The 54,270-nt window shown below is 66.3% G+C and carries 63 protein-coding genes and 1 tRNA gene (2 of these 64 running past the window's edge); 31 read left to right on the top strand and 33 right to left on the bottom strand.

The genetic code is table 11. The features are described from left to right. Both ABS767_RS13270 and ABS767_RS13265 read right to left on the bottom strand, forming a co-directional pair. Positions 1-798: the beginning of a hypothetical protein gene (locus ABS767_RS13270; protein ID WP_408079120.1), read on the bottom strand. It extends 6,876 nt beyond the left edge of the window; 798 of the gene's 7,674 nt are visible here — the first part of the coding sequence; it begins with the start codon at positions 796-798; its stop codon lies off the left edge, out of view. A 139-nt stretch (positions 799-937) separates the two neighbouring features. Next, complete coding sequence (locus ABS767_RS13265; protein ID WP_408079118.1) at positions 938-2,110, bottom strand: glycosyltransferase; 1,173 nt, start codon at positions 2,108-2,110, stop codon at positions 938-940. Between the two features lie 173 nt (positions 2,111-2,283). On the opposite strand from ABS767_RS13265, the gene ABS767_RS13260 reads away from it, so the two are divergent. The 3 genes from ABS767_RS13260 to ABS767_RS13250 all read left to right on the top strand — a co-directional run bounded on the left by ABS767_RS13260 (position 2,284) and on the right by ABS767_RS13250 (position 4,298). Further along, positions 2,284-2,919: a TetR/AcrR family transcriptional regulator gene (locus tag ABS767_RS13260; RefSeq protein WP_408079116.1), complete on the top strand. Its 636-nt coding sequence runs from the start codon at positions 2,284-2,286 to the stop codon at positions 2,917-2,919. A 38-nt stretch (positions 2,920-2,957) separates the two neighbouring features. After that, on the top strand, positions 2,958-3,338 hold the full coding sequence (locus ABS767_RS13255) for a DoxX family protein (protein WP_408079112.1): 381 nt from the start codon (positions 2,958-2,960) through the stop codon (positions 3,336-3,338). A gap of 75 nt (positions 3,339-3,413) precedes the next feature. Continuing rightward, positions 3,414-4,298, top strand: a complete 885-nt coding sequence (locus ABS767_RS13250) for an aspartyl protease family protein (protein ID WP_408079110.1) — start codon at positions 3,414-3,416, stop codon at positions 4,296-4,298. A 171-nt stretch (positions 4,299-4,469) separates the two neighbouring features. Here the strand turns inward: ABS767_RS13250 and ABS767_RS13245 are convergent, their stop codons facing one another. Further along, the gene (locus ABS767_RS13245; protein ID WP_408079108.1) at positions 4,470-5,849 is read right to left on the bottom strand and encodes a glycosyl hydrolase family 18 protein; all 1,380 of its coding nucleotides are present in this window, start codon (positions 5,847-5,849) and stop codon (positions 4,470-4,472) included. A gap of 373 nt (positions 5,850-6,222) precedes the next feature. Here ABS767_RS13245 and ABS767_RS13240 point away from each other — a divergent pair, with 373 nt between their 5' ends. After that, complete coding sequence (locus tag ABS767_RS13240; RefSeq protein WP_408079106.1) at positions 6,223-6,621, top strand: XRE family transcriptional regulator; 399 nt, start codon at positions 6,223-6,225, stop codon at positions 6,619-6,621. A gap of 123 nt (positions 6,622-6,744) precedes the next feature. Here ABS767_RS13240 and rimM read toward each other — a convergent pair whose 3' ends face one another. The 3 genes from rimM to ffh are packed head-to-tail and all read right to left on the bottom strand — an operon-like array spanning position 6,745 to position 9,254. Further along, positions 6,745-7,221, bottom strand: coding sequence for a ribosome maturation factor RimM (gene rimM, locus ABS767_RS13235; protein ID WP_408079104.1), 477 nt, complete (start codon positions 7,219-7,221; stop codon positions 6,745-6,747). A 3-nt stretch (positions 7,222-7,224) separates the two neighbouring features. Then, positions 7,225-7,734 (bottom strand): 30S ribosomal protein S16, encoded by a 510-nt coding sequence (gene rpsP, locus ABS767_RS13230; RefSeq protein ID WP_408079102.1) that lies wholly within the window; start codon positions 7,732-7,734, stop codon positions 7,225-7,227. Between the two features lie 38 nt (positions 7,735-7,772). Beyond that, positions 7,773-9,254 (bottom strand): signal recognition particle protein, encoded by a 1,482-nt coding sequence (gene ffh / locus ABS767_RS13225; protein ID WP_408079100.1) that lies wholly within the window; start codon positions 9,252-9,254, stop codon positions 7,773-7,775. Between the two features lie 221 nt (positions 9,255-9,475). Here ffh and ABS767_RS13220 point away from each other — a divergent pair, with 221 nt between their 5' ends. Further along, a complete protein-coding gene (locus ABS767_RS13220) occupies positions 9,476-11,116 on the top strand; it encodes a putative bifunctional diguanylate cyclase/phosphodiesterase (protein ID WP_408079098.1) in 1,641 nt (546 codons plus the stop codon). 3 nt (positions 11,117-11,119) lie between these two features. Here the strand turns inward: ABS767_RS13220 and ABS767_RS13215 are convergent, their stop codons facing one another. Next, positions 11,120-11,698, bottom strand: a complete 579-nt coding sequence (locus ABS767_RS13215) for a DUF924 family protein (protein WP_408079096.1) — start codon at positions 11,696-11,698, stop codon at positions 11,120-11,122. On the opposite strand from ABS767_RS13215, the gene mtaB reads away from it, so the two are divergent. The 3 genes from mtaB (at position 11,697) to ABS767_RS13200 (ending at position 14,572) form a co-directional block, all read left to right on the top strand. Next, positions 11,697-12,935, top strand: a complete 1,239-nt coding sequence (gene mtaB / locus ABS767_RS13210) for a tRNA (N(6)-L-threonylcarbamoyladenosine(37)-C(2))-methylthiotransferase MtaB (protein WP_408079094.1) — start codon at positions 11,697-11,699, stop codon at positions 12,933-12,935. The genes ABS767_RS13215 and mtaB overlap by 2 nt on opposite strands. Further along, positions 12,932-13,864 carry a signal recognition particle-docking protein FtsY gene (gene ftsY / locus ABS767_RS13205; RefSeq protein WP_408079092.1) on the top strand — a complete coding sequence of 311 codons (933 nt, stop codon included), beginning with the start codon at positions 12,932-12,934 and terminating at the stop codon, positions 13,862-13,864. Before mtaB ends, ftsY begins: the two co-directional genes overlap by 4 nt. Before the next feature lie 78 nt (positions 13,865-13,942). Next, the gene (locus tag ABS767_RS13200; RefSeq protein WP_408079090.1) at positions 13,943-14,572 is read left to right on the top strand and encodes a septation protein A; all 630 of its coding nucleotides are present in this window, start codon (positions 13,943-13,945) and stop codon (positions 14,570-14,572) included. A gap of 56 nt (positions 14,573-14,628) precedes the next feature. On the opposite strand, the gene ABS767_RS13195 is transcribed toward ABS767_RS13200, so the two are convergent. Next, positions 14,629-15,246 (bottom strand): superoxide dismutase, encoded by a 618-nt coding sequence (locus ABS767_RS13195; protein ID WP_408079088.1) that lies wholly within the window; start codon positions 15,244-15,246, stop codon positions 14,629-14,631. Positions 15,247-15,354: 108 nt separating this feature from the next. Beyond that, the gene (gene pspF, locus ABS767_RS13190; RefSeq protein WP_408079086.1) at positions 15,355-16,389 is read right to left on the bottom strand and encodes a phage shock protein operon transcriptional activator; all 1,035 of its coding nucleotides are present in this window, start codon (positions 16,387-16,389) and stop codon (positions 15,355-15,357) included. A gap of 176 nt (positions 16,390-16,565) precedes the next feature. Between pspF and ABS767_RS13185 the strand changes: the two genes are divergently transcribed. From ABS767_RS13185 to ABS767_RS13125, 13 genes are all read left to right on the top strand, one after another. Continuing rightward, the gene (locus ABS767_RS13185) at positions 16,566-16,712 is read left to right on the top strand and encodes a hypothetical protein (protein WP_408079084.1); all 147 of its coding nucleotides are present in this window, start codon (positions 16,566-16,568) and stop codon (positions 16,710-16,712) included. A gap of 66 nt (positions 16,713-16,778) precedes the next feature. Further along, positions 16,779-17,447: a phage shock protein PspA gene (gene pspA / locus ABS767_RS13180; protein ID WP_408079082.1), complete on the top strand. Its 669-nt coding sequence runs from the start codon at positions 16,779-16,781 to the stop codon at positions 17,445-17,447. 4 nt (positions 17,448-17,451) lie between these two features. After that, positions 17,452-17,733, top strand: coding sequence for an envelope stress response membrane protein PspB (gene pspB, locus ABS767_RS13175; RefSeq protein ID WP_408079080.1), 282 nt, complete (start codon positions 17,452-17,454; stop codon positions 17,731-17,733). A 1-nt stretch (position 17,734) separates the two neighbouring features. Continuing rightward, positions 17,735-18,112, top strand: a complete 378-nt coding sequence (gene pspC / locus ABS767_RS13170; protein ID WP_408079078.1) for an envelope stress response membrane protein PspC — start codon at positions 17,735-17,737, stop codon at positions 18,110-18,112. A gap of 34 nt (positions 18,113-18,146) precedes the next feature. Next, on the top strand, positions 18,147-18,437 hold the full coding sequence (locus tag ABS767_RS13165) for a hypothetical protein (protein WP_408079076.1): 291 nt from the start codon (positions 18,147-18,149) through the stop codon (positions 18,435-18,437). Positions 18,438-18,454: 17 nt separating this feature from the next. Beyond that, positions 18,455-18,775 (top strand): hypothetical protein, encoded by a 321-nt coding sequence (locus tag ABS767_RS13160; protein ID WP_408079074.1) that lies wholly within the window; start codon positions 18,455-18,457, stop codon positions 18,773-18,775. Positions 18,776-18,785: 10 nt separating this feature from the next. Next, positions 18,786-19,064, top strand: coding sequence for a hypothetical protein (locus ABS767_RS13155; protein ID WP_408079072.1), 279 nt, complete (start codon positions 18,786-18,788; stop codon positions 19,062-19,064). 26 nt (positions 19,065-19,090) lie between these two features. Next, the gene (locus tag ABS767_RS13150; RefSeq protein WP_408079071.1) at positions 19,091-19,219 is read left to right on the top strand and encodes a hypothetical protein; all 129 of its coding nucleotides are present in this window, start codon (positions 19,091-19,093) and stop codon (positions 19,217-19,219) included. A gap of 45 nt (positions 19,220-19,264) precedes the next feature. Further along, positions 19,265-19,531: a hypothetical protein gene (locus ABS767_RS13145; protein WP_408079069.1), complete on the top strand. Its 267-nt coding sequence runs from the start codon at positions 19,265-19,267 to the stop codon at positions 19,529-19,531. 28 nt (positions 19,532-19,559) lie between these two features. Further along, complete coding sequence (locus ABS767_RS13140; RefSeq protein ID WP_408079067.1) at positions 19,560-19,805, top strand: hypothetical protein; 246 nt, start codon at positions 19,560-19,562, stop codon at positions 19,803-19,805. A gap of 171 nt (positions 19,806-19,976) precedes the next feature. After that, on the top strand, positions 19,977-20,384 hold the full coding sequence (locus ABS767_RS13135) for a SufE family protein (RefSeq protein WP_408079065.1): 408 nt from the start codon (positions 19,977-19,979) through the stop codon (positions 20,382-20,384). Beyond that, positions 20,381-21,010 (top strand): PepSY-associated TM helix domain-containing protein, encoded by a 630-nt coding sequence (locus ABS767_RS13130; RefSeq protein ID WP_408079063.1) that lies wholly within the window; start codon positions 20,381-20,383, stop codon positions 21,008-21,010. Before ABS767_RS13135 ends, ABS767_RS13130 begins: the two co-directional genes overlap by 4 nt. Positions 21,011-21,127: 117 nt before the next feature. Then, the gene (locus tag ABS767_RS13125) at positions 21,128-21,715 is read left to right on the top strand and encodes a PepSY domain-containing protein (RefSeq protein ID WP_408079061.1); all 588 of its coding nucleotides are present in this window, start codon (positions 21,128-21,130) and stop codon (positions 21,713-21,715) included. Positions 21,716-21,823: 108 nt separating this feature from the next. On the opposite strand, the gene ABS767_RS13120 is transcribed toward ABS767_RS13125, so the two are convergent. From ABS767_RS13120 to ABS767_RS13100, 5 genes are all read right to left on the bottom strand, one after another. Next, a complete protein-coding gene (locus tag ABS767_RS13120) occupies positions 21,824-22,384 on the bottom strand; it encodes a fasciclin domain-containing protein (RefSeq protein WP_408079059.1) in 561 nt (186 codons plus the stop codon). 75 nt (positions 22,385-22,459) lie between these two features. Next, entirely contained in the window at positions 22,460-23,194 is a 735-nt protein-coding gene (locus ABS767_RS13115) for an anti-sigma factor (RefSeq protein ID WP_408079058.1), read from the bottom strand. Further along, positions 23,187-23,759: a sigma-70 family RNA polymerase sigma factor gene (locus ABS767_RS13110; protein WP_408079056.1), complete on the bottom strand. Its 573-nt coding sequence runs from the start codon at positions 23,757-23,759 to the stop codon at positions 23,187-23,189. The genes ABS767_RS13115 and ABS767_RS13110 overlap by 8 nt, the downstream gene beginning before the upstream one ends. Before the next feature lie 52 nt (positions 23,760-23,811). Continuing rightward, positions 23,812-24,117 carry a (2Fe-2S) ferredoxin domain-containing protein gene (locus ABS767_RS13105; protein WP_408079054.1) on the bottom strand — a complete coding sequence of 102 codons (306 nt, stop codon included), beginning with the start codon at positions 24,115-24,117 and terminating at the stop codon, positions 23,812-23,814. Continuing rightward, entirely contained in the window at positions 24,114-24,650 is a 537-nt protein-coding gene (locus ABS767_RS13100) for a J domain-containing protein (RefSeq protein ID WP_408079052.1), read from the bottom strand. The genes ABS767_RS13105 and ABS767_RS13100 overlap by 4 nt, the downstream gene beginning before the upstream one ends. A gap of 110 nt (positions 24,651-24,760) precedes the next feature. Between ABS767_RS13100 and ABS767_RS13095 the strand changes: the two genes are divergently transcribed. Beyond that, positions 24,761-24,835, top strand: a tRNA-Glu gene (locus ABS767_RS13095). Positions 24,836-25,087: 252 nt separating this feature from the next. Here ABS767_RS13095 and ABS767_RS13090 read toward each other — a convergent pair. The 4 genes from ABS767_RS13090 to ABS767_RS13075 form a co-directional block, all read right to left on the bottom strand. Continuing rightward, entirely contained in the window at positions 25,088-25,366 is a 279-nt protein-coding gene (locus tag ABS767_RS13090) for a glutathione S-transferase family protein (protein WP_408079050.1), read from the bottom strand. Between the two features lie 285 nt (positions 25,367-25,651). Further along, entirely contained in the window at positions 25,652-26,401 is a 750-nt protein-coding gene (locus ABS767_RS13085) for an SDR family NAD(P)-dependent oxidoreductase (RefSeq protein ID WP_408079048.1), read from the bottom strand. 128 nt (positions 26,402-26,529) lie between these two features. Further along, the gene (locus ABS767_RS13080) at positions 26,530-27,339 is read right to left on the bottom strand and encodes an SDR family NAD(P)-dependent oxidoreductase (RefSeq protein WP_408079046.1); all 810 of its coding nucleotides are present in this window, start codon (positions 27,337-27,339) and stop codon (positions 26,530-26,532) included. 55 nt (positions 27,340-27,394) lie between these two features. Then, positions 27,395-28,063, bottom strand: coding sequence for a glutathione S-transferase family protein (locus ABS767_RS13075; protein ID WP_408079044.1), 669 nt, complete (start codon positions 28,061-28,063; stop codon positions 27,395-27,397). A gap of 164 nt (positions 28,064-28,227) precedes the next feature. On the opposite strand from ABS767_RS13075, the gene ABS767_RS13070 reads away from it, so the two are divergent. Next, on the top strand, positions 28,228-29,121 hold the full coding sequence (locus ABS767_RS13070) for a LysR family transcriptional regulator (protein ID WP_408079042.1): 894 nt from the start codon (positions 28,228-28,230) through the stop codon (positions 29,119-29,121). 164 nt (positions 29,122-29,285) lie between these two features. Here ABS767_RS13070 and ABS767_RS13065 read toward each other — a convergent pair whose 3' ends face one another. Together ABS767_RS13065 and ABS767_RS13060 are read right to left on the bottom strand one after the other, a co-directional pair. Beyond that, a complete protein-coding gene (locus ABS767_RS13065; RefSeq protein WP_408079040.1) occupies positions 29,286-32,405 on the bottom strand; it encodes a helicase-related protein in 3,120 nt (1,039 codons plus the stop codon). Next, complete coding sequence (locus ABS767_RS13060) at positions 32,402-32,956, bottom strand: PRC-barrel domain-containing protein (RefSeq protein WP_456293443.1); 555 nt, start codon at positions 32,954-32,956, stop codon at positions 32,402-32,404. Before ABS767_RS13060 ends, ABS767_RS13065 begins: the two co-directional genes overlap by 4 nt. A 341-nt stretch (positions 32,957-33,297) precedes the next feature. On the opposite strand from ABS767_RS13060, the gene katE reads away from it, so the two are divergent. The 3 genes from katE to ABS767_RS13045 all read left to right on the top strand — a co-directional run bounded on the left by katE (position 33,298) and on the right by ABS767_RS13045 (position 36,462). Continuing rightward, the gene (katE, locus tag ABS767_RS13055; RefSeq protein WP_408079036.1) at positions 33,298-35,475 is read left to right on the top strand and encodes a catalase; all 2,178 of its coding nucleotides are present in this window, start codon (positions 33,298-33,300) and stop codon (positions 35,473-35,475) included. A 71-nt stretch (positions 35,476-35,546) separates the two neighbouring features. Continuing rightward, on the top strand, positions 35,547-36,263 hold the full coding sequence (locus ABS767_RS13050) for a Crp/Fnr family transcriptional regulator (protein WP_408079034.1): 717 nt from the start codon (positions 35,547-35,549) through the stop codon (positions 36,261-36,263). A 13-nt stretch (positions 36,264-36,276) separates the two neighbouring features. Continuing rightward, positions 36,277-36,462, top strand: a complete 186-nt coding sequence (locus ABS767_RS13045; RefSeq protein WP_408079032.1) for a hypothetical protein — start codon at positions 36,277-36,279, stop codon at positions 36,460-36,462. A gap of 44 nt (positions 36,463-36,506) precedes the next feature. Here ABS767_RS13045 and ABS767_RS13040 read toward each other — a convergent pair whose 3' ends face one another. The 7 genes from ABS767_RS13040 to ABS767_RS13010 are packed head-to-tail and all read right to left on the bottom strand — an operon-like array spanning position 36,507 to position 42,812. Beyond that, entirely contained in the window at positions 36,507-37,382 is an 876-nt protein-coding gene (locus ABS767_RS13040) for a glycosyltransferase family 2 protein (RefSeq protein WP_408079030.1), read from the bottom strand. 2 nt (positions 37,383-37,384) lie between these two features. Then, a complete protein-coding gene (locus tag ABS767_RS13035; protein ID WP_408079028.1) occupies positions 37,385-37,966 on the bottom strand; it encodes a class I SAM-dependent DNA methyltransferase in 582 nt (193 codons plus the stop codon). Further along, on the bottom strand, positions 37,963-38,625 hold the full coding sequence (locus tag ABS767_RS13030) for a PIG-L deacetylase family protein (RefSeq protein ID WP_408079026.1): 663 nt from the start codon (positions 38,623-38,625) through the stop codon (positions 37,963-37,965). Before ABS767_RS13030 ends, ABS767_RS13035 begins: the two co-directional genes overlap by 4 nt. Further along, the gene (locus ABS767_RS13025) at positions 38,625-39,782 is read right to left on the bottom strand and encodes an acyl-CoA dehydrogenase (RefSeq protein ID WP_408079024.1); all 1,158 of its coding nucleotides are present in this window, start codon (positions 39,780-39,782) and stop codon (positions 38,625-38,627) included. The genes ABS767_RS13030 and ABS767_RS13025 overlap by 1 nt, the downstream gene beginning before the upstream one ends. After that, the gene (locus ABS767_RS13020) at positions 39,728-40,795 is read right to left on the bottom strand and encodes a glycosyltransferase (RefSeq protein ID WP_408079022.1); all 1,068 of its coding nucleotides are present in this window, start codon (positions 40,793-40,795) and stop codon (positions 39,728-39,730) included. Before ABS767_RS13020 ends, ABS767_RS13025 begins: the two co-directional genes overlap by 55 nt. Beyond that, positions 40,792-41,712, bottom strand: a complete 921-nt coding sequence (locus ABS767_RS13015; RefSeq protein WP_408079020.1) for a glycosyltransferase — start codon at positions 41,710-41,712, stop codon at positions 40,792-40,794. The genes ABS767_RS13020 and ABS767_RS13015 overlap by 4 nt, the downstream gene beginning before the upstream one ends. Further along, a complete protein-coding gene (locus ABS767_RS13010; RefSeq protein WP_408079018.1) occupies positions 41,709-42,812 on the bottom strand; it encodes a glycosyltransferase in 1,104 nt (367 codons plus the stop codon). The genes ABS767_RS13015 and ABS767_RS13010 overlap by 4 nt, the downstream gene beginning before the upstream one ends. Before the next feature lie 174 nt (positions 42,813-42,986). Here ABS767_RS13010 and ABS767_RS13005 point away from each other — a divergent pair, with 174 nt between their 5' ends. Continuing rightward, positions 42,987-43,166, top strand: coding sequence for a hypothetical protein (locus ABS767_RS13005; protein WP_408079016.1), 180 nt, complete (start codon positions 42,987-42,989; stop codon positions 43,164-43,166). A 99-nt stretch (positions 43,167-43,265) separates the two neighbouring features. Here the strand turns inward: ABS767_RS13005 and ABS767_RS13000 are convergent, their stop codons facing one another. Genes ABS767_RS13000 through ABS767_RS12980 form a run of 5 tightly spaced genes read right to left on the bottom strand, consistent with a single transcriptional unit; the run spans position 43,266 to position 48,999 of the window. Then, entirely contained in the window at positions 43,266-44,048 is a 783-nt protein-coding gene (locus ABS767_RS13000; protein ID WP_408079014.1) for a glutathione S-transferase family protein, read from the bottom strand. Beyond that, positions 44,045-45,406 carry a cytochrome P450 gene (locus ABS767_RS12995; RefSeq protein WP_408079012.1) on the bottom strand — a complete coding sequence of 454 codons (1,362 nt, stop codon included), beginning with the start codon at positions 45,404-45,406 and terminating at the stop codon, positions 44,045-44,047. Before ABS767_RS12995 ends, ABS767_RS13000 begins: the two co-directional genes overlap by 4 nt. Before the next feature lie 29 nt (positions 45,407-45,435). Beyond that, a complete protein-coding gene (locus tag ABS767_RS12990; protein ID WP_408079010.1) occupies positions 45,436-47,139 on the bottom strand; it encodes a Dyp-type peroxidase in 1,704 nt (567 codons plus the stop codon). Continuing rightward, a complete protein-coding gene (locus ABS767_RS12985) occupies positions 47,136-48,140 on the bottom strand; it encodes a hypothetical protein (protein WP_408079008.1) in 1,005 nt (334 codons plus the stop codon). The genes ABS767_RS12990 and ABS767_RS12985 overlap by 4 nt, the downstream gene beginning before the upstream one ends. Continuing rightward, a complete protein-coding gene (locus ABS767_RS12980; protein WP_408079006.1) occupies positions 48,133-48,999 on the bottom strand; it encodes a hypothetical protein in 867 nt (288 codons plus the stop codon). Before ABS767_RS12980 ends, ABS767_RS12985 begins: the two co-directional genes overlap by 8 nt. A gap of 275 nt (positions 49,000-49,274) precedes the next feature. Between ABS767_RS12980 and ABS767_RS12975 the strand changes: the two genes are divergently transcribed. The 4 genes from ABS767_RS12975 to ABS767_RS12960 are packed head-to-tail and all read left to right on the top strand — an operon-like array spanning position 49,275 to position 53,286. Continuing rightward, a complete protein-coding gene (locus ABS767_RS12975) occupies positions 49,275-50,912 on the top strand; it encodes a ferritin-like domain-containing protein (RefSeq protein WP_408079004.1) in 1,638 nt (545 codons plus the stop codon). 22 nt (positions 50,913-50,934) lie between these two features. Beyond that, positions 50,935-51,594 (top strand): hypothetical protein, encoded by a 660-nt coding sequence (locus ABS767_RS12970; protein WP_408079002.1) that lies wholly within the window; start codon positions 50,935-50,937, stop codon positions 51,592-51,594. After that, positions 51,581-52,528 carry an MNIO family bufferin maturase gene (gene bufB / locus ABS767_RS12965; protein WP_408079000.1) on the top strand — a complete coding sequence of 316 codons (948 nt, stop codon included), beginning with the start codon at positions 51,581-51,583 and terminating at the stop codon, positions 52,526-52,528. The genes ABS767_RS12970 and bufB overlap by 14 nt, the downstream gene beginning before the upstream one ends. Then, positions 52,525-53,286, top strand: coding sequence for an HvfC/BufC family peptide modification chaperone (locus ABS767_RS12960; protein ID WP_408078998.1), 762 nt, complete (start codon positions 52,525-52,527; stop codon positions 53,284-53,286). The genes bufB and ABS767_RS12960 overlap by 4 nt, the downstream gene beginning before the upstream one ends. On the opposite strand, the gene ABS767_RS12955 is transcribed toward ABS767_RS12960, so the two are convergent. Then, positions 53,287-54,270, bottom strand: the 3' portion of a protein-coding gene (locus tag ABS767_RS12955) for a malonate--CoA ligase (RefSeq protein ID WP_408078996.1). The gene runs 531 nt beyond the window's last position; 984 of the gene's 1,515 nt are visible here — the last part of the coding sequence; its start codon lies beyond the right edge, outside the window; its stop codon occupies positions 53,287-53,289.

Raw genomic sequence — 54,270 nt, 5'->3', positions numbered from 1 at the left:
GCCGGCACTGCGGATCGCCCCGCTCGCGCCGTTGGTCAGATCGAGATAATCGGCCGAGATCGCCGGTGCCGTACCGTGCGCCTCGATCACACCGGTGTTCGAACCTTCGATCGACCCGACGGCGATCGTCGCTTCGGTCGCCGATGCGTTGGCGATTGTGCCAGTGTTGGTGAACGCGCCATACTCCGCGCGGACCGCCGACACGTCGCCCGCCGCGATCATGCCATCGTTGATCGTTGCGAACTGGCTTGCCGCGATCCCGCCCTCGACGCGCCCGCCGGCGCGATTGCGCAGCTCGACGCTCGACGCGCGCGCGTCAACCGCCGTGCCGCCGGTGCCGCGCAGCAGGCCCGAATTGTCGAGCTTGATGGCGTTGCCGTTGAAGGTGCCGTCATCACCGGGCTGCTGCACCGCATAGGCGCCGGCCAGCGTGCCCGTCCTGCCGATCTTGACGTCGAGGTCGACCAGGCCGCTGGCCAGCGAGACCGCCGACCCCTGGGAAAAGACGCCACCATTCACGATCAGCCGGCCCGGTGCGTTGAAGCGGAGCGCGGCATCGGTATTGGCTTGGCTCCCGACGGTCGCGCCGCCCTGTACGGTCACGGTCCCGTTCGGCACCGTCATCACGAACGGCTCGGACTGGCCCTCGCACACGACCTGCGCCTCGCCCAGGCACTCCGCGCGCGCCGCAGTCGACGACATGGCGATGGCGAGCGTCGCGGCGCTCATGAACAGGGCGCGGCGCCCCTTGCTGCCAGAGCGAGTGGGAAGACGGGTCGGAAACGAGATATGCGCCATGATGCTGCTCCAGTGCATGGGAGGCCGGCACGGAGTCGCGCGCCGGTATGAACAGCCGGGGCAGATGCCGATGTTCGCGGGCGATCTCCAACGTGCAATCTGCACGCCACTGTGAAACTTCACGCGCCCGTGCAGTTTCTCACCGGCGCATGCCGATCAGCAGATCGTCGACCAGAAACTCCGTCATCTGCGCGCGCGACCAACCGGAATAGCGCGCCGCAATCGCCGAAGCGCGCGTCCGGATCTCGTCGCTTCGACCGATACGAGACAGCGCCTCCGCAACCGCATGGGCGCCCGCCGAGGCTGCCTGCGACCGAGCCACACCAGCGCGACACAGACGATAGGTGAGCAACAGGGATTCCAGCGTGTCGGGCAGCAACAACTGCGGCACGCCTGCACAAAGCATCACCGCCGACGCGCCATAGCCACCCCGCCCGACATAGAGCTCGGCCTGAAGCCCGACGACGGCCAGGTCGATCGGCTCCGCGCAATAGCTGATGTTGGCAGGCAGTTCCGCCGGCGGCGGTGTCGGCGAGTGCCAGAGCACGGGCCAGCGCAGCGCCCCCAGCGCATGCGCCACCGCCAAGTTCGCCGGACGGTCGAAGGGCAAGTACACCAGCGTCCGTGGCCCCTCGCCCGCCGGCCATTCGGGCCGCGCATGCGCCTCGATCCCGACCAGCGGCCCGTAATAAAAGCCGCAAGCGCCAGGTCCGTGATGATCGAGTTCCGGCCAGGCAAGCGAATGGAGCGACGCACCCCCCACCAGCTCGACGAGCCCGGCCAGCCGCGCCGCCCCGAAATACCGACAGACCTCACGAACCACCTGGTCCGCCGGAGCGGCCGCCGCCAGCGCATGCGCGTCATGCGACGCCCAGGGCAAGAGGCTCGCAGTCACGCTCCGCGCGCTCGGCGCCACGAAGCTGGAGCCAAGCCGCACCGCCGGCAGCCCGGCGACATGAGCCGCGAGCAGCGAAACCGGCGCGTGCTCCGCCATCAGCGCGTCCGGCCCGAACCGCTCGAACAGCGTCAGCCATTCACGGACCAGGGGGATCGCCGCTGCCGGATCGACAGCGCCCGCCGGCGCGATCACCTGGCCATAGGTCAGCGTCTCGCCGCGCGGCACCGGGCCGCAGTAGCGCGGACACGCCGTCACGACATCGAAGGCGTCCCGCTCCAGCCGCACCGCCGTGCCGGGCGTGCGCGCCGCGAGCGTCACATGATGGTTGCGCGTCCTCAGCGCGCGACAGATCGGTGCCAGCGTCGCCACATGCCCGTAGCCAAGCCCGAGTTCCCAGCTCGCCAAGATTCTCACCGCGTCCTCCGTCCGCGCTTAGAGACGAAGCGGCCCCGCGGTGCATGCCCCGTTCCTTCCCACCGATGTGAAATTCGACGCCGGTCGCGTGCCGGTCGGCTTTGATCGCAGACCTGCGGCACGCCAGCCAAAATCTCGCGAAGGCGGGGCTTTAGCGCGCAGGAGGGGCAGCGATGTATGTTGTCACGAATATCGCACCGCAGCGCGGTGTGCAGAGGAGCCGACGCGACAATCGCGCCGCAATCCTCGCCGCCGGACGCGTCCTGTCGGCGCGCCACGGCATAGCCGGGGTGACCTTCGACGATATCGCGCGCGAAACCGGTCTGACGCGCCGGACGATCTACAATCACTTCGCCAATATCGAGGATCTCTTCACCGCCGCGATGCGCGTCGCGATCGAGCAGCTGTGCCGGGACCTTCCGCCACCCCCTGCCCCGGATCAGCCGCTCGCGGCCCTCGAGCGCTACCTCGGCGAACTGCTCGCCTTTTTCGGTTCGGGCCAGTTCGCCGAAGTCCACCGCGCGCTGATCCGGCACGACGGAGCCCATCCCTCGCTCCAGCACAGCCTGAAAACCCAGGTGATCGAGCCGCTCCAGCACGGGCTGGCCGTCTGGCTCGGCGGTCACACGGTCGACGCCGCGGAGCGGATCGCTGCTGACATGGTCGTGCTCGCGCACGCCGTTGCTGAGAGCGCCCCCCTGCTCAACCGCCGGAAAGAGGGCAATCGCCATCATGCCCGATCGCTCGCCGGCGCGATCGCGCACATGCTCGTCGAATCTCCGGCGATAGGCCTCGACCGGGTCGCCTGACGCTCCGGTCTCACCCCGCCCTTGAAAAGGTCCGTTTCGTGTCCAATCCGTCCCGATTCCCCCCTTCGCCGACCACAGGCTGGGTCGCATCCGCGATCGCAAGCGCAGCCCTCGCCGTCGACGCATTGGTCATGATTGCCTGGCCGCAGACCTTCGCAGGCGCGCTGGCGCATATCGAATATCCCCCGCACCATCTGAGAGTGCTCGCGCTTATCCTTGCGGTCGGCATCTGTGCCTATCTCACCCGCAGATTCGCCACACTTGGCTGCGCGTTGCTGACCGCCTTTCTGGGCGGAGCGGTCGCGATGCACGCGCGTCTCGAGGAGGTGGTGTCGATACCGGTGCTGATCTGCTGCACGCTCGGCGCCCTGCTCTGGGCCGGCCTAGAGCTGCGGACGCGTGGCCCGGCCGGCAAGTAGCTGGACCAAGCGCCGTCCGCCACGGCGTCCGCCGCATCCAGGCATGCAAATCAACCGGATTAGAGGAAGCTTCCCATGAACTATCTGCACGGCGCCGTCGCGCTGCTCCTGGCCATGGCACCCGAAGCCGCAGCCCAACAAGCTCCTTCGCCCGACGCGGTGGTTCAGATGCGGCAATGGCGAACGCGTTGGGCGGTAGAGGCCGAAGTCGGCGGCAAAACCGGCCTGTACCTGTTCGATACCGGCGCCGGGATCACCCTCGTCTCCCCTGAAAGCGCCAAGCGGGCGGGCTGCGAGCCATGGGGTCGACTGACCGGCTACAACATGATGGGCACGCGTAGTCAGGGGCCGCATTGCGGCGAGACCATCCCGATCACCCTTGGCGGCATCGCAATGAAGCCGCCGATCCTTGGTCTCATCAACATGGGCGCGAACAATCCACGCGATGCCGATCTCGATGGGATTGTCGGGCTCAACCTGTTCGAAGGCCGCACGGTGACGCTCGATTTCGCCGCCGGCACGCTCACGCTTGAATCGGAAGCCAGCCGTGCGGCGCGGATCGCGAAGATGCGCCCGCTCCGCGTCCGGCTCAAGCGCGAGATCGACGGCGGCGCGCTGGCGGTGATGGTGGCCGTGCCATCGAAGAAAGGTACGCTGTGGTTCGAGCTGGACTCGGGCAATGGCGGCACCGTGCTCGCTTCCAAGCCGATTGCCGAACTGGTCGGCATGAATCCCACGCTTGAAGGCAAGCAGCCGGCCGATTTCGAAGTCATGGGTGACGTCCGCGCCGTGACGGGCGATGCCTTCACGCCCGACATGATCATGGACGGCAATCTGGGCATGCCGTTCCTGCGGAACTGGGTGGTGACATTCGATCTGGGCCGCGGGCTTGCCTGGATCGGCACCCCGCCGGTGCCGCCCAAGCCGGCGATCCCGCTCGACCAGGCGATCAAGAACTGATCTCCCCCTCCCGGCCGAGCTCGGGCGTTAGCCCGCACATCTCTGACGGTCCGAAGCTGGTTCGGGAGAGCGAGCGACGCTGGGGTCGACAAGACCGCTGCACCAGCCGGACCCGCCCATGCCCGGCGACCCGAAAAATTCGGGTACGATCAGTTCAGTCGACGCGCCATCTTACGGCGCGCTGGGCTTGAACTCCTGCTTGACCGCGCTGAGCAACGGGCTCCGGCCGTCGGGAAGGTAATCGTAATTGATCGCCCAGACGATCGTGCCCCCGACCCCGGTATCGCGCACCCAGGTCGCCTTTGCGGCGATGGAGGCTTCGTCTTCATAGGACAGGAAGCCGGCACGGTTGCGTTTCGATCCGGGCGGCGTGTAGCCGCCGTTCGCATAGCTGCGATAGCCGACCTTGGCGACATCGTCCCAATGATAGGTGCCGTTGGACAGGTAGCCCATGCGCACCAGCTCGGAATAGCGCAGGGCGACATCGTCGACCTCGAAGATGCGGTTGGCCTCTGTATTCTGGCGCGGTCCGGTAACGCCCGGGCCGAAATAGATGCCGAAAAAGCCGATGCCGATGCCGATACGGCTTCGCGGGACGCCCGTTCTTTCATAAGCCGCGACGGAGGTCGCCAGGTCGCGCGGCGTCTTGCCCGTCGCGCCGAAGATCGGGCTGCTGAACCAGGACAGCCAGCCATTGCCGCTCCAGGTCGTCCCGATGCCATAGCTCATCAGATTGTACTGATCGACCAGGTTGGCGATGTCCGCCTGCCACTGCTCGACTTTCCCATTGGGCTCCAGCTCGTTGATCGACACGGTATAGCCCGGGAACGTGATCAGCGCCGCGCGTCCTGCGCCCTGATAGCGCGGCCGCTTGGCAAGCTCGACACGCAGGTCTTTGATCAGCTGGATCGCGCGGCGCTTGGCCTCGACGCCGTCGACCGCGGGGGTCAGATGCTCACTCCCCTCGAAGCGGTCCTCCCAGTCCAGATCGAGCCCGTCATAATCGTGCGCGATCAGATAATCGGCCAGCTTGCGCACGAACCCCGGTCGTAGCGCGTCGGAGGTGGAGGCGATGAACCCATCGCCGTCGCCTGCCCCGCCGACCATCAGCAGCGCCTTGCGCCCGGCGTCGTGCGCGCGCTTGACCAGATAGTCCTCGACGCTGCGCACCCCGTCGGGCGATAGACCCGCCTGATGCGCGGTGCCCCCGCCCGGGACGACGTCGCCCGCCGCGCCGCCCAGCGTGCCACGACCCGGTGCCACGCGACCGAAGACGAGATGCGTGAATGCCGATGCGTCGACCTTCTCGGGCGGGTACATCGTGTCCCAGAACCAGCCGAGATAATAGGCCGTCACCCATGGCTTTGCAGCGGCCGGCAGCGTGACCGTCACGGTGGCGATGGCGGTTTTGGCCGGGTTCGCGTTGCTCGTGGCGACGACATGGAAAATGCCGGCAACGCCCGGTGCGACATAGGTGCCGTCCGCCGCGACCGTCCCGCCTCCCGATTCCTGGATCGACCAGGAACAGCCGGTGTCGCTGCTCCCCGTCACAGTACAGGCGAAGCGTTGGACGGCGTTGCTCGAAAGCGAAACGCTTGCGGGGGTGACTGCAATCGCGACCGTGGGCGTCGCGGACGGCGACGGCGTGGGCGTCGGGGTGGGCGTGGATACACTGCCACCGCCGCCGCTGTCGCATGCGGCGAGGACCAGAAGCGAAGCGAGACATGCGTGAGGTCGGATCATTCTGCACGCATGGATGCCCGCATGACCAGCCGACGAGGCCCCTGCGACGAAGGGCGACCGCGGGGCGACCAGGAAGTCAGGTGCTGCCGGTCAGCCGCGGGAGGACGCGCTTCGTGCGCCCCGGATCGGCCTTGGTCGCATTTAGATCGTCCACGCCGCGGCGTGCCATATCCGACCCGGCATGGAAAAGGCCAAGCAGGGACGCAAACCCTCCGACAGGGGGAGCCACACGCCAAGCACGCGGGCGCGCCAGGCCATTGCCGACGCGCTTTGCTCTGAAGTCTATCGTTGGCGCCAGCCGCAGGCCAAGGCTGCCGCCCGCCTCGGCATCCACCGTTCGAATCTGAACCGCCTCCTGCAAGGCAAGCTGTCCCGCTTTGCCTTGGGCAATCTGATCGACATGGCAGCCGTGGCGGGGATCGAGGTCGAGCTTGTCATTCGGGACCCGGCGCCCGAACCGGCTGCCGTTGGGATGCCGGCGTTGCCGCATTGTCGTTCGGTCGATCAGTCCCCGCGCAATCGGCTGAACCTGGCACGCGTCGACAGTCTCCCTGTCGGCACCGTCCCGCAGCATGGATAGCGCCCCTGCTTGACGCGATCGGCGCGCGATCTGTGCTTAAGGCCGGAGGTAGCGGGCTGAATCGCCAAGCTAAGCCGTTTTCGATATCGTCGCGTCGCGCTGTGCGGCACGATCGCCGATGCGTCAGTCCGCCCACCCGTCTGCAAGCGTCAACGCGGTATCGTCCCAGGTCGGAACCGCTTCGGCACGCATCGGGACCATGAAGCGCTTGCCGTCCGGCTTTTCGATCTCGATCACGTCGCCCGCGCCGAAATTCTCGACCGCGACGACGGTGCCGATCGGCTGCCCGCCTTGCGAAACGACGGGAAGGCCGAGCAGGTCGGCATGATAATATTCGCCCTCGCCCAAGGGCGGGAGCGCCGTGCGCGGGACGACAAGTTCCGTCCCACGCAGCGCCTCGGCGGCATTGCGGTCGGTCACCTCGGCAAAGCGCGCGATCGCGCCGTTATTTCCGGGCCGTACCGATTTGAGCGTCAACGCCCCGCCGTTCAGGTTGCGGTGCGCCGACAGATCGTCGGCAAACACCTTCAGGCGAACCTCCCCCGTCACGCCATGTGCGCCGATAACCACGGCGAGCGTGACGGGGCGGTCGAGATCCAAGGATCAGCCCTCGGCCTTTTCTTCGCCAGCCTCTTCGGACGGCGTGTCGCTGGTCGCCTCTTCGATCGCCTCGGCCGCGACTTCGACGGTCTCGGCCTGAGCCTCCTCGGCGGCGGGCTCTTCCGCCGGAGCGGCTTCGGCAGCGGCCTTCGCTTCGGCGGCGGCTTCCTCGGCGGCCTTCAGCTTCTCGGCCTTCTCCTCGGCGCGCTCGGTCGCCTTCTCGCCCGGCTTGCCCTTGTTCGGGTTGTTCTTCGCCGCACGCTCACGGACGCCGGCGGCGTCGAGGAAGCGGGCAACGCGGTCGGTCGGCTGCGCGCCGACGCTCAGCCAGTGCTTCGCGCGATCGCTGTCGAGCTTGATGCGCTCGTCCGAATCCTTGGCGAGCAGCGGGTTGTAGGTGCCGATCTTCTCGATGAACTTGCCGTCGCGGGGCGAGCGCGCATCGGCGATGACGATGCGGTAATAAGGGCGCTTCTTCGAACCGCCACGCGACAGACGCATGCTGAGTGCCATTGTTGATCTTCCTTCTAAAATTCAAAGTGTTGAAACGGTTACTTCTTCTTGTTCAAAAGCTTTGCGAGGTCGGGCGGGATGTCGCCGCCGCCGGGCATGCCGGGAAGCCCGCCGGGACCGCCGAGCTTGCCCATCATGTCCCCCATCTGCGGGCCGCCCAGCGCATTGCCGAGCCCGCCCATGCCACCCTTGCCGAGCATGCCCAGCATCCCCTTGAGCCCACCCATCTTTTTGATGCGCTTCATCGCGGTGGACATTTCCTGGTGCATCTTGAGCAGCTTGTTCACGTCCTGAACGGTCGTGCCCGAACCCTTGGCGATGCGGATCTTGCGCTTGGCATTGATCAGCTCGGGCTTGACGCGCTCCTTGGGCGTCATCGACGTGATCATCGCGTCCATGCGCAGCAGGATGCGTTCGTCGACCGCCCCCGAAGCCATCGCTTGCTGCGCTTTCTTCATCCCCGGGATCATCCCCGCCAGCGCACCGAGACCTCCCATCCTACGCATCTGCCCCAACTGGCTGCGCAGGTCGTTCATGTCGAACTGGCCCTTGGCCAGCCGCGCCGCCATCTTCTCGGCGTCTTCCTGCTCGATCGCCTGCGCAGCCTTTTCGACCAGCGAGACGACATCGCCCATGCCGAGGATGCGGCTGGCGACGCGGGTGGGGTGGAAGGGTTCGATTGCGTCGAGCTTTTCGCCGATACCGGCGTATTTAATCGGCTTTCCGGTGACTGCGCGCATCGAAAGCGCGGCGCCGCCGCGTGCGTCGCCGTCCATGCGGGTCAGTACGACGCCGGTGAGCGGAACCTGGTCGGAGAAGTTCTGCGCGACGTTGACCGCGTCCTGGCCGGTCAGCGAGTCGACGACGAGCAGGATTTCCTGCGGCTTCGAGATGTCGGCGACCGCCTTCATCTCGTCCATCAGCTGCTGGTCGACGTGCAGGCGACCCGCAGTATCGAGCATCAGCACGTCGAAGCCCTGCAGCTTCGCGGCCTGAAGCGCGCGCCGGGCGATGTCGACCGGCTGCTGCCCCGCGACGATCGGCAGCGTCGCGACCTCGGTCTGCGTGCCGAGCACCGCCAGCTGTTCCTGCGCGGCCGGGCGATTGACGTCGAGCGACGCCATCATCACCTTTTTGCCCTGCTTTTTCAGCAGCCTGGACAGCTTTGCCGTGGTCGTCGTCTTGCCCGACCCCTGCAGGCCGACCATCATCACGACCGCCGGCGGCGTAACATCGAGCTCCAGCTCGGCCGTATCGGGGCCGAGCATCGCCACGAGGGCGTCGTTGACGATCTTGACGACCTGCTGGCCCGGCGTGACCGACCGCAGCACCTGCTGGCCGACCGCCTGTTCGGTCACCTTGTCGACGAAGCTACGCGCGACCGGGAGCGCGACATCGGCTTCGAGCAGCGCGATGCGCACCTCGCGCATCGCGGTCCGCACATCGGCTTCGGTCAGCGCGCCACGGCCCTTCAGACGGTCGAATACGCCGCCAAGCCGCTCGCTCAGACTGTCAAACACTCGCTTCTCCCATTGTTCTCAAGTCCGAAACGCATAAAACGCCGGCGGACGAAACCTCGTCGGCCAGCGTTGCCCGGGGGCATATGTCGTCACGTTCCTGGGAACGATCGGGCGTCGCATAGCCGCAAGTGCAGATAAGTGCAACCGCCCCGTGCTTTAACCCCTTCTACACGGTCCCCATGAGATAGGAGCCGATCGATCGAGTGGGGAGCAATTTCGGCATGTCGCTGGGCGTTGAAGATGAAGACCGCAGCGGGAATGCATCGAACGGCTCGAACCTGATCACTGGCGCAATCAGCGTCGCCGCGATCCTGATGTTCGTCGGCACCGGCAGCTCGGTTCTTTCCAAGACGCTGCGCCACTATCTGGAAGGCGCGGCGCCTGCCGATCGCACTTTGGTGATCGCCCTGTTGCTCAACGTCGCGCTCATCCTGTTCGGCTGGCGGCGCCACCAGGGACTGACCAACGAGGTGCGGGTTCGCACCGCCGCGGAAGAGCGCGCGCAAATTCTGGCTAGTCGCGATCCGCTGACCGGATTCCTCAACCGGCGCAGTCTCGCCGAGGAGGGGGCGGCGATGTTCGTGCGTGCCCAGAAGCGGCGCAAGGCGATGGCGATGCTCATCATCGACCTCGACCATTTCAAGACGATCAACGACATGCACGGCCATGCCGTCGGCGACGCCCTTCTGCGCGCCGCGGCGGGCGAAATCGCGGGCGCGATGCCCCCCTATTCGCTCTCCGCGCGACTGGGCGGCGACGAATTCGCCTGCGCCTTCCTGTTCGATCCTGCGCAGCCCGACATGATCGAGCGGATTGCGGAAAAGCTGATCGCCCAGATGTCGCAACCGTTCGAGGCCGAAGGCCTGCGCCTGCACGTCAGCTGCTCGGTCGGGATCGCCCGATCGGATTTCGACTGCAGTTCGATCGACTCGCTGATGCGATCCGCCGATATCGCAATGTATGCGGCCAAGAAGGCAGGCCGGAACTGCTATGCCTGGTTCGACCTGTCGATGGAGCGCGAGTTGCAAACGCGCAACGAGCTCGAGAGCGGATTGCGTACCGCGATCCCGCGCGGCGAGATCGTCCCCTATTTCGAACAGCAGATCGACCTGCAGACCGGCCGCCTGATCGGATTCGAGGTGCTGGCGCGCTGGGAGCATCCGACACGCGGATTGATCAGCCCGGATCTGTTCATCCCGATCGCCGAAGAAACCGGCATGATTGCGGAGATGTCGCTGTCCCTGATGCAGCAGGCGTTCACCGCAGCCCGTGACTGGGACAGCGCGATCACGCTGTCGGTCAATATCTCGCCCTTCCAGCTGCGCGATGCGTGGCTGGCGCAGAAGATCATCAAGGTGATGACCGAGACCGGGTTCCCCGCGAGCCGACTGGAGATCGAGATCACCGAAAGTTCGTTGTTCGACAACCTCTCGCTCGCCCAGTCGATCGTCGGTAGCCTGAAGAACCAGGGCGCCCGGCTGGCCCTGGACGATTTCGGCACCGGCTATTCGTCGCTGGCCCATTTGCGCGCATTGCCGTTCGACCGGATCAAGATCGACAAGAGCTTCGTCATCTCGCTCAACGAGAGCGCCGATTCAGCCGCGATCGTCAACGCGATCGTCAGCCTGGGCGAAAGCCTCAACCTCCCCATCACCGCCGAGGGCGTCGAGGACGCAGCGATCGAGGCACGACTGAAGGCTCTGGGCTGCTCCAAGGCGCAGGGCTGGCACTATGGCAAGCCGCTGTCGGTCGCCGGCGCGCGCAGGTTGCTCGCGGAGCGCCGCATGCTGGTCCAACCGCCCCCTCCGCCGACCATGGAGGGCGAATTTCCTGCCGCGCGTCACGGGCGTCGGACGGGTTGACCGTCACCAGCCGGCGTCGGGACGCCTGAGATAGTCGCCTTCGGCGGGTGTCGACTCACGGCCCAGAACGGCGTTGCGGGTGGGAAAACGCCCGAACTGCTCGATCACGACTGCATGTTCCATCGCGAAGCGCAGATTTTCGGGACGGCCGAGCGCGGTGAATTTCTCAAGGCTCATCCGCTGCGCCTCGACAGTCTCGGCATGCATCAGCGGCATGTAGAGAAACGCTGCGCGCTCAGGCGCTAGGTCGTGGTCCCAACCCTTGCCGATCGCCTCCAGCGTCAGCGCGAGCGCGAGTGGATCGGCGGCATAGGCCTGCGGCGATCCGCGATGCATGTTGCGGCTGAACTGATCGAGCAGAATGACCGCCGCCAGCAACGTATCCGGAGCATCGCGCCAGCCTGCGGCACCGCTGGCCATCACGATGTCGTGGGCACGGCTGAACCGGCGAACGATTTCCGCGTCGAGTTCTGGATCTTTGGCGAATTGCTGTTCGGGCTCCACTTCATCGAACCAGAAGTCGAGCACCGATTTCGCGCATCCATGGACTTCGACCCCGCGCGTCTCTAGATCGCCACCCATGTCTTCCTCCGTCGCCGCACCCGAGGTTATCAGCCTGGGCTGCAGGCTCAACCTTGCCGAAAGCGAAACGATCCGCGCGCTGCTCGGCTCCCGCGATGTGGTCGTCGTGAACAGCTGCGCGGTCACCAACGAGGCGGTACGCCAAACGCGCCAGGCGATCCGCCGCGCCCGGCGCGCACGCCCCGAGGCGCAGCTCGTCGTAACAGGGTGCGCGGCACAGATCGATCCCGCGTCGTTCGGGAAGATGCCAGAAGTCGACCGGGTGATCGGCAATGCCGAGAAGCTCCTGCCGCGATCATGGGCGTCGGACGACGCGGCGCTGGTGCAGGACATCATGGCCGTGCGCCAGACGGCGCCGCATCTGGCCGCGAGCTTTTCCGCGCATGTGCGCGCGTTCGTCGAGGTGCAGAATGGCTGCGACCATCGCTGCACGTTCTGCGCCATCCCGTTCGGGCGCGGCAACAGCCGGTCGGTGCCGGCGGGCGCGGTGATCGAGCGGGTGCAGGCGCTGGTCGATGCGGGGCATCGCGAGATCGTACTGACTGGCGTCGACCTGACGAGTTATGGCCCCGATCTGCCCGGCGCCCCTACGCTCGGGCAATTGGTCGAACGCGTGCTCGCGCATACAGGCGTCGAACGGCTGCGGCTGTCCTCGCTCGACGGGATCGAGATCGACGACCGGTTGTTCGCGCTGCTGACGCAGGAGCGTCGCGTGCTTCCGCATGTCCATCTCTCGCTTCAGGCGGGGGACGACATGATCCTCAAGCGGATGAAGCGGCGGCATTCGCGGGCGCAATCGGTGGCGCTGGTCGAGCGGCTCAAGGCGGCGCGGCCGGGAATCGCGATCGGCGCCGACCTGATCGCCGGTTTTCCGACCGAGGATGAGGGCATGGCCGCGAACACGCTGGCACTGATCGACGATTGCGACATCGTCCATGCGCATATCTTTCCCTATAGCCCGCGTGAGGGAACGCCGGCGGCACGGATGCCGCAGGTTGCGCCGGGCGTGGCGAAGGCGCGCGCGGCGGCATTGCGCGAGCGGGCGGCGGCGCGGCGCGCGGACTGGTTGCGCGGCACGGTCGGGTCGACACAGCGCGTGCTGGTCGAGCGGCCGGGGGATCGCGGGCATGCGGAGAATTTCGCGGAGGTGCTGCTTCCGCAAAGTGAAATTGGATCGGTTCAACAGGTGAAGATCACGGACGTGCAGAACGGCAAATTGATCGGAGCGCAGGCATGAGCGGCCCCAGCTGGCGCGACCGTCTGCTCGGCGGGTTCAAAAAGACGTCGGACCGACTGGTCGGCAATCTGGCCGGGCTCGGTACCGGGCGGCTCGATGACGCGCAACTCGACGAGATCGAGGAGGCGCTGATCGCGTCCGACCTTGGCCCCGCCACCGCCGCGCGTATCCGCGCCCGGCTGGCCGACGAGCAGGTAGAGCGTGGCATGGAGGAGCTGGGCATCCGCCTGATCGTCGCCGAGGAGATCGAAAAGGTGCTGGCAAAGGTTGCCCAGCCGCTGATCACCGACAAGGCGCGACCGCAGGTGATGCTGGTGATCGGCGTCAACGGATCCGGCAAGACGACCACGATCGCCAAGCTGGCCGCGATCCTGAAGGATCAGGGGCTGAAGGTGATGGTCGCGGCGGGCGACACGTTTCGCGCGGCCGCGATCGGGCAGTTGCGGACCTGGGCCGAGCGGATCGGCGTGCCGATCGTGGCGGGCGCGGAGGGCGGCGACGCCGCGGGGCTGGCGCACGAAGCGCTGCGGCGGGCGACCGCGGAGGGGATCGACCTGCTGATCGTCGACACCGCCGGGCGCCTGCAGAACAAGCGCGAACTGATGGACGAACTCGCCAAGATCCGGCGCGTTCTGGGCAAACTCGACGCCGAGGCCCCGCACGATGTGTTGCTCGTGCTCGACGCGACCACCGGGCAGAACGCGCTCAACCAGATCGAGGTGTTCAAGGAAGTCGCAGGGGTCACCGGCATGGTAATGACCAAGCTCGACGGGACCGCGCGCGGCGGTGTCCTAGTCGCCGCCGCTGAGGCCTATGGGCTTCCCATCCATGCGATCGGCGTGGGCGAGAAGGTGGACGACCTGCGCGGCTTCGATCCCCGAGAAGTGTCGCGGATCATCGCCGGGGTGGAGGCGTTGACGCGAAGCTAGCCGCCTGCTCGTGGGCCCGCTCTCGCAGCAGACCATTACGTTCTTCGACAAGCCCGAGACGATTTGTAGAGTGATCGCATGACCGAATCCGCCTCCACGAAACCCGCCCCCTCCCCCGGCCTGCGCATGCTGATCGATTTCGGTCCGCTGGCCGTGTTCTTTGCGGTCAACAGCTTCATGGGCGGGCCGCAGCTCGCCCGCGTCCTGGCGGCGACGGCCGCGTTCATGGTCGCGATCTTCCTGGCGATGGGACTGTCGCTGTGGAAGACCAGGCATATTTCGCCGATGCTGTGGATTTCCGGCGTTCTGGTGCTGGTGTTCGGCGGCCTGACTTTGTGGTTTCACGACGAGACGTTCATCAAGATCAAGCCGACGCTGGTCTATTCGATGTTCGCCATCGTGCTGGCTTATGGTCTGATCACCAACAAGCCACTCCTCCAGATGCTGCTCGAAAGCGCCTATCCCGGCCTGACCGCGCGCGGATGGCGGCTGCTGACGATCAACTGGGCGGTGTTCTTCGCGGCGATGGCGGTGCTCAACGAGATTGTCTGGCGCACGCAGAGCTGGGATTTCTGGGTCGCGTTCAAGCTGTGGGGGGTCGTGCCGCTGACCTTGCTCTTCGCGATCGGCAACGTGCCGCTGCTGCTCCGCCACGGACTCAAGACCGACGGCGAGATCGTCGACAAAGCGCTGCCGCCCGAGGGGTGAGTCAAAACGGGCCGGAGTTTCCCCCGGCCCGTTTCTGCAATCGATGATCGGGAAGATCAGCCGGCCTGGTCGGCCCGGCTCACGCCTTCGCCGTCGAGGTTGGCGGCCACGAAGTCCCAGTCGATGATCTTGGTGATCGCTTCCAGATAGCCCGGACGCGCGTTGCGGTAATCGATGTAATAGGCGTGCTCCCACACGTCGATCGTCAGCAGCGGCTTGTAATCATAGACCACCGGCGTGTCGGCGTCGTGGAGCGAGGTCACCTTGATCTCGTCGCCGTCCAGGACCAGCCAGCCCCAGCCGTTCGAGAAGTGGCCGGTCGCTTCGGCGATGAGCTTCTTGACCAGCTCTTCCTTCGACCCGAAGCTCTTCTCGATCATCTCGGCGAGCTTGCCGCTCGGCTCCTTGGTTTCCGGGGTCAGGCCGAACCAGTAGAAGCTGTGGTTCCAGATCTGGGCGGAATTGTTGAACAGACCCTTGTCGCCGGTTTCCTTGGCGTGGCGGATCACCTCGACCAGCGACTTGCCCTCGAGCCCCTTGTCGGCGACGAAGCCGTTGGTCTTGTCGACATAGGCCTTGTGGTGCTTGCCATAGTGGAAATCGAGCGTCTCGGCCGAGATCGTCGGCGCCAGCGCGTCCTTCGCATAGGGGAGCGTCGGAAGTTCGAATGCCATGGGATTACCCTCCGTTTTCTGGCGATTGTTTCGGTTGCACGCCCGACTAACGCATGAGGGCGCGCTTTGCCGCACGAATTTTTCTTGTGACGCGATCGAAACGGGCGATCAGCCGCCTGCGTTGAGCAGTTCGTGGCGCTTGAGCGCGTGGCGGAGCTGATCGTAGCTCAGCCCCAGCGCCTCGGCGGTGGCGCGCTGGTTGTAGCGGTTTTCGGCGAGCGCGCGGCTCAGCAGCTCGCGCTCGAAGCGGCTGACGCGACTCTTGAAGTCGCCCGACAGGTCGTCCTCGCGCTGGGGGAGCGGGCCGGGTTCTTCGGTCGTGAGCTGGACCGGGGCGGCATTGCCGGGAATGCCGTGCGGCATCGGACGCGGGCGATAGGGCGAGGCGAAGGGGTCGATCTGGATCGAATCGACCGGCCCCGCGCGGTCCCAGCGATAGACGGCGCGCTCCACCACGTTGCGCAGCTCGCGGACATTGCCCGGCCAGTCGTGATCGGTGAGCGCGTCGAGCGCGGTCGGCCCGAAGCCTTCCCACTCGCGGGCCAGCTCCGACGACATGCGGCGCCCGAAAAATTCGGCGAGGACGAGGATGTCGCCTGCGCGCGCGCGCAGCGGCGGCAGCGTCACCACCTCGAACGACAGCCGGTCGAGCAGGTCGGCGCGGAACGTCCCCTGCGCGACACGATCGGGCAGATGCTCGTTGGTCGCCGCGACGATGCGGACGTCGACACGTAGCGGGCGCGACGCGCCGATCCGGGTGATCTCGCCATATTCGACGGCGCGGAGCAATCGGTCCTGCGCCGCCATGCTGAGCGTACCGAGCTCGTCGAGGAACAACGTGCCGCCATCGGCTTCCTCGAACCGGCCGGGCCGGCCCTTGGTCGCGCCGGTGAACGAGCCCGCCTCGTGGCCGAATAGTTCCGCCTCGATCAGCGTCTCTGGCAGCGCGGCGCAGTTCATGATGACGAGCGGCTGATCCCAGCGCGGCGAGAGACGATGGAGACGCTCGGCGACCAGCTCCTTGCCGGTTCCACGCTCGCCGATGACCAGCACCGGACGGTCTAGCGCAGCGGCGCGCGAGGCGTGCTCCAGCGCGTCGAGAAACGCCCCTGACTGGCCGACGACATGGGTAGTCCGTTCCATGTGCGAACTCTTGGTATATTTCCCCAACACTTGGCAAGTGCCGAGTTTGCAGCCTGCGCAATGATGCGCGGAAACCCGCAGAAATGCGCGACTTTTCAAGTTTGGCACGCCCCCTGCAATGTTCCCGACAAGCCGTGAAGGGCGGCGACCCAAACAAGAATCAAGGGACGGAAACAATGTACAAGGCCACCAACAGCTTTCGCACCACGCTCGCAGCCATCGCCTGCACGCTGGTCGTCAGCACCACCTGCCTCGCGAGTGTGATCGGCCCGGCCGCCACCGCGCCGCAGTCGGGGTCGGTTGCCGTCCGCGCCATCGCGTAAGCGATCCCGCCGGGCGGGTACCCCCTAGCCCGCCCGGCGGCACGAGTTTCAAGGAGCATGTTTCAGATGGGCATTTTCTCTCGCACCCGCGACATCATCGCCGCCAACGTCACCGACCTTCTCGACAAGGCGGAAGACCCGGCGAAGATGATCCGCATGATCATCCTCGAAATGGAGGAGACCCTGGTCGAGGTCCGCGCAAGCGCGGCCCGCACCATCGCCGACCAGAAGGAAATGCGCCGCCACATCGCCAAGCTGGAGAACCTGCAGGCGAGCTGGACCGAAAAGGCCGAGCTGGCGCTGAGCAAGAACCGCGAGGACCTGGCCAAGGCCGCGCTGGTCGAGCGCCAGAAGGCGTACGACATGTGCGACCAGCTGTCGGCGGAGATCGCCGTGCTCGACGATGCGCTGCGCGCGTCGGAAGAGGACATCTCGAAGCTGCAGACCAAGCTGCGCGACGCCCGTGCCCGCCAGAACGCGATCATGACGCGCCTCGAAAGCGCCAACAACCGCGTCCGGCTGCGCGAGATGACCCATGGGTCGAAGGTCAACGAGGCATTCAGCCGCTTCGACCTGCTCGAGCGCCGCGTCGATTTCGCCGAGGGCCGCGCCGATGCGCTGAGCCTGGGTGCGCCGAAGAAGACGCTCGAGGAGGAAATCTCCGAGCTGCAGTCGGCCGAGAAGGTCGACGCCGAGCTCGCCGCGCTCAAGGCACGCCTCAACAAGGAGGGCTGATCCGATGGAAGACATTCTGGTTCCGATCGGTGTCGTGGGCATGCTCTTCATCGGAATGCCCTGGGTCATCCTCCACTATGTAACGAAGTGGAAGCAGGCCAAGACGCTGACCGGGGAGGACGAGAACCTTCTCGACGAACTCCACTACACCGCCCGTCGGCTGGAAGACCGCCTGATGACCATCGAACGGATCATCGCCGCCGACAATCCCGAGTTCCGCCTGCGGGGCAATGATCTGCCCCCGGTCCGCGAACTCCCCGACTTCGAACGCGCACGGAGGAACTGAGATGTCTGTCAGCCGCACGCAACTGTACCGCGACAAGGTCAATGGCAAATGGCTCGGGATCTGTGAGGGTCTGGGCGAATATACCGGGGTCGACCCGCTGTGGATCCGCCTGGGCTTCCTCGTTCTGTTCTTCGCCACCTTCCCGCTGATGTTCTTCGTCTATATCGGCCTGGCGATGGTCGTCTCGCAGAAGCCCATGGGCCTCTACGACTCGCAGGAAGACGCGAAATTCTGGCAGGGCGTGCGGGCCAATCCGCGCCGCTCGACCCAGGAAGTCCGCTCCAAGCTGCGCGATATCGACCGCCGCATGGCCGACATCGAAACCTTCTACACGAGCCGCAACACGCAGCTCGCCGACGAGATCGAGCGCCTGCGCTGAGCGCGCGCCGATCGACTGAACAGGGAGACACGACATGAACTGGGGTGGACCGGGCTTCGTCATCGCGATCATTGCGATCTCGACCTTCGGATGGCTCGCATCGACCTGGATCCGCGCGAAGCACGGATACCCGATCGAGAATGAATGGATGGGGATGGCCGAAAAGGAAGACCCCAAGGCCGAGCGCAAGATCGAATTGCTGACCAACGAGAACGAGCGGCTGAACGGCCAGGTCAGCCGGCTGGAGGAGCGGATCGCGGTGCTCGAACGCATCGCCACCGACCCCGCCGAGCGGACCGCCCGCGAAATCGACAGCCTGCGCTGAACCGAAGGACGAGAGACATGGAAAAACTGCAATTCTTCAGCGCACTGGCCCCCACGATCGCGATCGTCGGCGTGGCCGGAATGATCGGCTGGATGTTCACCACCTGGCTCCGCATCAAGAACGGCTACCCGCTCGACGGGGCCTGGGGCCAGGCGGTCTATCCCAAGACCGACCAGGAAATGGCCGAACGGATCAAGCTGATCAGCCAGGAGAATGCGCAGCTGCGCGCCGAGCTGGGATCGGTCAAGGATCGCCTCGCCAATGTCGAACGCATCGTGACCGACAGCAGCCATGCACTGGATCGCGAGATCGAATCGCTGCGGATCGCCAAGAACTGAGGGCCGACCGATGGACAGAACCGTTCTGGTACTCGGATTTTTCATGATCGTCGTGGGCATCCCCGTCATTGCCGGCATCGGCTCCGACATGTTCCGCCGCTGGCTGAAGCATAAGGAAAAGATGGCCGAAGCGCTCAACAACCAGACTGCGGAAAAGGCGGCGCAATATGCCGCCCATACCGAGCGGCTGGAACAGCGGGTGCGGGTGCTGGAGCGGATCGCGACCGACAAGGGAACCGATCTTGCCGACGAAATCGAACGGCTGCGCGACGACCGGCCGGTGAACTGAACCGAATTTGTGAGGGAGTAGAAGCAATGTTGATCGGATTTTTCGCGGTGCTGGGCGTGATCGGCGCGATCGGCGTCACGATGACCGAGATGCGCGACCGCCCCGTCCGCCGCGCCGAGCGGCAGGCGAACCAGGCCGCCCAGGCAGCCGAATAGGAAGATTGTGCCACGCCGTGGCACGCACGATAGAGGGAGGCATTGATGGACTGGGCACCCATGGTCGTCGCGATCGTACTGATCGTCACCGTAGGGAATATCGTTCGCGCGAAAATGGGCATCCGCCGCGATCGCCACGGCAACGAGCATTTCGCGAACGATCGCGCCGCAGGGGCCGAAGCCCGGCGCCTCCAGGACGAAATCCGCACGCTCAAGGACCGCATCGCGGTGCTGGAGCGCGTGATCACCGACAACCATTCGAGCGTCAGCCTCGATCGCGAGATCGAAAAGCTGCGCGACGACCGCAACTGAACCCTGGCCCACGCCGGAGGAGGATGTGATGAGCGACCCCAATTTCTACATGGTCATGGCCACCGCCACGCTTGCCGGCATCGGCATGGTCACCGCAGCGGGCCTTGCCGGATGGCGCGGCTGGCTCTCGCTCAAGCGCCAGGAACTGAGCCTGACGCATCAGAGCGAAACGAGCCACTCCGCGCCGAGCAATGCCGGCGCGCGGATCGAGATCGCCGATCTCAAGGAACGGATCCGCAAGCTCGAGGCGATCGCCGCCGGCGTCGACCTCTGATCCGAAACGCAGACCGGTCCGGGGTTGGGAGGCTCCACCGATCTGCGTCGGGAGCGGCTGCTGCAGACGCCGCTCCCGCTCCAGCCCTCAGGGCTAGTGCGAACCGCCGATGCACTTTGCCGCCAATGTTCGGGGTGACGCGACCGGCCGACGCCGCTAAGGGGCGCGGCCATGGCCACGCTAACCGACCTTGCCGACGATTATGAATTTCTCGACGCCGATGATCGCTATCGGCTCCTGATCGATCTCGGCAAGGCGCTCGAGCCGATGCCCGACGCGCTCAAGACCGATGCGACACTGGTGCGCGGCTGTTCGGCGGCGGTGTGGGTCTATCCGATGGCGGGTGACGACGGCACGCTGCATTTCCTCGCGGACAGCAATGCAGCGATCACCAAGGGGATCATCGCGCTCGTCCTGCTCACCGTGCAGGACCGCACGCCCGCCGAAATCAGCGCCATCGATATCGAAGCTGCGCTGGCTCCGTTCGACCTGCGCAACCAGCTGAGTTCGAACCGGACCCAGGGCATTCCCAACATGATCGCATTGATCCGCGCGACGGCCGAGCGCTACGCGCGATGAGCCGCGAAGCCGGTCGGCTTTATCGCACGATCTGGCGGTGGCATTTCTACGCCGGACTGTTCGTAGTCCCGTTCATCGTGATGCTTGCGCTGACCGGCGCGATCTACCTGTTCAAGCCCCAGCTCGATGCCTGGCAGGAACGCGACTGGCGCGGCTTGCCCGTCGCGGGCGCGGTAACGCCCGATCTTCAGCGCGACGCTGCGCTGGCCGCGGTGCCGGGGGCGACCTTTCACAACTATCGCATTCCGCAGTCCGCTGGCGATGCCGCCGTCATCCATGTCGGCCTTGCCGATGGATCGATGCGCGACGTCGCGGTATCGCCGCGGGGCCGCGTGATCGCGATCCAGGACCCCGAAGCGCGGATCGCCGCGACCGTTTCGCGCATTCACGGCGCGCTTCTGCTCGGAAGCTGGGGCGGCTTGCTCGTCGAAACCGCGGCGAGCTGGGCGATCCTGCTGATCCTGTCGGGCCTGTATCTCTGGTGGCCCCGCGGGCGGGGTCTCGCGGGGGTGTTGTGGCCCCGCCTCGCCGCACGCGGGCGGATCGTGTGGCGCGACCTGCACGCGGTGACCGGGTTCTGGGTTTCGGGCCTGGCGCTGATCCTGCTCCTCTCCGGCCTGCCGTGAACCGACGGCTGGGCAACGGCGTTTCGCGCCGTCCGCGCCGAGCTCGGCTGGATACAGGGCCCGCAGGAATGGAAAGGCGGCGTCGACGTCCATGGCGAGCACGATCACGATGCGATGATGCGCGCGGCGACGACCCCGCACCCCCCCGGCAAATCGCTGACCGAAATGGTGGTACGCGCCCGCGCGCAGCATGTCCCCGCCCCCGCCATCCTGTCGCCCCCGGGTGCCCCCGTGCGGTTCGGTCCGCCCAACGGCACGATGTGGAAGCTGTCGAGCGAGACGCAAAACCGGCCCATTGCCCGCACGGTGACGTTCGACCCGTCGACCGGCGCGGTGACCGGGCGCAGCGGCTTTGCCGACAAGCATGTGGTGGACCGCGCGATCGGCTACGGCATCGCGTGGCACGAGGGGCAGCTGTTCGGCTGGATCAATCAGCTGGTCGGAGTGCTGACCGCGATGGGCCTGATCACGCTGGCGATCAGCGGCGCGGTGCTGTGGTGGCGTCGACGCCCCGGCGGATCGCTCGGCGCCCCGCCACGGCCGGAGACTGCGCGGTTGCGCGTCGTCGGCGCGTTGACGGTGCTTCTTGCCGCGCTGCTGCCGATGCTCGCCGTGTCGCTGATCGCGCTGTTCGTCTTCGACCGGCTGTTGCTGCCGCGCTGGCCCGCGGCGGCGCGGTGGCTGAACCGAACCCGCCCGGCCTGAGACACTACACGACCGGGCGGGCGGCTTTCCGCCGATGCACTAAGATACGGGAGACACATCGGCGGGACCGCGCACGGACCGGGAAGCTCCGTGCGCGGAGGGGCTCGATCAGGGCATCAGCACCGTGTCGACGACATGGATGACGCCGTTCTTCTGCATCACGTCGGCGATCGTGATCTTCGACGTGCCACCCTTGGCGTCGGTGACGATCCACCCGCCCATGCCCTTGGACAGGGTGATTTGCTCACCCTGTACGGTCTTGAGCATGATCTTTCCGCCATTGGCTTTGGCCTTCGCGGCGATCTGCGCGGCTGTCATCGTGCCGGGGACCACGTGATAGGTCAGGACGGCGGTCAGCGTGTCCTTGTTCTCCGGCTTGAGCAGCGTGTCGACGGTGCCCGCGGGCAGCTTCGCGAACGCCGCGTTGGTCGGCGCAAAGACCGTGAACGGTCCCGGCGACTTGAGCGTATCGACCAGGCCGGCGGCCTTGACCGCGGCGACGAGCGTCGTGTGATCCTTGGACTGGACGGCGTTGTCGACAATGTCCTTCGTCGGATACATCGCCGCGCCGCCGACCATCGGGTTTTCGGGGGCGGCAGCGATCGTGCCGGTCGCGGCGAGCGCGACGCCGGCCAGAGCGACTGTGAAGTACGAGGCGCGGAATTTCATGTGATTTTCCTCCTGCGTTTGGTTCATCGATTGGCTCGATGTGCAGGAGTTACGGCGCGGGATGCGCTGCGGATGTCAGATCCCGAAAATTTTTCCCGAGGCGACCGGCGCGCTGCTGGGTGCCTGGTGAGGCGCGGACGCGCGCGGCTCCATCGTGACGGCGAGAGTCGCCCCGTCCCGGATCATGGTGCGATGGCCCTGCGCGACGGTCAGCTGCGTATCGCCGGTGGGAGCGATCAGGCCGAGCGAGCGCGGGACGCCATCGTCGGGAATGACCCACAGCTCGGGCGCCAGGTCGCTTTCACCCATCGCGTCGACGGCCAGACGCAACTGTGCGGTCTGGGGATCGTAGCGCGCGGCGATGATCGGGCCCGCATCCTCGCCGCGCAGTTGCGCCACGATCGCGGGCCGGGAGGCGACCGGCTGAGTGCGATCGGGCGGCGGACCCTCGACCGCCGGGCGGGGAAGCATCAGCAGGATCGCCAGCGCGGCTGCGACGGCACCCGCCGCCCCGGCACCGAACTGCCACCGGCGCAATCGCTGCAGCGGCACGATCGACGCGACCGTGTCGGGGGTTTCCGCAATCGCCGCCTCGACGCGCTGCCACAGCGCGACCGGGACCGCCTCCTCCACCGTCTCGAGCGCCAGTCCCGCGAGCAACTGCTCCCAAGTCTCGACCGCATCCGCAAACGCCGGATCGGCGAGCCGTTGCCGCTGCGCTGCGGCCAGATCGTCGCCCTCGAGCACGCCCAGCGCGAGCTCGGCGGCGAGGAGGTCGCGATCGCCAGGCAGGGGCACGGGATCAGTCACGGCCGAGACACGCGCGCAGCTGGAGCAGACCGCGACGGATCCACGTCTTCATCGTGCCCAACGGTACCGCTTCACGCTCGGCGAGCTGCGCATAGGTCGCGCCGCCGAAGAACGCGGCGCTGATCGCGGCGCGGGCGCGCGCCTCCAGCTCGCTCATGCAGAGATGGACCCGGTGCTGCTGCTCGGCCTCCTCGATGACGCTGTCGGCGAGCGGACGCTCGTCCGGGACCTGCTGTGCCGCCTCGATCGGCGCGGCGTTGCGGACGGGAGTGGCGCGAAGCCGGTCGATCGCGCTGTTGCGCGCGATTGTCGCGAGCCATGTGATCGGGCTCGCGCGCGCCGGATCGAACCGTCCGGCCCGTTGCCACACCTTGACGTACACCGCCTGCAACACGTCCTCCGCATCGTCCCTGTCGCGACAGATACGCAGGCAGATGCCGAACAGCTTCGCAGATGTGAGCGCATAGACCTCCGCCAGCGCCGCGCGATCGCCGCGGCCGACCGCGATCAGCGCGCCGGAGAGACGGGCGCGAGCGAGATCGGCCAGGGGAGGATTCGGTGACACATCCTAGGTCTAGCCGCTTGGCGACGCGGAGCAAGCCGCTGCCGCGCGGGGTTCAGTCGCGATCGAGTCCCAACGCGTCGGCCACGCCGTCCAGATCCGCGCCTGCCGGGACGAGCAGCCATTCGCGGCTGGCGGCGCCGTTGACCACCGTCACCGCGCCGCGCGGACAGATGCCGAGGCATTTGACGTCGACAACCCCTGCCCCCGCCTTGCGACCCTTTTTCAGGTGCAGATGCTTGCGCAGCGCCTTGCCGAGCGACTGCTTGCCCTTCGGTCCGAACCCGCCGTCCAGCTTCTTCGAGCATTTGGCGCAGACCAGCACCGCGTTCGACCAGTTGGATCGGACGCGCGCCTTCAATCAGGCCGCCATTGCCGGCGCTCCTCGGCGACCCGAAGCACCTCATAGGCGGTCTGGATCGCCTGGAACCGCTTCGCCGCTTCGGGATCGCCAGGGCGGACATCGGGGTGATTGTCCTTCGCCAGACGGCGCCATGCGGTTCGCACCGCTTCGAAATCGGCATCGGGATCGAGCTTCAGCACCTCGAGCGCGCGCATCTCGTCGCGCGAGCGGCTGCCATCGCCGGGCCCGGCCCACTCATTGTGCCGGCTTTCCGCGAAATCGCCGGCATCGCGGCGCTCCTGCGCCTCGCGCTCGGCGGCTTCCTCGGCCGTCAGACCTTCGAAGTAGTTCCAGTTGCGGTTATATTCGCCGGCATGCGTCTCGCAGAAATACCAGCGTTCCGGGCTGTTCGGCGATTTGGGCGCGGGCCGATCGCCCGGCGCATCGCAGCCGTGCCGGTCGCACAGGCGCACCTTCACCGCCTCACGCTCGCTGCCATAGGGCCGCCAGCGGGGGAAGCCCCAGTCCATCGATCGGGTCGAACGCGCCATGCGACGCCAAATAGGCATCCGATACGCCAAACACCAGCCCGCGGCGCGATTTCGCCGCAACGCTTGACGCCCCGCCCGCCCCCGACTAAAGGCGCCGCTTCCGCTGATACGGCCCCTTCGTCTAGCGGTCAGGACGTCGCCCTCTCACGGCGAAAACACGAGTTCGATTCTCGTAGGGGTCACCAGCGATTTCAATGACTTAGCCGGAAAATATCTGCGTGAATTTGCAACTTACTGCAAATTTACTGCAAAACCGCAGTCGGAAACCGGCGGATTTTCACGGATTGTTCATGACCAGCGGCCGGGTTGTCCACCTCGTCAGCGTGCCGCTAATGTCTGAGTCGCGCCCCAATTTCGGTCATTCGACCGATCCGCCATCGATCCCGGAAGCCGCCATTCGTTCATCTCGCCCATGACCGAGCCCTAAACGGCAGAAGTTAGGACGAAGCCGCCGTTCGATGAGGCGGCGCTGCCACGATGTCCGCGCCAGTAATCCTGTCGCCGGCGATGTACGGTGCATCCGATGAAGCCTGGCCCATCCAGCCAAGTGCGGCGAACACTCTGACGGCGTAAGTGCGCTTCGCCTCCGGATCGTCATTGGCATGGCCGCGCAGTAGCGGGGGAATGATCGCCACATCGAGCAGATCCCGTACGTAGTTTTCGAATTCGTTCACCCGCTGCCAGATGCGGCCATGCTCATCTACGGTGCGGCCCAACAGGGGCAATGATCGCGACGGACTCGTATAGTGCGGTGTCGCCCGCTCTAAGGACTGGCACCTTACCGCGTAAACGATGCTCTTGGTTGGCCATCCATGAGGTGAGATATCTAGGGCACGCGCTTGTATTCGAGCGCAAGCTTTGCCTCCGCCGGTAGGCGCTAACGCTAATCCAGAACAGTTCGTGCTCCATCGTCGTCCTGTCGCATCTACCGGCTTAGTATCGGCGCCGGCCATTCGCCTTCCGGGTTCGGATCGAGATGAAGGCCCCGCGCCCGGGCAGGTCTAAAGCTGCGTAATCCCACCATCTGCAATCAGATCAGTACCGGTAGAGAAGCTGCTTTCATCGGACGCCAAGAACAGCGCCGCAGCAGCCATCTCTTCCGGCCTGCCCAGGCGTCCAAGCGGCGTGATCTGGGCATAAGCCGTGCGCGCACCATCCGCCTCTTCCTGAGTCTCGAACTGGCTCTCGATGATAGGCGTGTCGACTGCACCGGGGGACAGCGTGTTCACGCGAATGCCACGATCCTTTAGTTCTGCCGCCAAGGTCCGCGACAGCGAGCGTACCGCTGCCTTGCTGGCGGAGTAGGTCGAGTGGGCAGGAAACCCTTTCAGGTGCAATCCGGACGCCACAAGCACGATTGAACCGCCGCGGGTCATCAGGGGCAGCGCCTTCTGCACGGTGAAGAACACGCCGCGCACGTTAATGCCGAACGTCCGGTCGAAATGCTCCGGAGTGGCCGCTTCAATCGGTGACTGTTCGACGAACCCAGCGTTCGCGACGACAATGTCTATGACGCCCTTCTCGGCCTTAACCTGGGCGAACACCGCGTCGAGTTCGTCGAGGTTAGCGACATCGCTGCGAATGATTGAAACGTCGCGGCCGATCGCGTCCCGGGCTTTCTCAAGTTCGGACATGCGGCGGCCTGTGATGAACACGTAGGCGCCTTCATCGACAAAGCGTCGGGCGGTTGCGAAGCCAATACCGCTGCTACCGCCCGTGATGACTGCGATCTTCCCGTTGAGCTTGGACATGGTGTTTCTCCTGTAATGAATGGTCGTCGCTTCACTAAGTCAGTCGAAATCAGCCAGGGTAACGGGCCGGTTCGACGCGACGCTGTGTCGGATCGGAAATTAATTGGCGCTTTGAGCGGGAGGTGCGATCAGGCGACGAAGCGCACGACACCACCATCGACGCGTAATGCCGCACCTGTGGTCGCAGACGCCTGGTCCGAGCAGGCATAGACAATCATGTTGGCGACTTCGTCGGTGGCGGCAAAGCGCCCGATCAAGGTCGTGGGGCGCAGCGTTCGAAGGAACTCCTGTTCAGCTTGACCGGGTGTGATGCCGTTCGCTTTGGCCTGCTTCGCGACATAGTCACCGAGGATCTCTGATCGGGTCGGTCCTGGAAGCACGGCATTGACCGTGACGCCCGTGCCCGCAACCGCCTCGGCCAGGCCGCGCGATACGGCGAGCTGTGCCGTCTTGGTCACGCCGTAATCGAGCATCTCCTTGGGCGTGTTCACTGCGGATTCGCTGCTCACGAACACAACCCGGCCCCAGCCACTGGCTACCATGCGCGTCAGATAGTGACGCGAGAGCCGTACACCGCTCATCACGTTGAGCTGGAACAACCCCAGCCAATCGGCATCGGGGATTGCGGCGATGTCGTCGATGCCCTGATAGTCCCGGAGAAACGCCGTACCGACGTTGTTCACCAGGATGTCAGCCTCCGGGGCTGCCGCGACGAAGGCGCTTGCACCCTCCGCGGTCGACAGATCAGCGGCGATGCCGGAAATATCGCTCCCAGGGAAAGCGGCACGCATCTCACGCACGGCCGCGTCGACCCTGGCCTGCGTGCGACCGTTGACGATCACCGCAGCGCCGGCCCGTGCCAAACCTTCCGTCGCCCGGCCGATGCCCGCGGTCGACCCCGTGATGATGGCGGCACGTCCGGTCAGATCGATCTTCATGGGCTTGTCCCTACACTTCCCTGCCGCGCGCGCATGAAGCGCACGGGATCGCGCATCACAGCCTGATGCCCGCACCCTGGAGCGCAGTATCGATGCGTTCATCGACTTCCCGCTTCGTCTCTGCCCAAGCCGGCACCGTCGCGAGCAAGCGCTGCTGCCAGGCAACGAGATTAGGATATTCATCGAACGGCACCTTGGTCCGCTCGTTCTGCGAGAAGGGTGCAGCAATATCGATGTCAGCCAAGGTCAGCTTATCGCCGACCACGAACTGTCGCTCGGCCAAGTGGGCATCGAGGACGGCTGCTGCCGCGCGGATCTTGGCAAACGTCAGCGCTGTGATGCTCTCATCCTCAGGCTGACCCATAAAGCGCTTGCCGATGCGCTCGTCGAACGTGAGGGTCGCAAAGACGCGCCATTGCTCGCCCGACCAAAACATCCATTGCAGCACTTCGTAGCGCTCGCGCGGCGTGGCACCAAGCAGCTGACCGCCCGCTTTGTCCGCAAGGTAGAGGTTGATCGCGGAGGCTTCGTACAGGACGACATCGCCATCTACCATGACGGGAGACAGACCGTGAGGGTTCAGCTTCAGGAAGTCGGGCGTGTGACTCTCGCCCTTGAACAGGTCGATGTTCACCCGCTCAATGGGGACGTTCATAATCGCCGCGGCGGAGGTGACACGGCGCAGGCTGCCCGAACCGGGATCGCCATAGATCTTGATCGACATTGGAAACAGTCCTTCGAAGAGAGGCAAATACAATCGGCGGTGCGGGTTCATCGGGTCACGCATCGAAAATGGGCCCTGGCTATCCGACCGGCTTGCCTCCAGCTATGCTATCCGCAAATGTTTGTGTACGGGTCATCCGCGGACAACATATATCCGGAATTCGAATGAGTGATCGTTGGCAGGAGATGACCGTGTTTGCCCGCGTGGCCGAATGCGGCAGCCTCTCGCGCGCAGCGCGCGAACTAAGCCTCTCGCAACCATCGGTATCTCGGATCGTCAGTGCGTTGGAGGCGAGGCTGGGCACGACGCTGCTGCTGCGCACTACACGGAGCGTCTCCCTCACGGAGGCTGGTGCCCTGTATCTGGAGCGCGCGCGACGTCTGCTTGCAGAAATGGAGGAGGCCGAGCAGGCGACCCGTGGGCTGGATTCGCTGCACGGGGTCATCCGCCTGGCGATGCCCGTAATGTACGGCACGCGGGCGATCATCCCGGCCGTGGCACCCTTTTTAGCGCGGCATCCTGACCTTCGCGTCGAGATTGTCATGAGCGACACACGCCAGAACCTCGTCACGGACGGCGTGGATATTGCCATACGGGTAGGCGTCGGACAGCTGGATAATTCCAACTTCGGTGCCCGTAGATTGGCTTTGATCGAACGGCTGGTGGTTGCGGCACCGTCCTACCTGCGTATGCACGGTTCGCCAGCCGATCCGGTCGAACTTGCAAAACATGCCTGCATCATCCAGCACGGCCTGTTCGGTCGCGAGAGCTGGCGCTTCACGCACGGTCAAACTGTTGCTGCCGTTGACGTTTCCGCGAGGCTCTCGATCAACTCAGCGCCGGGCGTGCTGGCAGCGGCAGTTGCGGGCATGGGCATCGCGCTCGCGACCCGCATCATGGCCGGCGAGGAACTGCGAAGCGGGCAGCTCACCCAATTGCTCGAGGCCTGGCAGCTCGCCCCAGCCGAGGTCCACGCCATCTTTCCGGCTGGTCCCAAGCTGTCAGCAAAGGTCAGGGCGATCGTGGATCACCTCGCAGAAGCACTAAGCAAACCATAGCGCCTCGGCGAGGTGCCGCCGTCGCCAAAGGAGCGTCCCATATTTCTGGCATATGCCGCCTTTCCCGACATAGCATCGTTGGGGGGACAGCTGGCGGCGTAGCAAAAGACGTCCGCGACTTTAGGGGACGCGCCACTGCGGCGGGCCGCCGCTCCCGCACCGCGTCAGTCCTTGGCCGCCTCCAGGGTATCGAGCAATGCCTGGATACGCGCGCTGCGATCCGCGTCCTCGGTCGCTTCCGCGAGGATTAGCCGTCCGTTGCGCGGCTTCAGTCCGGCGGCCTTGGTATTGCCCTCAAACCCGGCGCGCGGGGTAAGGGCGATCGCGGCAGGCCCGGCGTCGATCCGCAGGATGCCGAGTGCACGGGCGGCACGTCGAATGCGCGCGCGTGCGACGAGCCGCTCTGCCTGGGGCGGCAAGGGCCCGAACCGGTCGAGCAGTTCCTCTTCGAAGGCGTCGAGGTCGCCTTCCTCCTCGATGCGCGCGAGCCGGACATAGAGGTTCAGCCGCGCATCGGGCTCCGGGATCCAATGCTCGGGCAGGCAGCCGGCCTCGCCAATATGCAGTTCGGGCGCCCACCGTTCGACGGGCTCGCCGCGGACCGACCGCAGCGCCGCGCCCAGCAGATATTGATAGAGCTGGGTACCGATCAGCGTCATGTGCCCTGCCTGATCGTCGCCCAGCAGATCGCCCGCCCCGCGCATGTCGAGATCCGCGGCGCTGATGTCGAATCCCGCGCCCAGCCGATCATGCGCCGCCAGCGCGCGCAGGCGCTTCAGCGTCCGCGCGCCGATCGCGTCCTCGCCCTGGGTGAGCAGGATCACCTGCCCGCGCCGATTGCCGCGGCCGACGCGCCCGCGCAGCTGATGCAACTGAGCCAGACCGAACCGGTCGGCGCGCCACACGATCATCGTGTTCGCGCGCGGCACGTCGAGCCCGGCCTCGATGATGTTGGTGGCAAGGAGGATGTCGCCGGCACCGCCCGCGAAGCGCACCATCGCCTCGTCGATCTCGGCCGCGGGCATCTTGCCATGCGCCTCGACCAGCGTCAGTTCGGGTGCGATCCGGCGCAGCTTTTCGGCAAGCGGGGCCATGTCCTCGATCCGCGGCACGACGACGAAGCTTTGGCCCCCGCGACTTTTCTCGCGCCGCAGCGCCGTTCGGATCCGCGCGTCGTCATACTGATCGAGACTGGTGCGGATCGGCTGGCGGCGCGTCGGCGGGGTGACGATCACCGAGACCTGCTGCAGCCCCACCAACGCCATCTGCAGGGTGCGCGGGATCGGGGTGGCGCTCAGCGTGAGGAGGTGCGTCTCCCCCGATCCACGCAGGCGCGCCTTGTCGGCGGCGCCGAACCGCTGTTCCTCGTCGATCACGACCAGGCCCAGCTTTGCATAGTGCACGCCCTTGCCCATCACCGCGCCGGTACCGACGACGATTCCGATCGAGCCATCGGCAAGCCCGGCCTTCACTGCCTTCTTCTCCGCCGCGGTCGAGAGGCGCGAGAGGCCGGCGACGCGAATGTCCGTGCCTTCGAACCGCTGCATGAAGCTTTCGAGATGCTGGCGGACCAGCACGGTTGTGGGAGCTGCGACGACCACCTGATAGCCCGCCAGCGCGGCCAGCGCGGCGGCACGCAGCGCGACCTCGGTCTTGCCATAGCCGACATCGCCGACGATGAGCCGGTCCATCGGCTTGCCGCTGGCCAGGTCGGTGCGCACCGCGCCGATCGCACGCGCCTGATCTGCGGTTTCGGTGTACGCAAAGCCGTTGGCGAACCGCTCATAGGTGGCCGGATCGGGATCGATTGCCGGTGCCTCAAGCCCGGCGCGCGCTTCGGCGAGCCGCGCGAGACCGCGCGCGCTCTCGTTGATCGCCGCGTCGATCACCGCGCGACGCTTTATCCATGACGACCCGTCGAGCTTGTCCAGCGAGACGGCTTCGTCGTTGGCGCCATAGCGCCAGATCCGGTCGGCATCGTCGACCGCGACCAGCCGGCGCGCGCCGCCGGCATATTCGAGCGCGATCAGTTCGCCGCCTTCGCTGCCCTCCGGCGCCGGAGCGAGACCGGCGATCCGCGCGACGCCATGGTCCTCGTGCACCACGATATCGCCGACGCGGATATCGGCGCCTGCGCCGGTGAGCAGGTCTACGGAGGCGACGGGCGCATCGTCGAGCTGTGCGCGGCTGCCGAGGATGTCGGCAGCCGCGACGACCACCAGCCGCGCGTCGACGAAGCCGCGATCGACGGGCATAACGATCGTCGCGGCCGCACCGGCGTCAAGCGCTTCGATCGCGGCGCGGTCATCGCAGTGCGCCAGATCGACCTTCAACCGCTGCGCGACCTTCGTGCGCAGGAAACGCAGGTCTCGCGTGCTTCCCGCCAGCACCAGCGCCCGGCTTTCGAGCAACGGCTGTACGAAGCGCGTGAAGGCCGCGAGGGGCCGCCGCGCCTCGGCAAAGCGGGGGATTTCGGTCTCCGCTGTTTCCAGCTCGAGGGTCTGCCATGTCGCGAGCGACTGTGCCCAGGCAGCGTCGTCGATGGCATCGATCCGGCCTCCTGCGTGCCCTGCTGTTTCGGTCGCCAGCTGGATGAAGCGTTTTCGCCGCTTGTCGGCCTTGACGGAACGGGCGATTCGCGCGGGCCGAAGGTGCGCGAGGATCGCGACCGGGGCCGAAAGCGCCGGCTCGGCGGCATGTCCGATCTCAAGACGGTCGAGTTCACCGACGGTACGCTGGGTAAGCGGATCGTAGGAACGCAGCGCGGCGATGGCACCGTCTGCGACCTCGATCCGTACCGGAAGTCCGGCATCGGCGGGGAAGATGTCGATCACCTCCCCCAGGATCGCGACTTCGCCCGGCTCGTCGACGCGGTCGTCGGCGAAATAGCCAAGGGTTTCGACCTGCGCCGCGAAGGCCTCGACGTCGATCGCATCGCCGGGACGCAGCGTCGGCGGCGCGCCGTCATAGGCGTCAGGCGGTGGGTAGCGACGGGCAGCGGCCTCGCCGCTCAGGATCAGGGCGAGCGGTCCCCGCTCCGCCTGCTGCTGCGCCTGCCGCAATGCCCGAAGCGCCGCGACGCGGTGGCCGGCATTTTCGGGAGAAGGCGGCGCGACATCGCCCGGCAATGTGTCGCTCGCGGGGAGGAAGATCACCTGTCCTGCCGGGACGAGCCCCCGCACAGCGTCCGCGATCCGCTCCGCCTGCTGTTCGTCGTCGGCAAGATAGACGAGATCGCCGTCGTGCAGGGCGGCGGCGATGCGAAACGCGATTTGCGCGATCATCGGCGCGCGCCCGCAGGCGCGGCGGCCTCGGCTGGCCAGTCTCCGTGATCGAGCGGGTCCAGCGCCTCGAACCGGTCGGCGGTCATGCGCAGCACCAGCCTGTCGCAATGGAATTCGAGCGCATCGCGCGGCACGGCGCGAAGCGCTTCCTGCACGCCGGCGAAGCCGCCCGTCGCGACGACGACATAGCTGACCGCCCCGGTCTCGCATTCGACCAGCGCCTCGACCGCCTTGCCCTGTTCCTCCCCGGCCGAATCGACGACCGGCATGCCGGCGATTCCCGTCGCGGTGAACAGCGTGGGCGCGGCGCTCCGGCGGCTCGTTTCCTTGGCCTTCGTACCGCCATCCTCATAGGTCGCCTGGCGGCCGAGCCAGCGCCAGATCCCGACGCCGTTGACCAGCGTCAGGAAGGCATTGGTGGCGAGCAGGTTCGACTGGCCCGTCGACGCGCCGACCAGCATCCATCCGACCGAGCCGATGGTGAACACGACAAAGCCCCAGCCGGTCACCCGCGCGCCGAGATTGGCCGCGGTCATCATCGCGGCGACCATCGTCGCGATCGGGGCTACCCAGCCGGCAATCTCTTCCATCGCATCCTCCACTCGAACAGACCGGACGTCGCTGGCCGTCCGGATGGCGCTAACGCGTCAGCGCGGCGGGGGACGCGTGGAGGAAAAAAGATTTCGATGATCGGCGAGGCTCTCAGGGCCGCGCGGCGCGCATCGCGGAAGGGCGGCAAGGCTTTTCGATCTACCTGCGCCTCCGGAAAAACAGGTCGATAATTGTTAATGTGCCTTTGAACCAGGCAACTTGCCCGGTCGCCAGTCGTTCGCTTCGAGCTGGGTGGGACACGAGGTGATCGCCCGGGCCTTTCCGTAACCAGGAGCGAACCATGGCCAAATCCCCCCGCACGCCCAAAGTCGACCCCAAGGCGAAATCCGCTGCTGCCAAAGCCGAGCCGGCCGAGGGACCCGCGCTGTCGGACCGCTTCGCTGAGCCGCAGGGCGAAGGCGGCGAGACACGCCAGATCGCGGGGGGCGAGGTCGCCGTGCTCACCACTGCCCAGGGCGTGCCGGTCAGCGACGACCAGAACAGCCTCAAGCAGGGCGCGCGCGGCCCCTCGCTGCTGGAGGACTTCCACTTCCGCGAGAAGATGTTCCACTTCGACCATGAGCGCATCCCCGAGCGCGTCGTCCACGCGCGCGGCTATGGCGCGCACGGCTATTTCGAACTGACCGACAGCCTTGCCGACGTCACTCGCGCGGATATCTTCCAGCGGGTCGGCGAACGGACGGAGGCATTCGTCCGCTTCTCGACGGTGGCGGGATCGAAGGGTTCGGCGGACCTCGCCCGCGATGTCCGCGGCTTCGCGGTCAAGCTTTACACCAAGGAGGGTAACTGGGATCTCGTCGGGAACAACATTCCGGTGTTCTTCATCCAGGATGCGATGAAGTTCCCGGATCTCATCCACGCCGCAAAGCCCGAGCCCGATCGCGCCTTCCCCCAGGCGCAGACCGCACACGACAATTTCTGGGACTTCATCAGCCTCAGCCCCGAATCGATGCACATGGTGATGTGGATCATGTCGGACCGGACGATCCCGCGCTCGTTCCGCTTCATGGAGGGGTTCGGAGTCCACACCTTCCGGCTGGTCGATGCCGACGGCAAGTCGACCTTCGTCAAATTCCACTGGAAGCCCAAGCTGGGGCTGCAATCGGTCGCGTGGAACGAGGCGGTCAAGATCAACGGCGCCGATCCCGACTTTCACCGCCGCGACCTGTGGGCGGCGATCGAGGCGGGCGATTTCCCCGAATGGGAATTGGGCGTCCAGCTGTTCGACCAGGACTTCGCCGACAGCTTCGCGTTCGACGTGCTCGACGCGACCAAGCTGATTCCCGAGGAAGCCGTGCCGATCCGCATCGTCGGACGGCTCGTTCTCGACCGGCTGGTCGACAATTTCTTCGCCGAGACCGAGCAGGTGGCGTTCTGCACGCAGAATATCGTGCCCGGGATCGATTTCACCAACGATCCGCTGCTCCAGGGTCGCAATTTCTCCTATCTCGACACCCAGCTAAAGCGGCTGGGGTCGCCCAACTTCACGCATCTGCCGATCAACGCCCCGCGCTGCCCCTTCGCGCATTTCCAGCAGGACGGGCATATGGCAATGCGCAACCCCGTCGGCCGCGCCAACTACGAACCCAACAGCTGGGGTCCGGCGCAGGGCGGGCCGCGCGAAGATCCAAAGCGGGACTTCCGCAGCTTTCAGGAAGCGCCCGACGGCGACAAGCTGCGCATCCGGCCCGAAAGCTTTGCCGACCATTACAGCCAGGCTCGCCAATTCTATGTGAGCCAGACACCGATCGAACAGAAACATATCGGGGACGCGCTGGTGTTCGAACTCTCCAAGGTCGAACGGCCCGACATCCGATCGCGGATGGTATCGCACGTGCGGAACATCGATGGCGATCTGGCCGCTACCGTCGCCGATGGGCTGGGGCTGGAGTTGCCCGAACCGGCGCAGGCTGCACGCCCGACGATCGAGGACCTCGCCCCCTCCGACGCGCTCAGTATCGTCAAGAACGGACCGGAGCGCTTTGCCGGTCGCAAGCTCGGCCTGCTCGTCACTGATGGTGCCGATGCGGGACTGGTCAACGCGCTGGTCGCAGCAGTGGAGAGCGCCGATGCGATGTGCGAGATCATCGCGCCGAAGGTCGGCGGCGCCACGCTTTCGGACGGAACGCTGCTGCCCGCCCAGCAGAAGATCGATGGCGGCCCTTCGGTGCTGTACGATGCCGTCGCGGTGATCGCGTCGCCGGAGGGGGCCAGCATGCTCGCGACCGATGCCGCGGCGAAGGATTTCGTGACCGACGCCTTCGCCCATTGCAAGTTCATCGGCCTGTCCGAAGAGACCAAGCCGCTGATGGAGAAGGCCGGCCTTGCCGACGATCTCGACGACGGCTGCCTGGCGCTCAAGACCAAGGCGGACGCCAAGCGGTTTGTCGAGGCGCTGGCATCGCTGCGATTCTGGGATCGCGAGCCGCTGGTCGACCTCGATTCGGATTCCGATTGAGCGTTTCCTGGATCGCGCGACGGCTTGGCGGGTTCAACCGGGACCCGAAGCTTCAGGAGAGCTGATCGTCCATGTTCACCGACCGTTTCCTTGCCAACCGCCGCGGGGTCGCGCTGCTTGCCGAGGAACGCGCGCTGCTGGAATCGGCGATCAGCGAAGTGCGCACGCTCGAACCGCGTACGACCTTGGTGCGTGCCGGAGAAGTGGTCGGCATCAGCACCCTTCTCGTCGACGGAATGATGTCGCGCTACATCGACGACCAGCGGGGGTTGCGCCAGCTGGTCGCGGTCCATGTCGCCGGCGAGTTCGTCGATCTCCACGCCTATCCGATGCATCGCCTGGACCACAGCATCGGCACACTGACGGCGGCGACCGTTGCAATCGTGCCGCATGATGCGCTGCAGGAGATTCTTGCCGGGCGCGAGGAATTTGCACGCAAGCTGTGGTTTGCCACGCTGCTCGATGCCGCGCTGCACCGGGCGTGGCTGTTCCGGCTGGGACGGCTCGATGCAGTCGGTCGGGTCGCGCATTTCCTGAGCGAAACCAACGCGCGACTGCGCGCGGTGGGACTGAGCGACGGGCGGCGGTTCGCGCTCGGGCTCACGCAGACGGACATCGCCGAGGTCTGCGGGCTGACCACGGTCCATACCAACCGCGCGATCCGCCAGTTGCGCGAAGCCGGCCTGTGCATCCTCAAATCCGCACTGGTCGAGATCATGGACAGCGAAGGTCTCGCCAGGCGGGGGGATTTCGACCCCGATTATCTCTATCTCGACACCCCCCGATGAAAGGAAGCCGGTCATGACCGAGGAGCCCGCCACAGAGCCGTTCAAAAGTCCCGGCGTCGCCAGCGCCGAAGAGGGGCATGTCGTCCTCGACGGACCCGACGGCATCGCCATCACGCTGACCATCGGCGCGGCGCGGCAGACCGGAGAAAGCCTGATCGCGGCCGCCGATGCCGCCGCGCGGCAGCTTTCCGAAAGCTGATCAGGCGTCGGTGCGCCCTGCACCCGACGGTGCGGGGGCCGCCGTCACGTCGCGCCCAGCGGATCGTCGACGCGTATCGCGCTTGCGGGCCAGGTCGAGAGGGAGGCGGCGCGTTCCGCCGCGGTCGGCTGTCGCCGAACGACCGGCGCACCCGCCTCCCAATCGACCAGCCCCATTCGCGTGAACTGATCGAGCCATCCCCCCATCGGCCACTCATGCCAGCGCGCATGGAAGCGGCGCGCATTGGCGACGATATCGTCGAGATGCTGGACCGGCGGATCGTAGCTGTCGTGATATTGATGGCAGGCGATCGCGCCACCAACGAACAGCAGCGGCAAGCCAGTTTCCCGCGCGCGGTAGCCGAAATCGGTATCCTCGCCGCCATAACCAGTGAACGCCGCGTCGAACCCGCCCAGCGCCTCGAACCGTGCGCGACGGATGGCGAAGGCCAGCGACCAGAACAGTCCCGCCTGCCGCTCCTCGCGCACGCCGGATGCCGGAAAGCTGCGCACCGGATGCGCCGCCCCCGCGGCCAGCAGGGCCGTTTCTTCCCAGTCTCCCCGCGCGTCGTCCGGCCCGAGATAGCGGACATCGGCGCAGAGCAACGCATCGTGGCGGTCGAGCGTCTCCGAAAGCCGCCCGAGGCAATCGCGCATGGCGATGCAGTCGACGTCCAGGAACAGTAGCTGCTCGCCGCGCGCCATCGCCGCCGCATGATTGCGGGCGGCCGCCAGCGGCAGCCCCTCCGTTTCCATCCGTGCAATCCGGATCGGAAACCCGGCCGCAGGCGCGTCGATCGGCGTGTCGCTCATGTCGACCACGATCAGTTCGTCGGGCTTGCGCAGGCTCCGGCGCAAGCCTTCGACCAGCTGGATGAGATGCGCCTCCCGGTTGCGCACCATGGTCAGGACCGACAGCATGCTCAGCGCCGCCGCCACAGGTCGAGTCGGTAGCGCGCGTGGCGCTCGCTCGCCTCTTCCGCGATGACCTCGCGCAACGCGTCCTTCAGGATGAGGACCGTCCCATCGCCGGTCTGGGGATAGTCGGTCGCACCGATATAGTGGACGAGGAGGATATGCCCGCCTGGCGTGACATGCGCAGCGAGCCACTGCGCCGCACGCTGCAGGTCGGCGACGCTCCAGTAATAGGCGACTTCGGACAGCAGCGCGAGATCGAAGCCGTCTGCGCCGGGCGCTTCGCGCGGGAACGCCATCTGCCGGAGCGTGAGACCCGGGGGGTTGCCCAGCCGTGACCGCGCCTTGTCGAGTGCGGCCGCGCTGATATCCAGCGCGAGCAGCGTGTCGCAAAGCGCAAGCAAACGGTGCGTGAGCACGCCGTGCGCGCAGCCGATCTCGATGGCGCGATGATATCGGCGATCGCCAAGGGCGGCGATGGTGCGATCGAACTTGGCGCGTTCATAGGCGCTCGACGCGAGATCCCAGGGGTCGTCATCGGACGCGAAGATGCCTTCGAAATAGGCGGCATCGAGGCTCTTTTCGCTCATCGCTCCGGCCCGCACAGGCCGAGCAGATCGTGCGGCGGCATCGCCAGCCGATCGCGCGCCAGCCGAAATCCTTCGCCCAGCCTTGGCGTAAGCTGGCTGCGATGCGCGCACAGCGCGTGCCGCCGGCGCCCCGACGGCATCGGCGGTGTGCGAAAATAGCGGCGGCGGGGATCGCGCGGGCTCCAGACATGATAGCTGAATAAAGCGATGCGCCGCCGGGCGAGACGGACGGCATGCGCGGCCAGCGCGAACGCCGCGACGTGGTCGCTATGCCCGTCGTCCGCATCGCTCACTGCGATCGCCCCGACGCGACGGCGCCGCAATTGCGCGGCGAGCCGCAGCGCTTCGCGCTCGAACGCCGGGCTGCCCGGGGCGTGCGGATGAGCGTCGCGCCAGTTCAGCCAGTCGACGGGGGCGTGCGCTGCTCCCAGCCGCCGCAGCGCGGCGCGAGCCTCGCAGCGGCGGATTATGGCCAGTCGCGGGGTTCCGGCCGGGTGCGACGCGGCCCCGTCGGTCAGGAAGGCAATCCCGGCCAGCCGCCCCGCGCGTGCGGAGTGCGCGATCAATGCGCCCGCGCCCAGCGTCTCGTCGTCGGGATGGGGCGCCAGGACGAACCAGCGCGCGCGGCGCCAGCGACTGGCCTGAAGCGCCGCCGCCATCACCACAGCCGGTCGCCGACGGCCCAGGGGTCGCGCTCGAGCAGAGTCATGGCCGCTTCATCGCGGGCATGATCGGGACCAGCCTGTCGCAGGTAGAGCGAGAGGTCGCGGATGATCTTGTCGGCGCGCTCGCCATCGAACGCGCTGCGCGTGCCGAGGAGACGCGCCGCCGCATCTATCGCGGTAAGCCCCGCCTGCTCGACCACGCCGCGGGTCAGCCGCGCGATCGCCACCGCATCGTTCTCTTCCCCGGCGAACCGCCGCGCCGCCTCGGCCACCCAGAAGCCGGCGCTGCGCATCGCCACGACCGCTTCGGCGAAGCGGGCGCGCTGCACCGGATCGGCGCGGGCGGCGTCGCGCATCGCCGTGCGCGTTTCGGCGAGCAGCGCCTCGATCCCGCCAAGCTGGACCGCGCAGAAGCGCCAGGCGCCGGCGGTAAAGCGCGGCTCGCGGTCATAATCGCCGGGCTCGCCGAGCAGCATGTCGGGTTCCGGGGTCAGCCCCTCGACATCGTACCGCCCGCTGACGCTCGCCCGCATGCCCCGCACGCGCCAGCCGGTGAGGTCGGCACGCCCTTCATCATTGGCGGGCACGACGACAAGCCGGCGGTCGCGGTCCGGCACGGCCGCAGTCACCAGCGCGAAATCGAGGCCGCCTGCGCCGCTGGCGAAGACCTTCGCGCCACGCAGCACCGGCGGATCGTCCGGCGCGATGCGCACTCCGGGCGGCGCTTCCGTCGCCCATACGCCGAACCAGGCGCCACGATCGAGCGCATCGCGCAGCCAGTCGTGCTGGCGCGCTGACGCATACCAGTCGAACAGCGCGAGCGCGTTGACATGCCCCTCATAGAGCCGGCCCACGCTCAAGTCTCCGCGGCCAACCTCGCGCAGCGTTCGCGCCATCGCGGCGTTACGCGCCTCGGCGTCGCTGAACACCTCTCCGCCCGCGGCGCCCGGCGCAAATCGGCGATGCACTCCGGCTTCGCGCAGGACCGCCAGACTCGCGACCGGAAAGCGTGGCGCAGCATCGTAGCGCGCACCCAGTTCGGCGAGCCGGCTTTCGACCGTGACGGACGAATGCATCTCGGTTTCGGCACCGATGCTCATGACGCCGCGCACCGCGCGCTTGCGGCCTCTAGCGGCAGCGTCGTCAGCCAAGTGCCCACTCTGGCAGCACCCTTCGCCGTATCGAGCGCAGCCGGCCAGCCAGCCCGCCGCTGCGCGAACGCGCGCGCAATCAGCATGGGCCAGTCGGAAGCCGCGGGCCAGGCCCAGACGACCACTGCCGCGTCGAGCGCCGCGAGCCGCCGCGCCTTGGATCGCTGCTCGTCGAACGGCCGCGCCTCGGGCAGGCAGAGGAAGGGCTTGCGGTGGGCGAGGACAGCGCTCACGAGCCCGTCGCCCGCCGCGCCGATCACCAGACCCGCGCGCGCGATCGCGCTGCCCGCGTCGTCGATCCACCCGCGCAGGCACAGATTGTCCGGCATCTCGGAAGGCACGCTGCACGCCCCGAGAACTTCCCAGCGATAATCGGGAAGCGCCCGCGCCGCTTCCGCCCAGCACGCGCCATCGCCATCTCCCCCGCCCCTGCCCAGCACGACCAGGATGCGCCGCTCGTCCCCGTCAGCGACAGGTGCGGCGCGGATGATGCCGGGGGCATAGAAGGTTCTGGCCACCGTCCCGGGCGGCGTCGCCGGATCCTCCAGCGCGGCATGAAACGGCGCCAGCAGCGCGCAGGCGCCGGCGAACGCATCGCGATGCGGGCGATCGTCACGCACGCCGCTCAGCCGCACATACACCGTCGGTACCGAAGCGAGCCGCGCGAGCATCGCCACCTCGACGGATACGTCGACCACCATCAGCCGCGGCTGCGCCTCTGCGATCCAGTGCGCGATCGCTGCGGTGCGCCGACGTACTCCGTCATGATCGAACGGTGCGTAATGGAGCGCAGGTGGACGCTCGCCCCGGCTTCCTCCGCCCCGGTCCGAATCGGAGAAATCGGCCGCAATGCGATCGTCGGGCAAGTCGATCGCGGGGACGAGGCCGGTGCGTCCGGCCAGTCCGGTCCCGAGCAGGGTGACCCCCTCGCCCATCGCCTCCGCGATCGCGAGCGCGCGCTGGCGATGGCCATCGCCATGATGATGGACGTAATAGCCGATCGGTCTTGTCATGCGGCGCGCTTCCACTCGAGCACCATGTCGTTCGGCATGGGTTCGAGCGCAGCCTCGGCCGCCGGGAGCGTGGCATCGCCATGCGCGATGCGCCAGGCGCGCCGCCAGCGTGCCCGCTCGCGCCAGTGGGACAGTGCAGGGACGGTCATCGCATCGCCCGACCCGACCAGGCTTCGCCAACGCCGCATGTCCTCGGCCATGCCGCCCGCCGCCCGGCCCACATCGCGGGCGGAGGTACGGGTCCATACCGATGGCGGATGGACGAGGCGCCCCCCCGCGCCGATCGCGGCGGCAACCAGCGCCTGGTCCTCGCCGCTCGCCAGCGGCGGGACACCGCCGGCCCGCCGGTACAGCCCGACATCGAGCGCCAGGCTGGCGCCGGTATGATCGCCATGGCGGGGCGGCGGGTCCCAGGGCAGCGGATCGATCGCATCCTCGATATCGCGAACCGCCTGCCAATAGGCGTCGAGCGCCGTGCGGATCGCGCGCATCTCCGGCGTGACGGGTTCGCGCTCGTCGAGCAGGATCGCCCCGCCAATGACGGTGCCGGGCGCTGCGGCGGCCAGATTGGCGGCGATCCAGCCCGGCGGCGGACGGCAATCGGCATCGGTCGAGATGAGCAGGCCGTCATCGGTATCGAGCCATTCGATGCCGAGTGCCATTGCGGCGCGGCGCGCCGAGCCGGCATGCGCCTCGCCGGGCGCGAGCGTCATGTCCCGCATGCGCAGCAGGACGCGGCCGTGCCTATGTTCGGCTGCCGACCGCGCCACCTCCGCAGTGCCGTCGTCGCTATTGTTGACGAGGAGCGCCACCCGGACGAGCCCGACCCCCTCCTGCATGCTCAGCGCCTCGATCAGCGTCGCGACGCGCCCCGCTTCGTTGCGCGCGGGTACGCAGACGCAGAACGGCCGCGTCACGCGACGCTCGCCACGGGGGCCTGCACGTGAGCGAACGGCTCGGGCAAGATCCAGTCGGCCGCCAGCCGCCGATAGAGCGCCTCATAGGCATCGACCATCCGCTCGGCGTCGCAATGCCGTTCGGCGCGCGCTCGGCAGGCGGCGCGATCGAGCGTCGCGGCGCGGCATGCGGCGGCGGCGAGTTCGGCGACGTCGTCGGGTGCGGCGAGCGCGCCGCATTCCGCATCGAGCAATGCCGGAACGCCCCCGCGCCGGAAGGCCGCGACCGGCGTGCCGCAGGCGAGCGCCTCCGCGACGACCAAGCCATAGGGTTCCTCCCACCGTGGCGTGCACAGCGCCGCTGTGGCGCCCCCCACCAGCCGCGCCAGCGCGACGTGATCGAGATGGCCGACATGGACTGCATCGGGGCCGAGGCGCGGCGCAATCGCCTCCCGGAAATAGCCGGGGTCCGAAACGGGACCTGCGATCCGCAGGGTCAACCCCGCGCGCCGGGCGGCATCAATGGCGAGGTCCAGCCCCTTTTCGGGAACGATGCGCCCGTACCAGACGAGATAGGGATCGCGGTCGGGAACCGGACGATAGGGGAAGTGCGCGAGGTCGATGCCATTGGGGATCACCTCGTCGATCTGCGCGACATGCGACCACATCGTCGCGGTCGCCTGCGACACCGCCACATAATGCATGCGGTCGCGGTTGAGCCGCATGCCGCTTTCGAGCCAGCAGAAGGGCGGGGTGTGCAGCGTGGTGATCATCGGCGTCGCCAGCGTGTCCGCCATGCTCACGGGCAGATAATGGAGCGAATTGTTGTGAATGACGTCGAACGCGCGGCCGCGCAGCTCGGTCATCAGTCGTAGATAGGCGTGATGCTCGCGGAAAAAGGCGACGTCATTGGCCTCGGCGATGCCGGTTTCGAGCAACGAGGTCTGCTCGCAGATCGCCTCGACCCCCAGCGTCGGATCGGACGCATCCGAAGCGAATAGCGTTACCGCGTGCCCGCGCGCGCGCAAGGCACGCGCCAGCATATGCGTATGCATTTCCAGGCCGCCCGCGAACGGCTCGGAGATGGGATATTTCAGATGGGCGATGATCGCGATCCGCATGACGCACTCCCGAACCCGCGACCAGTCCGGGTTTGTCAGAACAGCGAATTGAACCTGCGATCGACCGAATGGCTCCCCCCTATAACTTTAATCATAGCGTTAATTTCAGAGCGCTTCGGAACCGTCGGTGCAGGAACATCATTCTTCCGATGTTCCCCGACCAAGGAGTCAGACATGAGCATCGAAGGCAAGGCCAAGGAAGCCGCAGGCTATGTGAAGGAAGAGCTGTACGAGCACGGCAAGTCGCCGGAGAGCCAGAAAAAGGCCGAAGAAGGTCGCGATCTGCGCAACGAGGGCCGAATCGAGGACGGCAAGGCGCCCAAGACCACCGAGCCTGGCACCGGCGCTTCCTGACGGCAGGATTGTCGATCTGAATAGCGTCGCTCCCTAGCGGGGCGGCGCTTTTTCATGTGTACGCGTGGCGGAAATGGCGGCGCGACGCCCTCCCCCGTCCTACCCTTGCGTTCCCCGCCCGGCGAACCCGCTATCGTAAAGCCGCTGCACATAGCTGGCCGTCGGCCGGCCGCGCAGCTCCTCGATCAACGCGCGCAGCGGCAGCGGCATCGCCGCGATCGGCGGCATCAGCGCACCATATCCCCGCGGAAGCAGCAGCGGCGCAAAGGCCGCGCACAGCGCGATATCGGCGATCGTCAGTCGATTGCCGTCGAGATAGGTCCTTCCGTCGGCAATCCGCAGATCGGTCGCGTCGAATGTGGCGCGGATGCGCGTCTCCGCGGCAGCGGCGCGTTCGGCCGACAGCTTGAGGCCGAAGGTGATGATCGCGCGCAACAGCGGGTAGCTGAGCGTCAGGAGCGTCCGTTCGATCCAGGGGACCGGCGCGCCGAAGATCGGCTGCATCAGCGCGCGCTGGGGCAGAAGATGGAAATAGGCGAAAACCGCGATGTCGGTGCCCATCACGCCGTTATAGGTCTGCCAGTCCTGTGCGACCTGGTCCGCCAAAGGCCCGAAGTCCGGGATCAGTCGTTGATCGGCGGGCAATGCCGCGTCGAAATGCTGCGCGATGGGATACGGACTCGTGAGCGCGAAGCCGTCGCCATACAGCAGGGGAATATGTCCGTTGCCGCCGCGCACCAGCGTGCGGATCGCCGCGGAAATCGGGAGATGATCCCGCTCCACCACGGCGATGCCGTAATAGCGGGTGACCAATCGCGTGGTCTCGCTGTCGATCATCGGCTGAAAGGTCAGCATCGTTGCCTGGACGGGAGGCACGCTCATGTATCGAACTCGAGGTGGAAATGCTGCGGAAACGGCGTGTCCGCCTTGTCGATCTGCCCGCGCGCGCCGTCGGCGCGGCGGAGATTGGGCTGGGCGAGCAGCGGCTTGAGCATCGCGGGGAGCACCGCCCGGTTGATATGCGCGCCGAAGCAGACGTGCATGCCATAGCCCCACAGCATATAGGTTTCCCACGGCCGGTCGGTGCGGAAGCGCGTCGCGTCCGGCACGGCGAGCGGATCGAACATCGCCGACAGGTTCGATGCCATCACGATGCTGTCCTTGACGATCCGGCGCCTACGCAACCGGCCCGCGGCGATCGACGTGTCGCGCATCGCGCGGCGGTAGACGACCGGGTTGAGCGGGCGGAAGCGCAGCGCCTCGAACACATACGCCGCCAGCAGCGCATCGTCGCCGCTGCGCGCCGCCGCGCACGCAGCGGTAAATTCGTTCGGGCGGTCCAGCAATTCGTCGAGCGCGAGGTTGGCGGTGGCGGACAATGTCGGAAGTTCGCCGATCAACAAGCCGATCAGGTTGTTGCGAATGTCGCGATCATCCATTCCCGGCATATCGGCATTGCCCATGGCGAGGCAGCGTCCCAACACATCATCCTGCTCCGGCGCCTTGCGTCGCGCGGCGATGTGCGCGTCCATCCAGTCGCGGAAGCTCGCCGCAGCCGCCCTGGCCCGCGCGTCGAGAGCGGGATCGGCCTGCAGGTCGATGAACAGATACCAGAAGAGCAGCGTCGTCCATTCGGCGATCGCCGCCTGCGACGGGCCCGGCGTGCCGAAATAATGATCGAGCAGTCCCGCCGCGACCGGCTGGGTCAGCGCCTGCGGCACATCGATCCGGCCCGGCACCATCGCGACGATTTCCGCAGCGCGCGCAGAGACATAGGGCACGACAATCGCGGGGACGTCGTCGCGCCGGACCACCAGCCGCATGTTCGAGGTATCGCGGGTGTAGCGCGGCGTATCCTGCATCCCGAGGAAGAAGTTTTCGCCACCGGTGATCATCTCCATGCGGGGCGCATAGACCACGCCGAAATCGGCATCGCGGGAGAGGATGTCGGTGACGTCGCTGTGGCGTGTGGCGATCGCGGTGATGCCGTTGTTGGGATAGGAGGCGATGACCTTGCGCCTGATCACCAGGTTGGGCTGGAACAGCCGCAGCACCGCGAAGACCTTGCGCTGCCCTTCCGGCCCGCCGATCGCCGCACCCAGCCGGCTGCCGATCGTCCCGCTCTTGCCGAACAGCGCGCCGATGCCGGCGGCGATCAGCCAGACCAGCGCCCCCAACCCCTGGAGGATCAGCAACAGCCGTCGCCAGATCGCGGTCGGCAGGTTGAACAGCCATTGCACCGGGCGTCTCCTTGTCGGGTGTGGGTCGGTCAGGTCGGGTCGATGATGCCCATCCCGATCATCCGCAGCGCGGTCATGCTGGGCAGGAAGAAGTAATCGCCGCCGCGCGGCTCGACGAACTGGGGCATCCGGTCGCAGATGAAGGGCAGTTTCCCGACCTCGGGATCGACCGGGATGACCAGCTTGGGCTCGTCCTTCTCGGCATGATTGCCGATGACCGGACAGGTGTCGCTGCCCGCGTTGAAGTCGAGCCCGTACTGCATCCATTGCTGCTGCACGAATTCGAACTGGCGGAACAAGTTGGTGCAGATCGCCATGAAGATGATGCCATGGTCGCCATCGTCACCGGGGGCGGCGGGATCATACTGGCCATAGGGCAGCCCGCGCCGCAGGATGCGGCGGCGGTTGATGATCGCGCTGCCGTCCTTCGACATGCCGTCCGCGTCGAATGTCGGCCCAAGCGTGTCGCGCGGGTTGGCGCGGCGCAGGTGCGAGGTGACCGGGCATTTCGATCCGGCGGGGTCGGAGGCGTAGATGAAGTTGGTGAATTTGAGCGCGATCGCGGCCAGCTTCGCCTTGTCCTTCTCCGCGCGCGCTTGATCGAGCTCGGCGCGGAAGCGTTGCCAGGCGCCGTAGGTCGGCGCGACCATCAGCGGCACGCCATCCTCCCACCGGCCGACCATCTTGGCCTTGATCGTCTCCACCGCTTCGCGATGCGGCACCTGATACAGCCTGGCGTAGCGCTGGGCCTGATCGTCGATATAGGCGTGGAAGGTGCCGACCGCCTCGTGCAGCTTGCGATAGGCCATGAAGGTGCCGTTGCGGCTGAACGCGATCGGCATCGCCGCGCCGGGGATCTCCTGCGCTTCGTCGGGATAGCCGAGCAGGAACTCGCCGGTCGCCAGCGGCTGCCAGCTGCCGTCCGCCATCAGCTTGCCGCCGCCCGCGACGCGCACCCGCTCCGCCTCGCCCGAGAACTGGCCCGAGAAGACCGGATCGCCGAACCCGTCGGACAGGCCGAAATGCTCCTTGTTGGTCGGCCACCAATTCTCGCCGTCCTGCCGCATGACCGCGGACAGGTCCTGCCATTTTGCCTTGTCCGGACCGACCCCGTCGAGCAGCACGACGCCGCCGCGCGACTTCTTGCACAGCGCGACGATCGCATCGGTTTCGGCGTCCAGCTCGGGACAGGCGGTCCCGTCCGGATTCTGCTGGGCATAGAGCGTCAGCAGGATGTGGACGCGCTTGTCGCCCTTCGACTCCCGCCACACCGCATCGCGCTTGTCGAGAAAGGGATCGTCGCCGAGCAGCGCGGCGCGTGCCTCCATCCCGTCGATGAAATCGTCGGGCATCCCGCGCAACGTTCGCGTGGGCACGCCGAGTGCCAGCAGCCCCAGAAAGGTGAAACCGATATTGAGCGTCACCTTGGGCTTGAGCAATTGCACTCGGCCCGGATAGTCGGGCTCGCCCTCCGCACGGGCGATGTCCTTGACGCGCGGATTGTGCGTGCGGACCAGCGGCTCCTGACGGTTGGGGTCCTTCCAGCGCGCGGCAGTGGTGATCCTGGGCCGCAACGCCTCGACAAAGGCGCGGCCCTTCCGCGCGTCGCGGATGGTGAGGTAGAAATTGCGCCCCTTGGGAAAGCCGTCGCCATAGGTGCGCAGGATTCCGCCCTGGATATCGGCGAGGTCGAGCAGCGTCGCGGCGGGCGTGGTATTGGCGGCGTTGGTCATGCCCCGTCTCCCGGAAGCTTGCTGCGGATCACGCCGGCGGGCTGGGTCGGGCCGTCCAGATCGGCGGGCCGGGTCGCGGCGAGGAACTGGCGAAACGCAGCGCCCCATTTCGCCGGATCACGACGTTGCTGCTCCATGGCGAAGCGGGTGAACGCCTGTTGCAGGTACAGGCCCTTGAGGACGTGGCGCAGGTCGCTGCCTGGCGCCGCGGGATAGGGTTGCCGCCCTTTCCACAGGATCCAGTAATAGTCGATCACCAGGCCGAGGATGAGCAGCGCGAGCCCCGCCCAGGGCATCCAGCTCCAGCCGCCCCAACCGGCAAAGCCCGCTGCCGATTGCCAGCCGGTCCAGCGCAGGATGCCGGCCAGCACCGACGCCAGCAGCATCAGCGCGCCGACCCCGGGGATCAGCGCCAGCCCCATGGTCGAGATCGAACTCAGCTTCGGCGGCACGTACCAGTAATCGTGGAACGGCATCGTCGTTTCGATCTGGCAGCGCAGGATGTAGCCGGCGAAGCTCGCCGCGTCGGTGACCGTGTCGAAGTCGTAGCAATATTGGAAGATCGAGCGCAGTTCCGGCTCCATCTGCCCCCACAGTTCCTCCAGATAGCGGCGCGGCTCGCCCGCACCGCCGGGATCGGGAAGATCGAAATCGATCGTCCAGAAGATATAGGGGCAGGTGATCTGATCGACCGGCTGGGGATCGAGGAGATCGGTCCCCTTCACCGCGTTGATCAGCGCATTGCTGTGATCGCGCCCGTTGAAATAGGGCTGGTCGAGGATCACGAACCGGGTGAAGTGCGTCCGCAGATTGCGGGAGAACGGGCTGTTGAGCCCGATTTCCTCGGTCGCGTGCGATTGCAGCGCGGTCGGCAGCGTCTCGAACACCTCACGGATGACATGGATCGGCGAGCTTTTGATGCCGTCATGCTCGACAATGCCCTCGTTGCAGACCGGCACTGCAGCGGTGAAGAAATAGCTGCTGACATCGATATTAGCCATCGGTCTTCTCCCCCGTTTCGGCGGAGGGCTCGGGTGGCGCGTCCGGGACCTTGGGCGCTTCGTCGCTATGCGGGGTGGAATCGAGCGCGTCTGCGACCGCCGCGCGAACGGCCGCCCGCGCGTCCGGGTCCGCATTCGCGCTGGAAGCGACGACGACCTCTGCGGGCACCGGCTCCAGCTCGCGCTCGGCCTCGATTCCGCCGGTGCCACCCGCGCCCCAGCGGCCAAGTTCGGCATCGGCGCGATTTCGGTCGGCCGCTGCGGTGTCGCAACTTGCGACCGGAGCATAACCAGGGGAGCCCAGCCCACCCTGGTTCGCGATCAGCAGGCGTTCATAGGCCGAAGCGAGTTCGGCATCGCTGAGCCAGTCCGCCTTAGCGGCGAGCGCGGCGAGATCGTGCGACAGCTTGAGCGCCAACTTGATGTCGCGCTGGCCGCTGCCGGGGGTCGCATTATAATAATAGCTCGTGTCGACCTGATTGGCGCGGATATAGTCCTTGAACGGCGTAATCGGGATGGAATTGGGATAGCGGGTGCTCGAATACCAGAAAAGGTCGAGCCCGCCCGGAATGCCGTCTGCAAAGGCGTCGATATATTGGTCCCAGGTGCCGTTGAAATTGCTGCAGAACAGCATGTAGTCGTTCGACAGGTTCGCGGGGGGCTGGCCCAGCTGCGGCCATTGATCGCGCCGAATAATCACCCAGCGCGCGAAATGGATGAAACCGAGGCCCAATAATCCCGACAGCGTCGATGGCAGCGACCGCGAGATCATGAACAGGAAGTAATTGATCCAGGTCACACCGGGGCGCATCGGTGTGACGACATTCATGCCATAGGCTTTTCCCGCCAGATTGCTCATCGATCATTCCCCGAGAGACACGCACGGTACAGATCATCAAGCAAACGCGGAGACTCAACAGTCGATGCGCTCGTTATTCGATGGCGGCGAAACTAGAGTCGGTGCAGCACAGGTGGCAAGCCATTTCATGGATAATGTTGTATTCATAACGGAATTTGTTTGGACGCAACTTTCCCGTTGTCTGTGCCAATCCGTCCTTCTATGTTTTCAGGTACAGGGGCTTGCGTCCATTTTTGTTCCCCGGTTTCCAGACTGACTCGGATCTGAGGAATTTTATGGACACGTCCGACCCGGTTACGCCGCTGACCCCTGCCGAACAGGAATTCGTGGCGAAGCTCAACGCATCCTGGACCCGGGAACAGGTGCTCGCGCGCCTCAAGTCCGATCTGCAGACTGCGGTCGAGATCGAATTGGCGACGATCCCGATCTATCTCTACACCTACTATTCGCTCGTCCGGAACAACGAGAGCGGTGAGACGATCAGCGACGCTCAACTGTTCGCGAACAAGGCGGGCGGGATCATCATGAGCATTGCGGTGGAGGAGATGCTCCACATGTCGCTGTCATCGAACATCCTGTGGTCGATGGGCGTGATGCCGCAGCTCTACCGCCACGCGCCCGGCGCCTATCCCGCGGGTCTGCCGTATCACAATCCGAAAGGTCCGATCGGTCCGGATGGCAAGACGTGCGTGGAAATTCCGCTCGGCAAGCTCGGCTTCGAGCAGCTCTGGCACTTCCTGCAGATCGAATATCCCGAGCAGTGGAATGCCGCGCCGCAGGACAGCGACTGGGACACGATCGGGCAATTCTATTCCTATATCCGCTGCCTGCTCAGCACCCAGTTCCTCGACGATTCGGACTTTCAGCGCGGATCGGTCAGCAACGCGATCCAGCCCTACAACTACTCGCCGAACAACGTCGACACCGTCTACCCTTCGGCGGGCTTCGACCCGTGGAAGCCGGCGCCCCCCGCGACGGTCGGGTGGGCCGATCCGGTGCAGGGCGCGGCGGCGGCTGCGGTCTATCCCGATTATGCCGACAGCCATGCCGGTCAGACCCAGCTGGTCGCCATCCGATCGATCCAGGATGCCGCGACCGCGATCGACACGATCTGCGATCAGGGTGAAGGCGTGCCGATCCCGGATACCGGCCCCAGCCCCGACGACGACCCGTCGAAGGACGAGGAGTCGCACTATGTGAAATTCCTGACGCTCCAGGCGCAGTTCGCCGACTATGCCGGAACGACCGAGCAGCGGCCGCCCCACCCCCCGGCACCAAGTGATGTGATCCAGCCGGCGATGACGCAGCAGGCGCTGCTCGACGCCGGGGTGCTGGTGAACATGCCCGACAGCCCGCTCGCGTCGAGCTATCCCGAACATTATGTCGACATCGCCAATTTCTGCAGCGCGTGCTTCCAGTACATGCTGGTGATGACCGAGACGGTCTATCTGGTGCCGCCCGAGAAGCAGAAGCTGTTCTTCAACGAAGGGCTGCACCGATCGATGATCTGGGTGCTCGACAAATATATCCGCACGATCCGGCAGATCCCGATCCCCAGCGGCGACTATGCAGGCATGATGATGGGCCCGACGTTCGAGAACGTCTCGCTCGGCGACCGGCGCGTGTCGTTTCAGGGCCTGACCGATTACGGAAACAAGGCGATCGCCGCGGCCAATGCGCTGATCGCGCAGCTCGACGCGAGCGAGGTGGTCGAGCATGTCCAGGCGCTGTTCGCCCCGGGTGCAGCCAACGCCGCGGCGCTCAAGGTGGAAAAGGAGGACGGCGATCTGATCGGCGTGCTTCAGAACGTCATCTATTATGTCGGTGTCGCGATTTCGAAGACCGGCACCAACAACGTCTCCATGCACCTGCCCGATGTCGGCCCCTATTGGACCGCCGCCCAGAAACGCTGATCGACCGCGAGAGGAACGACTCATGGCATCCTGCTCCACGCCACCGGTAAAGCCCGGCGAGCCTGTCCCCTCGCCCTACCCATATCCCGACGAGCCGGCCTTTCCCGGCTCGGGTGTGATCGGTCCGCAGCCCAAGGGGCTGCCGCTCCACGCGTGCATGGGATTGAATGCGTGCGCCGGCTCGGATCGCTTCGGCGTGCTCGGCGCGCCGGGACGCGAGCCCAATGCCTGCGCGGGACAGGGCTATTGCTCGACGGGCACCGATCACACCTGCCATGTCCAGAACGAGTGCAGGGGCCAGGGCGGCTGCGGCCTCTATGGCACGGGCGAGGAGATGAACAATCCCGGCGCCAATGACTGCCGGTCGCAGGGGTCGTGCGCCACGCCGATCAATGCCGAACGGTTCAGCACCAACGGGCCGAACCAGGGAAAAAGCGTCTGGCTGCGCGCACGGGAGGTGTTCGAGGCGAACTGGGAGGTCACCCGTCTGGAATTGCTCGCCGCGCAGGTCGCCGGAAAGATTCCGGCAGATCGCGCGATCCCGGAAACCCCCGGCAGCCCGCCCGCAGCCTTCGCGGGCACCGGGCCAACTTATCTATGGATTTCCGACGACAATGAGGAGCGCGGCAACATGACCGCGTGTGGATCGAGCGGGATGAGCGGCGCCGGTGGCTGTAGCTGAGGACGCACGCGCCGCCCTGCCCCGGCTCGGGCTGGGTCTGGGGCTGCGCAACGTCCATTTCGACGCCATCCTGTCGAGCGATCGCCGAGACCTGTGGTTCGAGGCGATTTCCGAGAATTTCATGGACTCGGGCGGGCGACCACGGGCGATCCTGCGTGCCGTGGCAGAGCGCTATCCGGTGGTCCTGCATGGCGTTTCGCTGTCGATCGGGAGCACCGATCCGCTCGACACCACCTATCTCGCGACGCTCAAGCGGCTGGCGGACGAGGTGCGACCGGCGTGGGTGAGCGACCATCTGTGCTGGACCGGGGTGAATGGGCACAATTCGCATGATCTGTTGCCGATGCCGCTTACACAGGAGAGCCTGGACCATGTCGCCGACCGGGTGCTGGAGGTGCAGGATCGGCTCGAACGTCCGCTGATCCTGGAAAATCCCAGTTCCTATGTCCGCTTCGCACAATCGACGATGGAGGAACCCGAGTTCCTCCGCGCGCTCGCCGAGCGCACGGGCTGCGGGCTGCTGCTCGACGTCAACAATGTCTATGTCAGCTGCTTCAATGCGGGGACCGACCCGGTCGCCTATCTCGATGCCTTTCCCTGCGACCGAGTCGTGCAGATGCATATCGCGGGACATCAGGATTTCGGCACGCACGTGATCGACACGCACGACCGCCCCGTCCGGGCCGAGGTCTGGGATCTGTTTCGCATCGCCTGGGCACGCACCGGTGGCGCGTCGACCCTGCTCGAATGGGATGACGGGATTCCGGATTTCGATACCTGTCTGGCGGAGTTGCAGAAGGCGGAGCGCTACATGCCCGGCGGCTCCGCAACGTTCCGCGTCGACGGGCCTGCCGCCGGTGGTTCGGGCGTCTCCAATCCCGTCGATTTCCTCGTGCCGCGAACGATGGAGAGCGTGATGGACGATGCCGCGTGACCCAGCTCGCCGCTGCGCAGCGTCGCATGCATGCGACGCTGATCCATCCGCTCGCCGATCCGAATGCGGCGAGCACGCTGTTTCGGTCCGGGGGGCGGCTTGGCCCGTCGGCCGGTCTGGCAATCTATCAGCGCGGCTATTTCCTGCGGATCGCCGCGTGCATGCGCGAGCAGTTTCCGGCGCTGTGCCACGCGCTCGGGCGGGCGCTGTTCGACGATTTCGTCGCGGACTATATACGGGACTGCCCGCCCGAACGTCACACGCTCTACGACCTGGGGCGCCGCTTTCCCGCATGGCTACAGGCCAACCGACCCGAGCCGCAAGCGCGGGAACGATGGGTCGAGTTCATGATCGACCTTGCCGAGTTCGAATATGCCCTGTTTTCGATGTTCGACATGGCGGGACATGAGGGCAAGCCGTTCGCGACACGGGACACGCCCGATCGCGATCTGCGTCTTCAGCCCGCCTTCGCACTCGGGCGATATGGCTTTCCGGTCGCCGCCTACTATCATGCCGTTCGCCGGGGCGAGGCGCCACGTTTGCCGATCCCCTCTCCCACCCATGTCGCGCTGGTCCGCCGCGATTACCGCATCCGCACCGTCCTGCTGACGCCCGGACATTATACGCAACTTCGCGCGCTCCAAAGCGGCGAACCAATCACGTTCTCGGCCGAGCGTGAACGCTGGATCGACTGGGGCTTCTTCGTCACGGACCCCGGCGGCAGCGTCGAAAAGCTCGCCTCATCTCCTGAGGACTGATCACGCGTTCGCGAAGATGTCGCGATACTCCGCGCGGAGCTGCGCCTTCTGTATCTTGGCCATGGCGTTGCGCGGGAGCGCATCGACCAATACCAGGCGACGCGGCTGCTTGAAGCGGGCGAGCTTGTCCTGAATTGCGCCGAGGAGCGATGCGGCATCCGCCGTACCGGGTGACTCGAGCACCACGACCGCCACCACGCCTTCGCCCAGATCGGGGTGCGGCGCGCCGATCACGGCGGATTCCCGCACCTCCGGCAGCGCGTCGAGCAAGGCTTCGATTTCCGCCGGATAGACGTTGAAGCCGCCGGTGATGATCAGATCCTTGTCGCGACCGACGATGGCGACATAGCCCTGATCGTCGACGACGCCGAGGTCGCCGGTGATGAAATAGCCGTTGCGAAAATCGGTCGCCCGCCGTTCGGGCTGTTGCCAATAGCCGCTGAACACGTTCGGCCCGGCGACCTCGATCATCCCGATGTCCCCATCGCTCAGCGCGATCCCCGTTTCGAGGTCGACGATCCGCACCGAAACGCCCGGAAGCGCATGGCCGACCGTGCCGGCGCGGCGCGCGCCGTCATAGGGGTTGGAGGTGATCATGTTGGTTTCGGTCATGCCATATCGCTCCAGAATGGCATGGCCGGTGCGCTCGAGAAATGCGCGGTGAACGTCGGCCGACAGCGGAGCGGAGCCGGAAATGAACAGTCGCATGTGCGATGTCAGGTCGCGGTCCAGCAGCGGGCTGTCCAGCAAGCGGGTGTAGAAGGTCGGCACGCCCATCATGACGGTCGCGCCTGGCAATTGCGCGATGACCGAAGCGGCGTCGAAGCGCGGGAGAAAGCGCATCGACGCACCGGCCGCGATGACGGTGTTGATCGCCACGAACAGCCCGTGCGTGTGAAAGATCGGCAAGGCATGGAGCAGCACATCGTCGCGCGTGAACCGCCACGCATCGACCAGCGTGAACGCGTTGGACGCCAGATTGTC

The sequence above is a fragment of the Sphingomonas plantiphila genome, assembly GCF_046000505.1.
Taxonomy (GTDB): domain Bacteria; phylum Pseudomonadota; class Alphaproteobacteria; order Sphingomonadales; family Sphingomonadaceae; genus Sphingomonas; species Sphingomonas plantiphila.
Note: the sequence above shows the minus strand (reverse complement) of the source record. Positions and strands in the feature narration are given on the sequence as shown.

Bases quoted from the DNA above. Each gene is read 5' to 3' on its own strand.
- ABS767_RS13260 (WP_408079116.1), top strand. From the start codon at position 2,284: ATGTATGTTGTCACGAATATCGCACCGCAGCGCGGTGTGCAGAGGAGC.
- ABS767_RS13250 (WP_408079110.1), top strand. From the start codon at position 3,414: ATGAACTATCTGCACGGCGCCGTCGCGCTGCTCCTGGCCATGGCACCC.
- ABS767_RS13240 (WP_408079106.1), top strand. From the start codon at position 6,223: ATGGAAAAGGCCAAGCAGGGACGCAAACCCTCCGACAGGGGGAGCCAC.
- rpsP (WP_408079102.1), bottom strand. From the start codon at position 7,734: ATGGCACTCAGCATGCGTCTGTCGCGTGGCGGTTCGAAGAAGCGCCCT.
- ABS767_RS13220 (WP_408079098.1), top strand. From the start codon at position 9,476: ATGTCGCTGGGCGTTGAAGATGAAGACCGCAGCGGGAATGCATCGAAC.
- mtaB (WP_408079094.1), top strand. From the start codon at position 11,697: ATGTCTTCCTCCGTCGCCGCACCCGAGGTTATCAGCCTGGGCTGCAGG.
- ABS767_RS13215 (WP_408079096.1), bottom strand. From the start codon at position 11,698: ATGGGTGGCGATCTAGAGACGCGCGGGGTCGAAGTCCATGGATGCGCG.
- ftsY (WP_408079092.1), top strand. From the start codon at position 12,932: ATGAGCGGCCCCAGCTGGCGCGACCGTCTGCTCGGCGGGTTCAAAAAG.
- ABS767_RS13200 (WP_408079090.1), top strand. From the start codon at position 13,943: ATGACCGAATCCGCCTCCACGAAACCCGCCCCCTCCCCCGGCCTGCGC.
- ABS767_RS13195 (WP_408079088.1), bottom strand. From the start codon at position 15,246: ATGGCATTCGAACTTCCGACGCTCCCCTATGCGAAGGACGCGCTGGCG.
- pspF (WP_408079086.1), bottom strand. From the start codon at position 16,389: ATGGAACGGACTACCCATGTCGTCGGCCAGTCAGGGGCGTTTCTCGAC.
- ABS767_RS13185 (WP_408079084.1), top strand. From the start codon at position 16,566: ATGTACAAGGCCACCAACAGCTTTCGCACCACGCTCGCAGCCATCGCC.
- pspA (WP_408079082.1), top strand. From the start codon at position 16,779: ATGGGCATTTTCTCTCGCACCCGCGACATCATCGCCGCCAACGTCACC.
- pspB (WP_408079080.1), top strand. From the start codon at position 17,452: ATGGAAGACATTCTGGTTCCGATCGGTGTCGTGGGCATGCTCTTCATC.
- pspC (WP_408079078.1), top strand. From the start codon at position 17,735: ATGTCTGTCAGCCGCACGCAACTGTACCGCGACAAGGTCAATGGCAAA.
- ABS767_RS13165 (WP_408079076.1), top strand. From the start codon at position 18,147: ATGAACTGGGGTGGACCGGGCTTCGTCATCGCGATCATTGCGATCTCG.
- ABS767_RS13160 (WP_408079074.1), top strand. From the start codon at position 18,455: ATGGAAAAACTGCAATTCTTCAGCGCACTGGCCCCCACGATCGCGATC.
- ABS767_RS13155 (WP_408079072.1), top strand. From the start codon at position 18,786: ATGGACAGAACCGTTCTGGTACTCGGATTTTTCATGATCGTCGTGGGC.
- ABS767_RS13150 (WP_408079071.1), top strand. From the start codon at position 19,091: ATGTTGATCGGATTTTTCGCGGTGCTGGGCGTGATCGGCGCGATCGGC.
- ABS767_RS13145 (WP_408079069.1), top strand. From the start codon at position 19,265: ATGGACTGGGCACCCATGGTCGTCGCGATCGTACTGATCGTCACCGTA.
- ABS767_RS13140 (WP_408079067.1), top strand. From the start codon at position 19,560: ATGAGCGACCCCAATTTCTACATGGTCATGGCCACCGCCACGCTTGCC.
- ABS767_RS13135 (WP_408079065.1), top strand. From the start codon at position 19,977: ATGGCCACGCTAACCGACCTTGCCGACGATTATGAATTTCTCGACGCC.
- ABS767_RS13130 (WP_408079063.1), top strand. From the start codon at position 20,381: ATGAGCCGCGAAGCCGGTCGGCTTTATCGCACGATCTGGCGGTGGCAT.
- ABS767_RS13125 (WP_408079061.1), top strand. From the start codon at position 21,128: ATGCGCGCGGCGACGACCCCGCACCCCCCCGGCAAATCGCTGACCGAA.
- ABS767_RS13120 (WP_408079059.1), bottom strand. From the start codon at position 22,384: ATGAAATTCCGCGCCTCGTACTTCACAGTCGCTCTGGCCGGCGTCGCG.
- ABS767_RS13100 (WP_408079052.1), bottom strand. From the start codon at position 24,650: ATGGCGCGTTCGACCCGATCGATGGACTGGGGCTTCCCCCGCTGGCGG.
- ABS767_RS13085 (WP_408079048.1), bottom strand. From the start codon at position 26,401: ATGTCCAAGCTCAACGGGAAGATCGCAGTCATCACGGGCGGTAGCAGC.
- ABS767_RS13080 (WP_408079046.1), bottom strand. From the start codon at position 27,339: ATGAAGATCGATCTGACCGGACGTGCCGCCATCATCACGGGGTCGACC.
- ABS767_RS13075 (WP_408079044.1), bottom strand. From the start codon at position 28,063: ATGTCGATCAAGATCTATGGCGATCCCGGTTCGGGCAGCCTGCGCCGT.
- ABS767_RS13070 (WP_408079042.1), top strand. From the start codon at position 28,228: ATGAGTGATCGTTGGCAGGAGATGACCGTGTTTGCCCGCGTGGCCGAA.
- ABS767_RS13065 (WP_408079040.1), bottom strand. From the start codon at position 32,405: ATGATCGCGCAAATCGCGTTTCGCATCGCCGCCGCCCTGCACGACGGC.
- ABS767_RS13060 (WP_456293443.1), bottom strand. From the start codon at position 32,956: ATGGTCGCCGCGATGATGACCGCGGCCAATCTCGGCGCGCGGGTGACC.
- katE (WP_408079036.1), top strand. From the start codon at position 33,298: ATGGCCAAATCCCCCCGCACGCCCAAAGTCGACCCCAAGGCGAAATCC.
- ABS767_RS13050 (WP_408079034.1), top strand. From the start codon at position 35,547: ATGTTCACCGACCGTTTCCTTGCCAACCGCCGCGGGGTCGCGCTGCTT.
- ABS767_RS13045 (WP_408079032.1), top strand. From the start codon at position 36,277: ATGACCGAGGAGCCCGCCACAGAGCCGTTCAAAAGTCCCGGCGTCGCC.
- ABS767_RS13040 (WP_408079030.1), bottom strand. From the start codon at position 37,382: ATGCTGTCGGTCCTGACCATGGTGCGCAACCGGGAGGCGCATCTCATC.
- ABS767_RS13035 (WP_408079028.1), bottom strand. From the start codon at position 37,966: ATGAGCGAAAAGAGCCTCGATGCCGCCTATTTCGAAGGCATCTTCGCG.
- ABS767_RS13030 (WP_408079026.1), bottom strand. From the start codon at position 38,625: ATGGCGGCGGCGCTTCAGGCCAGTCGCTGGCGCCGCGCGCGCTGGTTC.
- ABS767_RS13020 (WP_408079022.1), bottom strand. From the start codon at position 40,795: ATGACAAGACCGATCGGCTATTACGTCCATCATCATGGCGATGGCCAT.
- ABS767_RS13010 (WP_408079018.1), bottom strand. From the start codon at position 42,812: ATGCGGATCGCGATCATCGCCCATCTGAAATATCCCATCTCCGAGCCG.
- ABS767_RS13005 (WP_408079016.1), top strand. From the start codon at position 42,987: ATGAGCATCGAAGGCAAGGCCAAGGAAGCCGCAGGCTATGTGAAGGAA.
- ABS767_RS13000 (WP_408079014.1), bottom strand. From the start codon at position 44,048: ATGAGCGTGCCTCCCGTCCAGGCAACGATGCTGACCTTTCAGCCGATG.
- ABS767_RS12990 (WP_408079010.1), bottom strand. From the start codon at position 47,139: ATGACCAACGCCGCCAATACCACGCCCGCCGCGACGCTGCTCGACCTC.
- ABS767_RS12985 (WP_408079008.1), bottom strand. From the start codon at position 48,140: ATGGCTAATATCGATGTCAGCAGCTATTTCTTCACCGCTGCAGTGCCG.
- ABS767_RS12980 (WP_408079006.1), bottom strand. From the start codon at position 48,999: ATGAGCAATCTGGCGGGAAAAGCCTATGGCATGAATGTCGTCACACCG.
- ABS767_RS12975 (WP_408079004.1), top strand. From the start codon at position 49,275: ATGGACACGTCCGACCCGGTTACGCCGCTGACCCCTGCCGAACAGGAA.
- ABS767_RS12970 (WP_408079002.1), top strand. From the start codon at position 50,935: ATGGCATCCTGCTCCACGCCACCGGTAAAGCCCGGCGAGCCTGTCCCC.